Consider the following 41330-nt stretch of genomic DNA (forward strand, 5'->3'; position numbering starts at 1 on the left):
TCCTATAAATTGCCTATAAAAATTGTCTTATTTACATGCGAATGCAATGTTTTTCTTATTTAGATTAGTTGATTTTAGAACTACCAAATTTTGTTGCTTTAAAATCTGCATTATTCTTAATTTTTTGACCATTTTCATCTAATCAAATTTCTTTACCATTATGGTTATCTCAGGTTATAACATTAGCTGTCGCACTTAAACTTGTAACTTTTCCACCTGTTCTCGGGGTTACTGAATAGTCCTCAATAAAAATATATCCTTCATCAGTCTCTTGCAGAACATTTTGAGCTAATAAAATATCCAAAGTTCCCTTAATTGATTTCTCGTAATATTTTTCTTTTTTAGGATTTTTAATAATTCTTGAACCTGCAAAGATTTTTACAGAACCATCTTTTTCATAAAGTTCTGCTTGAGCAATTTTCTCACCTTTAGAGTTTGCAATATGAATTTTGAAAACTTTATATTTTGTGTCATCAGCTTCGAAATATTTAAAAGTTTTCTTAAGTATTTCATTAGTTATCTTTTTAGAACGTTCTTCAATAGTCTCTGTATTTCAATATTCATATTTTAGAATATCAGCATTCATAGCCCAATGGATGAATTTATTAATTTTAGCTTTCTTCTCTTCGAAAGGTAAATTACTTAGATACGAGTTTTCTTCTTTCTTGAATAAAGCTAAATTACCTATTCTATGCTTATGTGTTTGGTGATTATCTTTTGTAATGCCGTTTTCACCAATTCATTTTGCACCATCTTGAGGCATTAAATGTTCTATGCTTCACTCTTTTGGTTCAACGTCTTTATATGTGAATGTGTCATTGAATTGGATATGTATGTATATATTTTTTAGTAAACGTGCGCGTTGATACATATTTGCTTCTAACATATAATCTTCAAGTTCCTTGTCAGTAGGCATACGTGTAGTTTTCCCGTTATTATCATTATCAAGTGAACTTCTGAAGGTATTTATAACGCTACTTTCATCCTTTCAATTCTTAGATTCTAATAGTACTAGTAGATTAATAAATACTTTATTAATACTCTGAATACCAAGATTTAATATAGCACGACGTACAAAATAAATATTTATACCTTTCAGTATTTCAATGAATAAATCTTCTTTAATAATTTTCTCGTGAAGAAGTTTACTCATTTTGACAATTAAAGGTAATGCAGCGTCTGTATTTAAGTTTTTACTTAAAACCATTTCTCTTATTAGTTTTTTATTCTTAAATATTGTTTTAGACGATATTTCTTTATTATCAATTAACTTTATGTATTTATATTGTTCTGAGTATTCAAGAACATCATTAAGAATTTCACTTAGTTTTAGCGTACCATATTCATTTTGATAATTCTTCTCGCAGTAATGTTTGAAATTATCATAAATCCTTGTGAAGTTAACAATTTCCAATGTTTTGATTTGTAAATAAATGAAAAAGAAATGTTCCATTATTTTAGAATCATTATTTAAGTTTTTCTCAATTTTTACTCAATACTTATCGTATAAATCTTTTTGCTCTCTATCAGTTTTCGCAGACATTAATATGTAATTTCTAATAAGATCAGCTTGAGTTAATTTAACTCCGGTTGAGTTGATGCTTTGGAATATTTTTTGTGGGTTGTCATTATCTTCGATTTTGACTGAGATAATAATTAATTTGCTTAGTGAGTTTAAAAATTTATCAACTGTTTCAAGTTGAATTTTTCCTTCATTTTTTAATAGATGTTCCAATTCTTCTTTAATGTATTTATATGAAGAATAGACATTTGATGTATTCAATAAATTGATATCTTCTTTTGAATTAATTTCACCTTCAAGAATTTTCTTAAATGCGTCATTATCATCAACTAATGGATATAATCTGCATTGCTTCTCTTTTTTGTTATCTTCAAAGTATAGAAAATTATTATTAAGTGTATCAATAACTTCGGTAAATTTTTCAGAATAGGAAACACTACTTAAAATATCTCTTAAAGCGAGAATTATTAGAAATGTTGTAACTAATCTCTGTTGTCCATCGACAACGTACATTTTAAATGCTACGTTGTTATCACTAAGAGGATTAAAATCAGTATTCTTGTCTAAATAATAGAAAAAGAAACCGATGAAATGTTGATAATCAGGATCGTTACTATTAAAGATGTCGATAATATCCTTAATATATGCTTCTACTGCTGGTTTCTTAGTTCAGGTATATTTTCTTTGAAAAATTGGAATTACATATTGAGTGTGAGGAGTGGAAGATTTTTGCTTAATTATTTCCATCATATTAACAACTGACACTGAATTATTTGTCATATTTTCTCCTAAAATATAAGCATAAAAGTGATTCAAGATAATTAAAATACTGCTTACAAATAATATTTTAATAAATTATTCGAAAGCGTAATGAACTTAAATAGAAAAAAAGATGAGTCGAGAAACTCATCTAGTTTTAACATCCATGCGGTAGCTGTAGTTGCATTTGTTATATTATCGCAAACATTGATAGTGTGATAAACAAAATAAATACAAAAGAAATTGAATCCAATCTATCTAAAATACCACCATGTTCCCTTAATATGTTTGAGAAATCTTTAATTTCATTTCTTCTTTTTATGAGTGAAAATGCTAAGTCACCACAGATTGCAAACATAGGTGCAAGGAAGATAAATAACATTAAATACACAAACATCATATTTAAGCTATTAGCATCATTATTTCATGGGGTCATCATTATGTACATTAATGTTTGCTTTTTATCTGATGCTATTCCATAAGCTATTCCCATATATGCTAATGTAACTGCGATTCCAACAATAATTCCGACAATAGCACCTTCAATTGTCTTTTTAGGACTAATAGCTGGAGCGAGTTTTTGTTTGAAAAACTTGTGTCCTAAAAGTCTTCCACCGAAGTATCCTCCGATATCGCAGGACATTGCGATGAATACAATTAATAAAACAACTTCAATAGCGTAAGTTTGTGCAAGCAATACCATAAATGATTTTAAGAAATATGTTAAGAATGAAAAGATGAAAAAGAATGATAAAGCTTTAATTGCTAAATATTTGAGATTAACGTTTTTAACAGTTAAAAATCTAATTAATACAAAAATTAATGTAATTGTTAAAGGTCATATTGCATCAAAGAAACTAAATGCACCATAAGTAGCATCTGTAAAGACTAAGCCAATTTGTAATATATTTTTATTAACTAAATTACTTTCTGAGTTTGTTATCCGAGTTGTTAAGAACTTAAGAAAGTTTGGGTAAGCAAAGAGCAACCCAACTGCTAAAGCAGGTAAAACTCATTTAAATATTTTATGGTTTTGTAGATACGCTTTTGATAGTTCATAATAAATTCAAAAAGCAATTCCTACAAAAACCAAAATAGACAATGTTCTTAAAAACCAAAATACTCCATCATTAAAGTTTTTATATAAATTAAAATCAAAAGAGAATTTTGATACTGTTAAAAATATAACTAGAACAATTCCAATAATTAGAGCAGGAATAACTCTATTTATTCAGAAAGATTTTTGTTCTTCTTTTTTCATTATTTCCTTTCTTAATCCTCAAGTTCTTGAAGAAATTGAAGATACATATGCAAGTACCCTTCAGCTACAATGAATTTTTCAATATTAAATAAACTTTTATCAAAATATCTAGATCACCCACCAGAAATTATTGAGTTTTCTGGTTTATCAAATGAAGATACATAACCTGATAATAAAGAGCTTAAACCATTTAAGAAAGCTGTTTTTGTAGTTGTTCCTTCTTTAGTTTCAGGTACTTTTAATTCACTTTCAATTATTGAAGGAGCTACAAATGGGATATCAAAAAAGTCGACTGTTCTAACTATTGAAACACTTTTAAGAATTAAGTTTTCCATTTTTAAATTAACTCAATATGTTCCTAATAAGTTAATTGAATCTTTTTTATATTTAATTGAGTTTATAAGCAATGCTGATAAGATATCAAAACCAATAGAAACTTTGTGTTTTATATTTTTATCAATTAAGTGAGACATCCCTTTAATAATTATTTTTTTCTCATCGTTTAAGTAAACTAAATCATTAGACATAAAATTCAACTTACTTGCAATGGCGAAGATAATCGTTTTACATAAATCCTCATCTGTATTAGTTGCAGCTACAAGGATTCTCGTGTATTCAAGATCTTTAAGTATCTTAGCAAGCTCTTCGGTAAAAGCTAAGTAGTCAATAATTTTTGCCTTACCTTGTTTAATTTCATTTGTTCTTAAGTTGACTTTGAAATTAACTATTTTGATGAATGTATTACCCAAATCCATAACAATATATTTTGATAATTTTTTCATAGTTATTAATTTCCTTTTATAATTCTTAATTATATACTTTTAAAAAATAAAATGTGGAGGTACATATGAAAAAACCGATAAATATTGGACACACAAATAAGACATATATGACTGAAAATTCAATCTATCAAGAAAAGGTTTTAAATAAATTCAATCATAAGTTAGATTACGCATTACTTGAGAAATTTGATTTTGTACCTCGTTTAATTAATGAAACAGAAAATTCTGTTGAATGAGAGTATCTTCAGACAAAACCGTTGGTGTTTACAGAAGATGTTTTGACTCAAATTGCGAATAATTTTAAGACATTACACGATTCAAAGTTGCAGTTCCCTAAAACAAATGTGGCTTCAAGAGTAAAAGAGTATAGAAGAATTCTGAATGAAAGAGGAATAAAAATTGATGTTCTTAATGATTACTATAAGAGAATTAATTTAATATTAAAAAACTCTGAATCAAACAGACCGTTGCACAATGATTTATACTTAAACAATATTCTCCTAGACTTAAACGACAAAGTATACTTTATCGATTGAGAGTATGCTTCAATGGGTGACAAGCATTTTGATTTAGCTTACTTTATTTGTGGTTCATACTTAAATAAAGAGCAAGAAGAGTTTTTCTTAAATGTTTATGATACATATTGAGAAGAATATTTAATTCAACAAAAAATATTAGTTTATTACTTAACAATTCTTTGAGTGAATGCTCAAGAAACAAAACCATTTGATGACGCAGGTTTAATTGTGAAATTAAAAGAGACTGTTAAAGAATATGAATATAAGAAATCAACCAATACCTTTAGGAGATAGGACTATAAGTTTCAGTGAACAGAATATATTTCTATAACACGAATTGCAAGTGCTCATTAAATTACTAATTTTTTAAACTAAGATAAGAAAAGTGGACAGAGGTCAAAACTGTCTACTTTTCTTATCTTATTTTGTAATTCGATTCTTTATTTTGTGACAATTCAACTCAGCAATTGTATTAAAGCTATAATTTGAAATATAAATGACTATTATGCAATTGAAATACCATTCTTATGTGGCGTTTCATTGGTTTTATAGGTCACTATTTTTTCTTTCAATATTTAAATTTTTAAAAGATAGTTAACAAAAAATACTATATATTAATTATAATAATATTTTATAACTTATACAAGGTGGTGAAGTAATGGAAGGATACAAAAATCAAAAATTTAATTTGCTAGCTAACAAATTAAATTTACCTTTTATCGCATCATTTTTGGATGCGAAAATAGATAGCAATAGTATTAAGGTTGTTAAAAATTCAAATACAAATGAAGAAAGATTAGAGGTTACTTTAACTCTTTTAACAATTCCATCGCTTGAAGATTTAAGAACTTTAACAATTGCAGCTATAAAAGAAAGAGTTAATTTCAAATTTAAATACGATAATAATGAATATTTATCAAGTCCATTAGTTCTTAATTATTTGGAATATGTAGTTAAGAAAACTCTTCCAGATAATAGTGGAATTGCAAGAGTATTAAGATTTAAAAATCTTAATTATGATGAACAAACAGGAAAATATTTAGCACATATCTTTGATTATCAAAATACCCCTGAATTTCAAGAAGAACTTAAGGCAGTTAATAAGTATATGAAAGAACTTTTTGGTTTTGATGCATTTGAATTAAATGTTAAGGTCAATACATTTGATTTAAAAGAACAAATCAACAATAACATCCTTCAAAATTATGACAAAATCAAAAATCAATTTAGTGATCATGAGACAACTTCAACTTCATCTAAAAAAGGTTCAATTAGCTATGATAAAGGAAGTTGAGGAAGAAGACGTTCACCATCTAGTTATACAAAATACACAATTCAGGAAGTTCACGAACTTCCTTATGAAGATGAAACTACTAATGTTTCTGTGACTGGTTATGTTTATAAAACTGACGTTAGAGACACTAACAAAGGGTTGAAAATTCATAACATTTCAATTACTGATTATAATGATGCTATTAGTACAGTTTTCTTCGAGAGAGAAAATAATAAAGATGTTTATGTTCCGAAAATTGGAGATACAGTTGAAGCTATGGGTAGAGTTTCTAATCCATATGGTTCAACTTACAATGGTGTAGACAAGTACAATAAACAAATCACAGTTAACTCTTTTAGCAAAGTTGATCCACTTACAGAAGAGCAAGAAGATTTAGCTTATGAAAAAAGAGTTGAGCTTAGCACAAGAACGAAAATGTCAACTATGGATGGACTTTTAAATGCTGAAGATATTGTTTCCATAGTTAAACAATATGGACATTCAGCAGTTGCTATAGTTGACTCAAATGGTGTGCAAAGTTATCCAACTTTCGAAAAAGCTGCTAAAAAAGCTGGTATTAAACCAATTTATGGAGTTAGTTTTGATGTTATTTCAAAAAATCATAATTTCTTATTAAATTATTCGCCTGATAAAAATGCAGTTTTAGAGCAAACTGAATTTGTTGTCCTAGATATTGAAACAACACACTTATCAGCTCAAACAGGAGAATTAATTGAATTTGGTGCTCAAATTGTTAAAGAGCATAATGCTTTTAATCATAAAGACTTACAGTTCTTTATTAAGGCACAAAAACCTCTTAGCGCTAAAACAATGAGCTTAACTAACATTACACAAAAAATGTTAGATGAGGAGGGTATCGAGTTAAATGAAGCTCTTGACAAAATTTATGATTTATTAAATAATAAAGTTTGTGTAGCTCATAATGCTAACTTCGACTTTAACTTTATTATCCAAAAATTCATTCAGCAAGGAAAAAAAGTTCCAAACACATTCTTTGTCGATACACTTAACATTTCAAGATTGCTATTCCCTGATAAACGTTCACATACATTAGGGAACTACTGTTCATATTTACAAGTTAGTTATGATTCGGCAGTAGCTCACCGTGCTGACTACGATGCTGGTGTTCTTGCTAGTGCTTGAATTAAGTCAATTCAAATGTTAAAAGAGAAAGGCATTTTAACATTTGATGATTTAAACAATACTTATGAACCAAATGTTTACTCACATGTTAGATCAAATCAAATTTCTGTTCTTGCTAAAAACCAACAAGGAATTAAAGAAATTTCTAAATTAATCACACTTTCATTAACCGAAAGATTCTTTAAGTCTCCTAAATTATTTATGGAGGACATTAAGAAGACTGAAAACATTTTAATAGGGTCAGGTGGACTTAAAAGTAGATTTATAGACAATATTTTTTATTCATCAGATATTGAAATTCAAAAGTCAGCAGAATTTGCTGATTACATTGAAATACCACATCCTAATGCACTAAAACATTACTTAGAGCCACAGGAAAAATTTACTCAAGAAGAAATTTATGATGGTATTAAAAGAATGATTAATTGAGCGAATAAGCTTAACAAAATTCCTGTTGCAATTGGGGATGTAAGATATAAAAATAAATTAGATAAGGAAGTTTTCAGATGCCTTGTTTATTCAAAAGGTATTGGTAACTCTTCACACTTTTTATTTGATCATAGAAAAGTTGAATTTGAAGGAAGAAACTTCTTATTACCTGATTTAGAGTTTTATACAACTGATCAAATGCTTGAGTCATTTAAATTCCTGAATGATGAGCAATTAATTAATGATTTAGTTATAGTGAATACAAACAAGATTGCTAATTTAATTGATCCAGAAATTAAAATTGTTCACGACAAACTTTACACACCTAAATTTGATGATTCAGCAGTTAAATTAAAAGAATTAGTTTATAAAACAGCGCATGAAAGGTATGGAGAAGTACTTCCTCAAATGATTGAAGAAAGACTTCAAAAGGAAATCACACCTATTCTTAAATATGGATTTGATGTTATTTACTGAATTTCGCATATCTTGGTTAAAAAATCATTGGAAAGTGGATATCTTGTAGGTAGTCGTGGAAGTGTTGGTTCATCTTTAGTTGCTACATTTGCAGGTATAACAGAAGTTAATCCATTACCAGCTCACTACATTTGTTCAAATTGTAAAAACTTTGTTTTAAATGAAGATTCTAATATAACTTCAGGATTTGACTTAGATGATAAAAATTGTGATAAATGTGGAACACTTATGAATAAAGATGGACACACTATTCCATTCGAAACATTCTTAGGATTTGATGCTGATAAGGTTCCAGACATAGACTTAAACTTTGCCGGTGACTTCCAACCAATTATTCATAATGAAGTTAAGAAACTTTTTGGTGACAGTCATACTCTAAGAGCCGGGACTATTTCTACAATTCAAAGCAAAACTGCCTTTGGTTATGTTAAAAAAGCTAATGAAGAATATAACTTGGGTTATTCAAATGCTTTTGTTGATTATTTATCTTCAAAACTTGAAGACATTAAGCGTACAACAGGACAACACCCTGGAGGTATCTTAATTATTCCTAAAGAATTCGATGTTGAAGATTTTACACCTGTTAACTATCCAGCTGATGATACTTCAATCGATTGAAAAACAACTCACTTCGATTATAGAGCTATCCACGACAATGTCCTTAAGTTAGACTTGCTTGGACACATTGACCCAATGGCAATTAGAATGCTTGAAAAATTAACTGGTTTAGATGTTAAAAAAGACATACCTAAAAAAGATAAAAGAGTTATGTCACTTTTCTCAACTACTAAAGAATTAAATATCGCACCTGAACAAATTGGTGGCGAACCAACAGGTGCTTTAGGTATCCCTGAGTTTGGTACATCATTTGTTAGAAAGATGTTGATTGAAGCACAACCTGAATCATTTGCTGACTTAATTTCAATTTCAGGTCTTTCTCATGGGACTGATGTTTGAACAGGAAATGCTCAATCACTTATTAAAGATATGGGATTATCATTAAAAGATGTTATTTCCTGTCGTGATGATATGATGGAATACTTAATGAAGAAAAATATTGAGTCTAAATTAGCTTTCAAGGTTATGGAACAAGTACGTAAAGGTAAAGGTGTAACAGAAGAACAAGTTGCAATATTAAAGAAAAACAATGTACCATCTTGATACATTGATTCAATGCAAAAAATTAAATATATGTTCCCTAAAGCTCACGCTACTGCATATGTGCTTATGGCTTGAAGAATTGCTTGATTTAAACTTTATAAACCTTTAGAATACTATGCAACATTTTTTACAACTAGAGCAACTGAATTTGATTTACATGTAATGATGAACGACTTTAAGATTGAAAAAATTAATAAAAAAATTAAGGAAATAACCTTAATGAATGATAGAAAAGTTAAAGACGATCAGTTATTACAAACCTTAGAACTCGCAAGAGAAATGTATGCACGTGGATTAAGCATTTCAAACATCAGCTTAACTAAATCATTAGCAACTGAATGAGTAATAGATTATGAACATAATGCTCTTATACCTCCATTTACAGTTGTAGGTGGACTTGGAGAAGCTGTAGCAAATGAAATTGTTAATGCTAGAAATGAAAGTGAATTTGTTTCAAAAGAGGACTTTAGAAAACGTGGAAGAGTAAATCAAACTCTTTACAAGATATTGAATGAAGAATTTAAGGTTCTTGATGAGTTAAACGAAACAAATCAGTTGACACTATTTTAAAAATTAAAAAATAACTTTGATAAATAAAAGTTTTATAATATTAATGAGGATATTTTTATAGTATCCTCATTTTCTTTAAATAATTATTTAAACAAAAGGACAAAAATGAAAAAAATTAAATCATTATTATTAGCTGTTGCAGGGATCACAACAGCTATAGCACCAGTTGCTGCAATCTCTTGTGGAAGAACAGACAGAACAACTTCAGGAGTAAGAGCTAATATCACTCCAATTGCAGATATTACGAGAAATACAGCTTTAACAGCTGAAACTATTCAAGGCAAAACTCCACTTTCTGTTGTTGTTGTAACAGACTCTGGTCACGTAACTGACTTATCATTTAACCAATCATCATATGAAGGAATGATGAGATATGTTGATGACATTAAAGAGCTTACAGGTTCAGAACCTAAATTTGCTTACTCAGAACCAGAAAGTAATAGTTATGAAAATACTTACAATAGTTTATTAGGGAAATATAACATTTGAATTCTTTCAGGGTTCACACATGGAGATGCAATTAAAGCATACATCCAACAAAATAAGGATAGATTAATTAAGAACAATGTAAAAATCATAGGTACAGACTTCACAATAGATCCAAATGAACTTCAAGGTTATGGAGACTTTTATGGTTTAGATTTTAAAGTTGCTGAATCAGCATATATCGTTGGACAAGCAGTTGCTGAATTAATGGCAACAGAAGAGTCATATGCAAACAAAAGAAAAGTAACAGCATTTGGAGGTATGCCTTTCCATGGAGTTGTTGATTTTATTAAAGGTTACTACAGAGGTATTCTTGATATAAATAAAACTCAATCAGATGCTAATAAAAAAGTTAGACCAACACAAGGTAAAGGTCTTGCAAATGACTTTTCAAGTGTAGCACTTAATACTGCTTTTGAATCAGGTAAACCAATGGATAGTGCAATCGCAAATGCAATTGCTTCAAATCCAACAGTTATTTTACCAGTTGCTGGACCAGCGACAGGGTTCACATTAGATGAACTTGAGAAAAAAGCAAATACAGATCACATTGGTGTAATCGGAGTGGATACTGATCAAGCAAAATCAAGATCAAAAGACTCAGGAAAATTCTATACATCAATTACAAAAAATATTGCACAAGCTGTTTACGATACAATCCTATACATCACATATGGTATTGATAGCAAAAATATTTATAGTACAAAAACAGCAGAGAGATCATTCTCAATTAGAGGAAGTTTCAAACAAGGGTGAGTTGGTTATGCACAAAGTACACTCAAAGATGAAGCAATGAAAACAAAAATGAATCAATTATTAGCAAAATATGATGCTAAATTTAAAGAATTATCTGAAGAGGACATAGATTTTATTTCATCAGATAAATTAAATAAAACAGATTCTGCAACTTTATCACTTCCTGACTTAATTCAAGAATTAACTGGCGAAATGTTAAAATAATTTTTCAACAAACTTAATTTTTTAAAGGGTACCTAATTTTGGTATCCTTTTTATTTTTATACCTACCTCCTTGTAATAAAAGAGAAAACACTAAATCATAAAATTAAGAATAAAAAATATATAATTAAAATGTAAATAATAGACATTAAATTCTATTATTTATTTTTTTAATATATTAAAAACACAAGGAAAGATATGAAACAAAACTTTTATGCAATAGAGTTTGATAATATTTCTAAATCTTTCGGTTCTATTAAGGCTAACCAGAATATTAGCTTTAAAGTAGAAAAAGGTACAGTTCACGCTTTAATTGGTGAAAATGGTGCCGGAAAAAGTACTTTAATGTCTATATTATTCGGGTTGTATGAACCTGATGAAGGAATTATCAAAGTAAATGAAAAAGAAGTTTTAATCAAAGGTCCTAATGATGCTAATAGATTAGGTATTGGTATGGTGCACCAACACTTTAAACTTGTTGATGTATATACAAACCTTGAAAACATTGTTTTAGGAGCTGAGGATAGAAATAAATTTACTAGAGTTATTGATTTCAAACCTGCTATTGAAAAAATCAAAACAATTCAAGAAATGTTTGATTTGCATTTTGATTTAAACAGGTTAACTGGTAAAGAAACAGTTGCAACTCAACAAAAAGTTGAAATTATGAAAATGTTATATCGTGATTCAGATATTTTAATTTTTGATGAACCAACTGCTGTTTTAACAGACCAAGAAATTCAAGGTCTATTGAATACATTCAAATTATTCAGGGAACAAGGTAAAACAATTTTATTTATTTCTCACAAACTTGCCGAAATTAAGGAAGTTGCTGATAATGCGACAGTTTTAAGACACGGTAAGGTTGTAGGAAACTTCAAAGTAGCAGATGTTTCTATTGAGGAAATGGCTAACCGTATGGTTGGTGGTGATGTCGAAATTGTTAGAAATGAACATTCAGATACATCACAAAATGAAGTTGTTTTCAAATTAGATAACGTTTCTACAGATGGTGAAAAACCATTGAAAAATGTTAATTTAGAAATTAGAAGTGGTGAAATTGTTGCTATTGCCGGAGTTGAAGGTAATGGACAAACTGACTTAGAAAAAGTTGTTAGTGGAATGATAAAACCGACAACAGGTCAAGTTCTTTATAAAAAGACACCACTTGTTAAAGAAAGAATGCAATTAATACAAAAATCAAAAACAAGAAAAAATATAATTATGTTATTGATTTCATTATTTGTATTCTTATACTCAGGTTTAGGTTTATTAGCTGCAGCTAATTACCAATCTGATTCAACAAAAGCTATTATGAATATCGGTGGAGGATTAGCGATTTCTTTCAGCATAATCCTTCTTATGTTGATTTTATTTTCAATATATGGACCAAAATTTAAAGAAAAAACTATTTTTGCAAAAACTAGTTTTCAAAAGCAAATGAGCAAAAGACAGCTGTTAGTTTTTAAAATACTATTCCTAGTATTAGGTTTAGTTTCTGGCTTCGCTGTGCTATTTGCTGCATTAGTGTTTACATCAACAAATACATCAATAGTAGTGGCATTAGCTTCTTCAATTATTGTGTTGTGTTTAAGTATTATCACTACTGTTTTATTGAAAGTGAATAAATTATTAAAGTTTGAAAATGAGCATGCTAAATTAATCAAACGTAATAAATTATTTGTTATTTTAATATCATTTGGTATTGCTTCTGCTTCAGCATTAGCAATCACATCATTAATTTCATTGTTAGCTACTGTTCCACTTGTAGCACTAGGACTAATGATTATGTTTAGTGTATTGATGTTTGCATTTATAGTGAGTGGATTACTTACATATTTCTACTTATCAGATACAAATGAGAAAAAAGTTATTAATGATGATTACTTTGTCATAAATGAATTATCAGTTTATGATATTTCAAAATTAGGTCTTTCATTCATACCAAGTGATAGACATAAACACGGTTTAGTTCTTGACTATAACATTAAAAATAATTCAATTTTACGTAGACTTTGAGATAAAAAATACAGCAAAGCTGGACTTTTAAACAATAGAGCTATGCAAAGAGAAACTGAAGACATTATTGAAAAATTTGATGTTCGTGGTGCAAGAAATGGATACTCAATGTCAAGATCTCTTTCAGGAGGGAATCAACAAAAATTCATTGTTGGTCGTGAAATGAACTCACCACATGATTTCATTTTAATATTACAACCAACACGTGGATTAGACGTTGGAGCTATCAAAAATATTCATGAAAGAATATTAAAAGAAAAAGCTGAAGGTAAAGCTATCTTATTAATCTCATATGAATTAGATGAAGTTTTATCATTGGCAGATAAAATTGCAGTTATTAACACTGGTGAAATTTTAGCTGTGAAACCTGCGAAAGAACTTACAAGAACAGAAATTGGAGTTTATATGGCTCACAAGAAAGGAGGTGAATAATGTTCACATTAACAGCAAATAAAATTAAAGAAAATTTAATGCTTGAAGATAAAAAATCATCTAGAAGAAAACTTTATTCATCTCTTTGAGCAGTTTTAATTGGTTTATTATTTGCTTCAGTAATTTACTGATTAAAAGGTATTGCTGATGGAACAGAAACAACAATTTTCACTTTTGTGCAAAATATTTTCGAGTTTGCTTTTAGTGAATATATTCTTAACGATACATTATTATTATTCATCTTCTTTGCACTAGCGAGTTTTTCTGTAGCAATTGGATTTAAATCTGGATTATTCAACATTGGTGTTTCAGGGCAGATGTTGCTACCTGGTGTATTATTCTTTGCTATTTTAGCTGGTACAAGAGTTGATTTAAAGAATTTATCATTAAGCTTTTTATTAGGAATGATGTTCATTAGTGTCATTATCGGTGCTATGGTTGGTGCGATTCCGGGTATTTTAAAAGCATACTTTAATGTTCATGAAGTTATTTCAACAATTTTTCTTAACTGAATTGTTACATTTTTAGGTATTTGACTTTTCACATTCTCAAACGATGTATTTATACCTCAATCAGATCCTAATTATATAAATTGAATCGGTCTGGAACCAGGTACTACTGCTAAGTTAGTTTTCACTAACTTAAGTAGAGACTTAGGGATTGATGTTCAAAGATTATTTATTTACATTGGTATTACACTTGTTTGTGTAATTGCAGTAGCGATTTGATTTGTTTATTCAAAAACAACACTTGGGTACAAAATTAAAATGGTTGGGTTAAATAAAACAAACTCAAAATATGTTGGAATAAATGAAAAGGCAGTAACTGTTTGTGTAATGGCAATAGCAGGAGCTCTTGCTGGTTTAGGTGGGTTCTTCTACATTGTTGTATACACAAGACAAGTGGCTATTAAACCACAAGCTCCTTTAGCTATTGGTTTTGAATCCATAGCAATTGCTCTTGTTGCTCTTAATAATCCATTTGGTGTTCTTGCTACTGGTTTCCTATGTGGAATGATACGAAGTGGACAAGCTTCATTCTCAGTTACAGAGATAGGACCAAAAGTATCAAAAGATTTCTTCCCAATTATCACAGGGATAATTATATTTATGTCAGCATTATCTATTATGTTCTATAAATTTAGACCAATGCGTTATGTATGAAAACAAATTATTCTAATGTGTCATAGAGAATACTGAGAAAACTTTTCTATTTATCATAATTTAAGATCAAGATCTCATATTAAAAAATCTTGAAATAAAGCAAGAGCTTTATATGCAGAAAATTTAATTTCTTCGGATCCTGATATGACAAAAGAAGAAATTGATGAAAAATGCAAATCATATTATTCAGAATGACTATTACAATATCAACAAATGGTTAAAGAAACAAAAGCTCAAATTGCAGAATTATCTGTTAAATTAAAAGAATACAAAAAAACACAAAAACAAAAATTACAAGACACACTTTCAAGCTTTACATTTGCTAAATTCTATGAAAAACAAATAGATAAATTCTATGAATACTGATCAATAAATGAACATGTAAAAGAATTAGATGAAACTTCAAAAGCGTATTTATGAGCTTTATACTTAGCTAAAGAAAAAGCAAATGCTGATTGAAGATTATATGCTAAAAATGAGTATGATGGTCAGCTAAGAGTTAATAAATTAAAAATATCTGAAGAAACTGCGAATGAAGTTAAGAAGTTAGAATTTGAAATTCTAGAATTAAAATCAAAAATTTACAACACATCAATTAAGGATGAAATCAAGATTTTACGTAGATATTCAAAAGAAAAACTTCAAGTATTTGCAAGATATGAAAAGGCTTATGAAGCGAGAGTTGCGAATTTAATTCTTACTTTAAAAGGTCAATCAGTCGAGTCAAAAATGACTATTTATGATGAAATTTCAAAAGAGAAATTTGCATTACAAAAAGCTAGAACTGATTTAGGTGTTGATGAGTATCAATCTTATGTTCAAAAATCAAAAGCTCTTAAACGTTCAAGAAAATTAGTTTATAGAGAAATTAGAGAGAAAATTTATAATGATTTTGTAAATAAATACATTATAAAACCATGAGACAATAGAGTTTTAAGAATTCAAGAATCAAAATCAATGGAAGGAGCTAAATAATTATGGAATTAATTGTTTCATATGCAGTATTCTTCTTTTGCATTCTTTTATTAGGTTCTATTTCAGGAATTTTCTCAGAAAGAGCAGGGATCGTCAACATTGCAATTAATGGTTTCATGATATTTGGGGCCATAATGTATGTTATGTTTAGTGTTATATTAACAGATTTTATTTTCCACAAAGAGCAAACATCAATGCTTTGACAAATTCCTTTAACATTATTATCTGTAGGTGCATCAGCATTATTTGCATTATTATTTGGTTTAGCTACAATTAAATTAAAATCAGACCAAACAATTTCAGGGTTTGCTATGGGATTATTAGCAACAGGTATTGCATGTATTTTAATGTTATTTATTCTTGATATACAAAAAGAAGGACAAACTGCAACTTATTATGGTAGATCTGAGTTAGCTTTAAGTTCATCTTTAGGTGAGTATCAAAATATAGTATCATTCAAAACATTTGCAACTCTAATCATCGCATTTGCTTCTTGATTTGCCTTAAGAAAAACTAAATGAGGTTTAAGATTTAGAGCAATTGGTGAAAACCCACAAGCAGCTGATGTTGCTGGTATCAATGTTAATAAAATTAAATGACAAGCAGTTATTTTAGCTGGAATGGTTGCAGGTTTAGCCGGAACATTTTATGCTCAAAGTTTCCAAGGACCTTTCTCAATTACAAAAGATGTTGAAGGTTTAGGATTCTTAGCATTGGCTATTATGATTGTGTCAAGATGAAGAATATCAATCGCTGTAGTTATATCACTTCTATTTTCAATTATGATTTCAGTATCATCATTTGGTGTAAGTTATATTAAAGCAGAGAAATATTCAGAATTAGTTAAAGCAGTACCATATGTGATTACTCTATTTGTTATGATATTTATATCAAAATCATCATCAGGTCCAGCCGCTGCTGGTATCCCATATGATAAATCAAAAAGATAGATCAATATCAAAAAATAAAATTATAAAAATAGTGAACAGTTTAATTTGCTTGTTCACTATTTTTTTATTTCATATTTAGCTAATTAATATTATCTATCCTCCTCCTCTTCTTCATCATATTCATATTCATATTCATCATCTAAATACTCTGTGTTTGCCTTGTCATTCTCTCCTGCTATAACTACCCTTATTTTCATTAAGTATAATGCTATTCATAAACCTTTTTCATATTTATATTTTTCTAACGCTTTATGAGGTGTTTTAAGTTTTCCAATTAGTTGTACATAAAACTTTTTATTATTAGCAACTATATGATCAGGTATTTTGACTGTTTCGATATTCGTGTCAATTCCTTTACTTGTATTTCACTCGTGATTTGAGACTCACTCATTATTATATTGTTCATTTTCACTTAATAGAACTTTCATATCAAAGAAATCAGTTAAGAACAATCTAATATCCTCAATATCCATTCCAGTTTCTTTAAGAAATTGATTTAATTCATCTCTATTTAATCCACAACCATAGTCCACGGCTGGTCATTCAAGAGATACTTTAAGATTATGAGTAATTTTTGTTTTTGAAATGTTAAATGCAAGAAGGATTCCTGATTGATTATCATTTCTTTTTAAAAACTGTGGAAATCTATTGTGCTTACTATAATCATAATTTTGTGCAGGATTTACTAAATTAATAGTAACTGATTTAGAATCGCTTGGAAAAACATAAGTTTTATATTTATCATCACGTATTGGTATAGTTAGGTTTTGTATATTTTTCGTAGTCTCAACAAGAGCGGTGTAATTTATTTTTCCAAATCCAGTAATTGTTCCAGAGTTATTTGCATGTAAATATTCTTCGCCTGTGTCATTGGTTGATAGTCAAGTATCTTCGCTACTTAAAAATGCATTATAATCAATTTTTTTAACTTTTGTTTTTAACGGTATTGCAGTTGCTGCGATTGCTGATACACCACCAACAGATGCTGTTGCTATTGTGGAAACCATAATATAGGAAAAAATATTTTTTTTAATTCATTTTTTAAACATAAGATAACCTTTCTAAAAAATATTATTTTCGATTTATTTAATATACCCTGCTTATATACCTTATCAAGATTATGTATCACTTTTTAATAAGAAAATATTTTATTTTTTTCACATTCGTGAAAACTTTAAAAAAGTTAATTGTATGTTTAAATATCCGGCTAACTAATATGTTTAAATTTGTAAAAAACTATATAAAATATTAAATTATGTTTAAGATAAGAAATTTAAGTAAAAATACGTGAAAAGGACTGGCTGATATTATTTGATCTAACTCAAATTATGATGATAATTTATCTCCATATTCTAAGAGAATTAAACTTTTTTCATACATTTATGCAGCTATAATAACATTTGCTTGTTTAGTTTCTTTCTTTTCACTGATTACAGTGAAAGAAGGACCTAATAAAGCTCATTTTGATCGTTTTTTAGTTGTTGTCCAAGTCGTCACATTCTTTATATTTATAGTAGATTACTTTCTACATTTTATTACTTACAAGTATTTATATACAGATGGAAAGACTAAAGTCTGAAAAATCGTACTTAAGTATATTTTTTCATTCAATGGAATTTGTATTTTATTCTGTATTTTAGCTTCACTCTATGCAATCAGTTTTCTTATGCCTACATCAGAGGAAATTGCATATAACAAAAATGAAACAGCAAAAGTTTTCCATTTATTTAAATCATTTAACGTATTTAAAATTATCCGTTTCTTCTTTGTTTTAACATTATTTGCACCATTCCAAATTATTATTAATGTGTTTAAAAAACAAAGACAGATATTAACTTACATTTTTATATTAATCCTTATTTTAATTTTCTTATTCGCTTTATTAATTTGAAACAATGAAAAAAACCACTTAAAACAATCTCAAATTCAATACATCATTGATCACAAATGAGATCAAACATTTAATTTAGAGTATTTCAAAGAAATTAATAATCAAGAATACATTCAAAGAATACAAGGCGCAACAACATCTCATGATAAAGCTGTGGTTATCTTTGATTATTTATCATCAGTAAGTTATGCAGATTTACCAAATGACAATATTATTGGTTATATGGATGGATTTTTAGGTCTAGAATCAGGTTACGTAACTACATTTGGTTCATCTTTATACTATGTAACAATTACACTAACAACAATTGGTTATGGTGATTTTACACCTCATGCATCTATAACAAGAGGAATTATTTCATTCTTATCATTAATGTCTGTTGCAATTATTGCTATTCCATCAGGTCTTATTGCCGGGGCATTTTTAGTAGAAATGCAAAAACATATTTCAACTACAGGTAACAAAAAATCAAGATTTGGATTTAGAAAAAAATCAGATGATGCTGATAATCAAACAAATCAATCAGAATCTGATGAACCTGCAACAACTTCAGTAGAAAACTCACAAAATACACAAGAAACTCGGAAGGAACAAAATGATTAAATTAGGATCACACATTGGATTTAAAGCCCCAAATTATTTATATGCATCAGGTCAGGAAGCTATCAGTTATGGCGCTAATACTTTTATGATTTATTTAGGAGCACCCCAAAACACAAACAGGGTTGATGTATCTAAATACAATTTAGAAAAATATGAAGAAGAGTTTTCTTCAATTATCCCTAAAGAAGGTATTATTGTTCATGCACCATATATTGTTAATCCTGCCAATCCAGAAAAATCAACTTTTGCTAAAGATTTCTTAATTCAAGAAGTTCAAAGAATGGAAAAAGCAGGATTCAAATATTTAGTTCTACACCCTGGTGCAGCAGTTGGACACCCAACTGAGGAAGCATTAGATACATTAATTGACACTTTAAATGAAATAATTAAAAATACAAATAATGTTGTTATTTGTATTGAAACAATGTCTGGAAAAGGTACTGAAATTGGTGTTGATTTTGAACAAATTGCTTATATTCTTAAATGAGTTAACTCAGATAGAGTTCAAGTTTGTTTAGATACTTGTCATATGTGAGATGCAGGTTATAATCTTCAAGAATATGAAGAATTTAAAAAAGAATTGGTCAAATGAGATTTACTTAAGAGAGTTAAGGTTATCCATTTAAATGATTCGAAACACGAAATTGCTTCGCATAAAGATAGGCACGCAAATATTGGTAAGGGAGCAATTGGATATGAAACATTAAAACAATTTGTTCATGATCCCGATTTTGATAATATCCCAATTATCCTTGAAACACCAGTTCCAGAAACTGGACCAATTTATAAAGAAGAAATTGCTTGATTATTAGAAAAGTAATAATTTAAAGTTAATAAATAACACTTAATTATTGGACTTAAATACTTTTTGTATTTTTCAGTTATAGTTTATAATATATAAAAATATTTATAAATATTAATTTTCATTCAATGTAAAGGAGAAAAAATGGCTAGAGAAGGTTTCACATTAGTGTGTGTTGAATGTAAAATGGAAAACTACATTTCAAAGAAAAACAAAAAAACACACCCTGAAAAAATTGAGTTACTTAAATTTTGCGCAAAATGTAACGCTCACAAAACACACAGAGAAAAGAAATAGTCACATTTTTCTCTATAATAATTTCCAATCTAGCATCTGCTAGATTTTTATTTAAAATACATAAAAGTTTTATAATTATTAAATCATTAACAATCAATAGGAGGAAACTATGGACAGAAGAAGACTAGATCAAATGTTTGAAGAAACAGGAGCTGAAGTTTTAATTTCAGAAGCACCTCAAACAAGATTATGATATGCACACGTTCAAACATCAGATGGATATATTGCAATTGAAAAAGATAAAGCAACATTATTCGTTGATGGAAGATACATTGAATACGCAACAAAGCACGCTAAAAATGTTGATATTGTTTTAATCAAAGGAAACTCAATGAAAGAGTGATTTGATAAAAGAAACTTCAAGAAAATTATTTTGGAAAAAAACTACTTAACAAAAGAAGTTCAAGACAGAATTGTATCAATGGTGCAACCTGAAGAAATTTCATGAGTTGATGCTCAAGATTTAAGAATTGTTAAATCAGCTGAAGAACTTAAATTAATGCAAAAAGTAATTGATATTTCTCTATCAGCTCTTGAAGAATTTAAACAATGAGTTAAACCAGGTATTTCAGAAAAAGAAGCTGGAGCTTATTTAAATTATTTACTTAAGAAACACGGTGGAGATAAAGAAGGATTTGATGAAATAGTTGCAACAGCTTCATCGTCAGCCGAACCACACCACCATACAACTGATAAACTTCTAGAGGAAGGTGAATTACTTAAAGTTGACTTCGGTGCTAAATATAAAGGATATACAGCAGACATTACAAGAACATGAGTTTTAGGTGGAGAAGATAAAGTTAAAAATCCAAAAGCACTTGAAATCTTAAACATTGTTAAAGAAGCTGCTGCAGCAGGTAGAAAAGCTGTAAGACCTGGTATTAAAGCTTGTGAAGTTGATAAAGTATGTAGAGATTACATTGCTTCAAAAGGATATGCAGATTACTTCTTACATTCAACAGGACACGGATTAGGAATTGATGTTCACGAATGACCATCAGTTTCACCTCATTCACAAACTGTTTTGGAACCTGGAATGATTATTACAGTTGAACCCGGAATTTACATTGAAGGTTTAGGTGGCGCTAGAATCGAAGATGATGTTCTAGTTACTGAAAATGGTCACTATGTATTTTCAAGACCAAATGAACAATAATAACAATAATTCACAAATAAATCATGATGGATATTTACAAGTAGATTCTATCCATCAAATTTATTTCAGTGTTAGCGGTAATCCAGATGGATTACCTGTTTTTATAATACATGGTGGACCAGGTGGTCAAAGTTCACTTAAATCACTTGAATTCTTTGATCTAAATTTCTATAAAGTTATTATGTTCGATCAAAGAGGTTGTGGTAAATCTAAACCTAGATTTGAACTTCAAAAAAACAATACTAACGAATTAATTGAAGATATAAGAAAACTCAAAGAGCACTTAAACATAAATAAAATGATGCTATTTGGCGGTAGTTGAGGAACGACTTTATCTTTAGCTTATGCAATTAAATATCCAGAACATATATTACATTTAGTTTTACGTGGAATTTTCTTAGCAAGGCAAGAAGATGTGGATTTTCTTTATGAAAAAGGTGCTTCATTTTTCTATCCAGAGAAGCATAATGAATTTGCTTCCTATGTACAAGATGTAAATGGAAATAGCATTTTAGAAAAATACTATTCATTATTAACTAGTGATGATTTAGAAAAAAAATATAAAGCAGGTAGAGCTTTTGCAAAATGAGAAGAATCAATTGTTTCTATAAATCCTAAATTATTTGAATCAACTGATGAAGATGATTATCAAATTTCATTAATGGAATCACATTATTTTATCAATAAATCGTTTTTACCATCAGATAACTATATATTAGAGAAAGCACACAAAATAAAAAACATTCCAACAGATATAGTTCACGGAAGAAATGATATTGACACAAGACCTATTGGTGCCTATTTACTATCTAAAGAATTAGATAATTGTAACTTATATTTCATAGAACAAGCCGGGCACACACAATGGGATATAAACAATAAAAATAAATTAATTCAAATCTTTAATGAACTTAAAGAGACATATAAATAATTCAATTTCCAAGATGCTTATCTTGGATTTTTAATAATTTTTATTCGCTTTATTAAAATGTGCTATAATAGTCTCGAACCAAATAAATACCGAAATAAAAAATATAAAAATAATTTTGAAAAAATAATTTTTATGTATAATATATTAGCAAATCAAAAATGCCGATTTAGCTCAGCGGTAGAGCAGCTGGCTGTTAACCAGTTGGTCGTTGGTTCAATCCCAATAATCGGCGCCATTTATGGTCTGTTGGTGAAGCGGTTAACACACATGGTTTTCATCCATGCATACACGGGTTCGATCCCCGTACAGACTGCCATTTTTGGAAGATTAGCTCAGCTGGGAGAGCGTCGCCCTTACAAGGCGAATGTCATGGGTTCGAGTCCCTTATCTTCCACCATTGCCGTCTTAGCTCAGTTGGTAGAGCAACTGACTTGTAATCAGTAGGTCGTAGGTTCGAGTCCTATAGACGGCACCAAGCATGGTGCTTTTTTTATGCCTTTCAGCACTAAAAATATGCGCGAATGGTGAAATTGGCAGACACGCTAGATTTAGGCTCTAGTGCCTTACGGTATGAGGGTTCGAGTCCCTCTTCGCGCACCATTAAAATATTGTTTTAATAAAAAATAGTCGAATAAGTCATCACGCAACAAAATGTGTGATTTTTTTATTTCATGTAAATATGTGAATTAAAACATACAATTTATTACAATATGGTCACTATGATGATTTTTAATATTCATGTGATTGATGCGAAAAGAGGTATCAACTCAAAATCACATCGTAGAGGTACAGTTCAGGAAGTAATTATGACAAATTATGATATTTAATTAGTAAGATTATTTTCTAAATAAACAAAATGAAAAAATATTTGCTTTTCTAATTTAATTCAACCACTTTACTGAAGTGGCTTTTTATTTTTTTACATCTTGTACACTATGTAAAAGCTATTTATTATGATCATAAAATAAAGTAAAATAATAGTTATGTATAAACACGAAATTAAGGAAATAAAATCAAATTTAAAAAAGCTTAAAGAAGAAATATTAAACAACAGAGAACTAATTTATGAGGCTCTCAAAAAAGATTTAAATAAAAATCCCTTAGAAGCTGAAGCTACTGAAGTAGGTCAAGTTTTAAATGAACTTAATTTATATATTAGAAAGCTAAAAAGATGATGAAAAAATAAAAGAGTAACAAACTCAATTCAGACTTTTTACAGCAAGACATACATAAAAAGTGAACCATACGGGAATGTTCTAATTGTATGTCCTTGAAATTATCCATTCAATTTATCTCTTGTTCCTGTTATTAATGCAATAGGAGCAGGTAATAATGTAATATTGAAATTATCTGAATTATGTCCTAACACGAATCAAGTTGTCAAAAAGATTTTAACAAGTGTTTTCAATAGTGCACAAGTTAAAATCTATGAAGGAGACAAGGAAATAGTTGAGCAAATTTACTCTGAAAATAAGATTGATTTTATTTTCTTTACAGGTTCAGAAAAAGTTGGACAAATTTATTACAAAAAAGCTGCTGAATTATTAATTCCATGTGTATTGGAATTGGGTGGAAAATCACCTCTTATTGTTGGATACACAGCAGATATGGAAGAAGCGGCTAACAAATTGGTTTTAGGAAAATTGCTTAATGCAGGTCAAACATGCATTGCACCCGATTATGTATTAGTGCATAAAGAGAAAAAAGAAGAGTTAATTCGGGAAATTAACAATTCATACCATTCCATTTTTAAAGAAAAAAATGCGATGAATGAGAATATTGCAAGAATTGTAAATAAGGAACATTATGATAGATTAGTTAAATTAGCACCACAAGCTAAAAGGAATGAAGAAACATTACAATTTGATTTAAATATCTTAGAATTATCAGATAACACAACTCAGAAAGTTATGTCTGAAGAAATTTTTGGACCATTGTTGCCTATTATTACTTTTAATGAGTTAGATGATGCAGTTAAATTTGTAAATTCAAAATCTGAACCATTAACAGCTTACTTGTTCACGAGAAATAGTTATGAAATTAATAAAGTAACTAATGAAATTAAAGCTGGATCAATAGTAATAAACGACATACTTTTACAACTACAAAATAGACGTTTAGCATTTGGAGGTAGAGGTAAAAGTGGAATTGGTAAGTATAGAGGTAAAGCTGGTTTTAATACATTCACACACAAAAAAGCTATAATTTGTAAAACACAAGTCTATAAAGAAAAGAGAACTTTAAAGATATTGCAAAATAAACCAAAAATACTCAAGCTACTTCAATTTTTCAATAAATGATATTAGACATTTAGACCTACTAGATAGGTCTTTTTTATTTATTAAATTAATAATTTAATAAATAGGAATTATTATAAAATTAATAATATGAAAACAAAGGTAACAGCTAAGCTTATGTCGTCATTATCGGAGTGAGGACTATTACGTAAATGAACTATTAAGAATATGGTTTTTATAGCCATCTTGATTGCTATATCAGTTAGCTTTACCGTTGTTGCAGCTCAGTTAATGCCTATTGTTAATATTCCATCATTCAAATTTTCATTTATAGGATTACCTGTAAAAATCACAGGTTTTGTTTTTGGACCTGTCATTGGAGTTTTTGTTGGTGTTGTGTCAGATTTATTATCGTTACTTTTTGTTCCACCTGTTGGTTATAACCCAATGTACACTCTAGCAACAGCTATTAATGGTCTTATTTCAGGTATTTTTGGACTTTACTTTGTGTCGTTTTTACAATATGCTTTCAGTAAGGAATATAGACTTGAAAGAATTTCAATTAAAATTACTTTATTAGCTCAAAAATATAGAAAGCTTTCTAAAAATGAAGCTACTATGGAAAAAGCTATTAAAGTTGGAGATAAGTTAATTAAACTTAATTCAAAAAGAGCATTCATTAGAGATGATAATTCAAAAGACATCTTAAAGAATGTTTATACCACTGCAGCAGTCTTTTTAATATCATTGGTAATTATTATAATAACTTACTATGTAGGTTTTTGAGTTCCAGATAAATATATTGAAAAAGGTTTAATTCCAAATCGTTGAGCATTACTTGCTTTAATGATCACAGGGATGTCGTTATTACTTATTTTCATAATTGTCGCAAGATTCAAAATGAGGGTTGAGCGTTTCTTAATATTTGTCCCGATCATAGTGTTCTCTGCCTTCTTGGAACTTATTAATATACCAATTTTATCTCTTGGGGATAATATGAGTTTAGGAAATGGAGAAACAAAAGATATTTTCTTATGAATAACCCAACATATTATTTCCAGTCCTGTTAAGATTTGATTTAACGTTTTTGTTATTTACTATTCATATTCAATCATTATTAAGTTGATTAAGAAAAATTCAAAATTAGGATACTAATGAAAAATAAAGATCTTCAATTAACAATTTCAAATATCTTTATAAAAAAGAGTGAGGAGCAAGATAAATGGCCTTACTCTTCTATTTCTATTCCTGAAATTAAAATCTATTCTAATTCAAAAACAGCCTTCTATATTTCTAAAGATAACAAAAATTTAACTTATAAAAAAGTTAGAAACTTTGAACTTAAGGACAAGAATTCATTTTTAACCCTATATAACTACAATAAATTAATTGATGAAGCAGATAGATACGATAATACTAATGATTTCACAAATAGAATGAAAGATTTAGATTATATTAGTGACTATTTTGACCTTCTTGATATTAGTGATGACGATGATAACAACATTCCTTTAGTAGATATTTGACTTAGTTGTTTATCAGTTGTTAAGAATAAAGATAAGCTTTTAAAAGAACAAAAAGTTTATGAGCAATTTGCTCACCCACTAAAAAACCTAACATATGGACACATAAGTGATTTCATTAGTCACTTTAGCGAACTTTCAGATAACTTCAACGGTGACTTATCACACTTTTTCGATGCTGCTAAAGAGGCGTTTCTAAAAAATGATAAACAAAACAAAGAAGTTCAATTAGGAAACATATTTTTCATTGCAAATGAGTTTAATAAAAACTTATTTAAAATCTTTATTGATTTATTTAAATTAGTTTCAAAAGAATTTATAGATGTCTTAAACAACGTCGAAAATAATGCATTAAGTGATAAAAAAACTAAAATTCAAGAAAGTGAATACAAACTTGAATTTATTGAAAAGATTAACAGCACAAGTATTGCAAAAGTAGAAAACGATCTCAAAATTAGAGACTTAAAGTTTGAGATTGCATTTTACAAAGAATATAAAGAACAACTCAAAGCTTATTCTCGGAAATACATTTTTTCAACTATTAAACAAATTAAAAAACAAATTAATGTTTTTGAAATTCAATCAAGAATTGCAGTCTTTAAAAGTCCTGAATATTTTGATTGTATAAAAGATATTTTAATTAAAAAACAAGAGCTAAAACTTTGAGAACAGAATTATTGAAATCTTAGATTCTTGAAGAAAGAAGATTTAGAACACCTTAAATCACAAATTGAGTCTGAAGTCAATATTTTCATCAATAAAAACTTTGGTGATATCAGAAATAAATATAAAAATACAACCGTAAGTAGGATTAAGAGTTTTATTTCTAGGGAATTTGATATCAATATCAATAGATTTATTAGTAAATCAAAAAGTAATTTTGAGTTTATTAAAAATCAAATTAGTAGCAATAAAGCAATAATTAAAACTATTCAATCTAAACGTTTTAACTATATATCAAGTTATAAAAATGAAGTTATAGTTCATGATTTTAGTCAAACGATTCAACTTGCAAATGCTGAATTAGAGTGAGAAACAAATACTCAAGAAAGATTGTTTAAGAATCTTATTAAAAATAAAGACAGGAAGCTCCAAGAATTTAATGCAAGTTATAAAAAGATTGAAAAAATGTTAGACAAAACAGTATCTGAACTTTCTGTTGTATTTAAAAATGATAATTCGGAAAACTTAACAAAAGCATTAAATAGTTTTGCTAATATTAAATTTTTAATGAAAAGCACTTGAGTTTCTAAGATGTTATCAGATTTAATTGATTTTTCTAAAACGACTACAGCACCTAAGTTTGAGTTTGTTAAAGATTTAAGTGCAATGTTTAAATTTGTCGAAACATTTGAAAACTCAGCAATCACACACCACAAGTATTTAGATAAATACAAAACTCTAGATACATTGGATAAAATCAAACTTAAAATTACAAAATTTGCATTGGATGAAATTAAGTTTTTATTCATCTCTGATGACATAAAAACAATTGCTCCTGAAGCTAGAAATGAATTCTATAGAGTTCTTTTCAAATTTGCTAATGCAAATAATATGAATATTATTATCATCACAGATGATCTTCAATTTATCAAAAATAGCTGTGATTATGTTTACTTCTTTGATGATACTCAAGTTCTTGAGTGAGGAAGAGTTTCTAAAGTATTTGACAAAACCGTTTCGCCACTTGTTAAAATGCTTATTGAAGGTAAAATTCAATCACTTAATTCTCAAACAAACTCAAGTTATGTTGAGTCATTTGTTAAAAGAAACTCATTCTCTATTGATGATAATTTAGATCATTATGTTTACTGTACTCTTAAAGAATTTCAAACCTGAACTCATGTTATTCAAACAGTTAATGTAGAAAGTTCAATTGATTTAGGAGAAGCTCAGACTCATACTTCATTAGTTAATCCAGATTTAGTAAGTGTATTTAATGAATCGCAAGCTTTACTTACATCGCATGGAGTAAGTGTTAGAGAGAAAAAAGACAATCCAGTTTTGGAAGACTTAACTCTCTATAATGAACTTATTAATAATAAAAATTTAGCTTCAATTTCTACAACTGAAGATGATGAAAATAATGAAGAATTAGCCTTTAGTTATGATGAAGAAACAAAATTGTAAAAACAACTTTGTATTTTGATTTTTAAAGTAAAATATTAAGCAAGGACAGAGGTACTTGCTTTTATTTTTTATTTGCAGGTTGAGAAATACTCTTATTAGCTGAACTGGGTAATGCCAGCGTAGCGAGTCTTTCTTTTTCGATGTCCTTTCATTCAAAAGAAAGGATTTTTTATTTCTATGAAAATAAAATCAAAAAGCTTACTATTTGGTGCAAGTTTACTTGCGCTAACAACATTACCAGCTGTTGCTGGTCAATGTTCTTCTGCAAGAGAAGAAGAAAAAGTGACTACTTATACACTTTCTTTAATCAAACCTTATGGTATTGAAAATGCAGACACTTACAAAACTGAGTTAAATAATTTATTTAATTCAGAAATTCAAAAGATTGATAAATCAATCAAGCTTAACATCAAGTTAGTAGAAGATGATTCATATAATGTTGCAAAAGATGAATTATTAAAAGGTGAAACTGATTTAGCTTTCATCAATTCAGGAACATTATTAAGCAAAAAAGATGAATTTATTTCAGAAAACTTATCAGTTGCACTTCAAACATTAACAAAACAATTTAAAGGTGACATTAAAGATGCAACTTATTCAAAAGATTCAGGCGCATCTTTAATGAAGATTGCAGATGCTGAAAGCATATACTTCAAACAAAAAGACTGAGGGAATGGTTGAAATCAACCTGAAGGAGAATGAGCTGAAAGCTACTACCCTAGATTTTATTCAAATGAATTAGTGCCATACCAAAGAGGATTAATTGCAATCGTTGCAACTCGTACTATGGCTGACGAAATTATTAAAGCTTGAAAAACTAAAGATTTAGAAAAATTTGTTTCATATGGAATAGGTATTGGAAAAAGCTCATCAGGAAGCAAATACCTATTACCAGAAGCATTATTTGCTAAAAACTTTAATACAGAAACAAACAAACCATTTGTTTCACTTGATCAATTAAGAGTTACATACTCAGATAAAATAAAGCGAGCTAAATTAACTGAAGCTTCAACACAAGCTAATGCTAATATTCACATTTTCTTTGATAATGAAGGTTCTTATTCATATACAAAATATAAAGATAGTAAAGAGTTTTCATACAAAGTTAATCCAGAAGTTAGACAGGGTGAAGGGGGTCAACAACAAGATATTTACTTCTTGACTGTGACAGACCCATTGCCATACAATGTAGGAGTTTACAGTTCAAGAGTTACTGACAAAGCTAAAAAAGCTATTAACTCAGTGTTTAAATCATTATCAGAACAAAATAAAGATATCTGAGGACCTAAAAATGGTTTCTATGGATACAAGTCAATTGATAATGAACAAACAGAATATTGAAATAAATTAAGTGAGATTTAAGAATGATAAAGTTTAAAGATGTAGTAATTAAATATAAAGATAATGGAAATTTTGATCTAAAAGATCTTAATTTTACTATTCTAAAAGGTCAATTAGTTGGTCTAATTGGAAAATCAGGAGCAGGAAAATCAACAATACTTAAATCGTTTTATGACCTTGAAACTATAGCAAACGGTTCAGTCGTTGTAGATGATTTAGATATTAAAAATTTAACGAAAAACCAAAAAAGAAAATATAAAAAACAAATCGAATATGTTGATCCTGATGGTTTAAATTTAGTTAATTACTCAACTTTTGATAATCTGAAATTTAATTACAAGCACTACAAAAACTTTATTTATAAGTTCTTTAAATTTATTGATAAGGAAACAAGAGATAAAATTTGAAATCTTGCTGAAAGATTACAAATTTCCAACTTGCTCCTTGCACCAATAAATAAGTTATCTAGTGGTCAAAAACAAAGAGCTCAATTATTAATCAGTTTAATTAATGAACCACAAATTTTACTTGGAGACGAGCTCACAAGTAATTTAGATAACCAAAATTCACATAATGTTATGAAACTTTTAAAAGAGTTTTCTAAAGATAGATATACGATTATCGCAATTCATGATTTGAATTTAGCAGTACAATACTGTGATAAGTTAATATCGCTTAAAAGTGGAAAAGTGGATAAAGTATTTATTAAAGATGAATTTGATAAAAAACAAATAGAAAGTTATTTTGATGAACCAAACCAAGTTAACAAAATATCAAAATAAGTCCCTTTTCAAAAAGTGAATATTAATATTAGCTGCACTTATTTTATTAATAGTCTCAATGTATTATTTAGGTTTCTTTTCTCCGGTTTCGAATCCAGGTTGAAAAAGAGCTGCTAAAAATTTTACAAATATGTTTTCATTTGAGTCATATAACAAAAACTTAACTGAAAACTTATGAGAATTAAACTTTAAATACTTTATCCAGACAGTCAAAACAATAACTTGTGGTAGCATTTTAGGTTTTCTAGCAGCTTTATTTACAGGTTTTTTTGCTTCAACGAATATTCATAAACACAAATCAATACCTTTAATTATTAAAATAATTCTCTTGTTGCTAAGAGCTTTTCCTGTAATTGTGTTTTTATTGTTATTTAGAATTTCCTTTGACCCTTATTTAGCTGCATTTACTATTTATTTCTGATTTACTTGATTATGATTGCACAAGTACATTAATGATTTAATAGAAGCAGCTGATACTAAAAAATATTGAAATGATATTGCAAAAGGATCTTCAAAATTAAAGTCATTCTATACAAATATTGTATTAGTACTCAAAAATAAATTTTGAGTCAACTTCTTCTTATCTTATGAATCAAACATAAGATGAGTTTCAGTTTTAGGTATTGTTGGAATAAATGGATTAGGGTTCTTTTTTGGTGATTTAAGTAAATACCAAAAAAATATAGGGATAACCTTATTCTTTATATTCTTGTTTATATTAATCAACGAAGGATTATTATTCTTCTTTAATAAAGTTTTATTTGTTAAGCCTAACATTACAATTAATTCAAAAGCAGACTTAAATAAATTCAAATATAACTGAAGAAAGTATGCTTTCTGATTTATTTTGGCTATTTACTTTGGGATATTTATTTGAAGTTTAACAGGCTTATTCCATAGTAAGGTAGACGTAAAAACATTCTCACTATTCTTTAAATCGCTATTTATTTGAGACTTCAGCGATGTTGTGAAAACTGACATTTATAAAGATTATTTATACATTTTTATGTGTGCTTATGTGGCTGTTGCTCTTGCATTTATTTTCGCAATAGCTTACTCATTTATATTGTCAGAAAACTTATTTAATTCATATCTTGTGTGATCTAACAAAACGATTTTGATAATTATCAAAATCATACCTGCAGTAATTTGATTTTATATGTTTAATCCACTGATGAAAAGTCAAGTTGCGATAACTTCAGCAATCTTAATTTCGTCATTTAGACATATGTGCAAGCAGTTTGCTGAATCAATTAACTCAATTGATAGAAGAAAAATTTCAAATATGCAAGCTCAGGGTAATTCGAAATGATTTATTTATAGAAACTTTATAATTCCACAAATTAAAAATCAAATAATTTCAACTAACTTATTTGAATATGAAAAATCATTTAGAAATGCAATTATTTATGGAGCATTTGCGAATATCAGTATTTATAAAACTATTAATAAATATCAAGAGACTCAAGAGTATTCAAAAATTGTTCCATTAATATTGCCTGCTTATGTGTTTTTAATTATGTTGGAACTTGCGTATTTAATCTTAAAAAACAAAGATAAACTCAAGTTTTATATCAATAATTCAAAGTTATGAAATTCATTCAAAAAGCAGCAAAATTTTATTCCAAAATCGCAAGATTTACTATTCTTTAAAAAAGATTTTTAACAAAATTTTTTGAGGAAATTTTACAAAATAAATTTTTAAGCCTAGCACATAGGTTTAAAAATACTAAAAAATATCTTATGATTTCACTTAAAATGCTTTAAAATACACCTTTAAAAATTACATTTTTAATGTAAAATTTATATACCTTTTATATAAATTGTACATAGAGGTGTATTTTTTTATTCTTATTGAAGGTTTATCTGCAAGAAAGGAATGACAAATATGGAACAACACAATTACAAATTACGTAAATTTGGTCCAAAAACTTGAAGAAGAGATTACTCAGTTACAAAGACTACTCTTCCACTTTTTGATATTCTTGAAACAAGTAAAGAAAGTTTCGAACTTTTTATGAGCAAAAAGATCCAAGAATGTCTTTTAGAAATTTACCCTATTGAAGCTGCTAACAGAGAAGTTAAGCTTGAATACAAAAAGGGTTCTGTTAGATTAGAATTACCTTTCAAAAAAATCACTAGTGAAAGTGAAGAAATCAAAAAAGCTAAAGCGAAGGGAATGAACTTTAGTGCAAAAGTTTTCGTTACTTTAAAGAGTGAAGTTAAAAACTCAGGTGAAATTAAAGAAGATGAAGTTTTACTTGGGGAAATTCCATACATGACAAGTGGTGGAAGTTTTATTATCAACGGTTCTGAAAAAGTTATCGTTAGTCAGTTAATTCGTTCACCAGGAGCATACTTCGGATTAGGTGTGCGTAACAAACAATCTGATGACCTTTTCAACAAATTAGAAATCTTACCTAGAATTGGTTCTTGACTTGAAGTTTCTCACAAAGTTACATCATCAACATTAGATGCAGTTAAGATTAAAATTGACAAAAACAAAAATGTTAACTTAGCTACATTCTTAGGAGCATTTGGTTTTTCACAAAAAACAATTAGAGAGTTATTTGGTGAAAACAATGAATTACTTGATGAAACACTTAAGAAAGACAAACTTATCTTAAACTCAGAATTCACATCTGAAGAATTACTTGACGCGTGTCAAGAAGAACTTTTCAGAGGTTTAAGAAAAGGTGACCGTATTTCTGAAGAAGCTAAACGTTCATTATTACCAGGAATGCTTTTTGATAAGAAACGTTACAACTTATCTGTAACAGGTCGTCATATGTTAAATGAAAAACTTTCTTTAGTTGACAGAATTACAAACACATACTTAGCTAAAGATATTTACCTTAAAGGTGCAGATGAACCTGCATTTACAAAAGGAACATTTATCGACATTAGAAAAGCTAAAGAAATTCAAAACTTATTTAACGAAGGAAAAATTTCATACGAAAGAATTCCTGGAATTGATCCAGAAATTGTTTACCACCACGTTATTAAGAACAGCAAGGTGTTAGCAAAGAGAACACACATTGTTAAAGTTTGAGTTTACCCAACTAGAAAATGAATGGAAGAAAAACCAGAACAACCTGTTTTAGTAATCGGTAACGATCCAAAATCAGTTGAGCCACACTTATTAATTTCAGATATAGTTGCTGCAATTAACTACTACTTCAACTTAACAGATGGAATTGGTAAAGACGATGATCCAGATTCATTAACAAACAAACGTATCGTTTCAGTTGGTGAATTATTAGAAGGTCAATTATCAGTTGCTTTAACAAAACTTGAAAAAGCAACTCGTGAGCGTATGGGGGCTAAAGAAGCTGACAAGGTTACACCTAAAAACGTTACAAACAACAAACTTGTAACAAACCAAATGAAACAATTCTTTAACTCATCAAAACTTTCACAATTTATGGATCAAATTAACCCATTATCAGAAGTTTCAAACAAACGTCGTGTTACATCACTTGGACCTGGAGGTCTTAACCGTGATACAGCTCAATTCGAAGTTCGTGACGTTCATGCAACTCACTACGGAAGAATTTGTGCTATTGAAACACCTGAAGGACCAAACATCGGTCTTATCTTAAACTATGCAACATATGCAAAAGTTAATGATTTAGGGTTCTTAAAAACTCCATACTACAAAGTTAACAATGGGGTTGTAGATTACAACGACATTAGATACTTAACAGCTGCTGAAGAAATTGGATACTCATTTGCTCAATCATCAGTTCACATTGATGAAGACAACAACATTACAGATGACTTATTAACAATTAGACGTGATTACAGCTATATCATTGGTAAACCACATGAAATTGATTTCATTGAGGTTTCATCAAAACAAATTGTTTCTATAGCTGCTGCTGCTATCCCGTTCTTAGAAAACGATGATGCCAACCGTGCACTTATGGGATCAAACATGCAACGTCAAGCAGTTCCATTAATCCAAGCAGAAGCTCCATATGTTGGAACAGGTATTGAGGCAGATATTGCTAAATACTCATCATACAACTTAAGAGCTAAAGGTGATGGGGTTGTTGATTTTGTTGATGGATCAAAAATCCACGTAAAACACTTTAAAGAAGTAAAAGATCCTAAAACAGGAGAAATTACAACAAAAGAAAGCTTTGATAAATATACACTTAGAAACTTCGAAAGAAGTAACCAAGGTACATTAATTCAACAAAAACCAATTGTTGAAGTTCGACAAGAAATTAAAGCTGGTGACTTATTAGTTGATGGTTCTTCATTCAAGGATGGAGAAATGGCTCTTGGTAAAAACGTTCTTGTTGGATTTACAACTTGAAACGGATACAACTTCGAGGATGCTGTTATCATCAACGAAAGATTAGTTAAAGATGATGTTTATACATCAATTCACATTGAAGAACAAACAATTCAATTCAGATCATCACGTGCTGGTGACGATATCTTAACAAACGACATTCCAAACGTTTCTAAATACTCATTAAGAAACTTAGATGAAAACGGTATTGTTAAAGTTGGATCAGAAGTTTTAGCTGGTGACGTTTTAGTTGGTAGATTATCACCTAAGGGAGAAGAAAACCCATCTCAAGAAGAAAAACTTTTAATGGCTATTCTTCAACAACGTCCACAAACATCAAAAGATACATCTCTTAAAGTTAAAAATGGTCACAATGGTACTGTAATTCACGTTGAAGTTCTTTCTAGAGAAAAAGGTGATGTCTTAGAAGAAGGAATTGACAAGATTGTTAAGGTTTCTATTGCTCAAAAACGTAAAATCAAAGTTGGGGATAAGATGGCTGGTCGTCACGGAAACAAAGGGGTTATCTCAATCGTGCTTCCTGAAGAAGATATGCCATACTTAGAAGATGGAACACCACTTGATATTATGCTTAACCCTCAAGGGGTTCCTTCACGTATGAACATTGGTCAAGTTCTTGAGCTTCACTTAGGAATGGCTGCTAGAAAATTAAATGTTAAATTCGTTACTCCATCATTCGATGGTATTAAGAAGTCAGACATTGAAGCTTGTTTAGAAGAAGCTGGATTAAACAAGAGTGGAAAACAAATTTTAATCGACCCTATTACAGGTAGAAAATTTGATAAACCTATTTCTGTTGGTGTTATGTATATGCTTAAACTTAACCATATGGTTGATGACAAGATGCACGCTCGTTCAGTTGGTCCATACTCACTTATTACACAACAACCTCTTGGAGGTAAATCTCAAAACGGGGGACAAAGATTCGGGGAAATGGAAACATGAGCTATCGAATCTTATGGAGCAACAAACGTTCTTCAAGAAATCCTTACATATAAATCAGATGACATCGCTGGACGTAATGCGTTATATAGTGCATTAGTATCAGGGAAACAATTACCTACACCAGGTATTCCAGAATCATTTAACGTTCTTTCATATGAACTTAAAGGTCTTGGAATGAAACTTGAAACAACTGAAGTAGAAAACTACGACAATGATTACGATGATAGTGAACAATATCACTATGTAGATTCACATGAAACAGGGGGAGATTGATATGAATAATTCAAATTTCGATGCTAAATCAGTAGAAGATAAAATCAATAAAATTACTCTCTCACTTGCAACAGATGAAGACATTTTAAAATGATCTCACGGTGAAGTTACAAAACCTGAAACAATTAACTATAAATCATATAAACCAGAAAAAGACGGTTTATTTGATGAACTTATTTTTGGACCTACAACAGACTACAAATGTCCTGTTTGTGGTACAAAATACAAAAAAAGTGATGAAAACTCAGTATGTACTAGAACACCTGCTTGTGAAAAATACAAACCAGTTATTTTACCTAAAATAACACGTAGAAGCAGAATGGGACACATCAAATTACACAACCCTGTTGTCCACTTCTGATTCTTCAAAATCGATCACTCAATTATTGCTAAATTACTTGGACTTAGAGTTGCTGACTCTTCAAAACAAGTAACAAAAGCAGACTTAGAAAAATTAATTTACTACAAATCACACATCGTTTTAGAAGATGGTGGATTAGAGTCATTAAAGAAAAACACAATCATTGACATTAACGAAGCTGCAAACATTTATGAAGCTGCATTAATGGAAATGTTAAAAATGTATGATAAAGATACAGATGAATACGAAGACATCGCTACAGCTTTAGATGAACTAAGAACATATGCTGAATCTAAAATTGGTAAAGACTTCGGTATTGACTTCTATCAATACAATGAAATCATTCACGAATATTCAGATGCTAAAATTGACACAGGTTCAAAAGCAATTGAATATTTATTAACTCACATTAATTTAGAAGAAGAAGCTAAAAAAGTTCAAGCTGAAATTGATTTAATTAACCAAGAAGCTGATGAGAATGGAAATCTTTCTTCAACAAAAGAACAAGAAAGAGGAAAACTTTACAAACGTTTAACAATCATCAACTCATTTATTAAATCAGGTCAACACCCTAAAAATATGTTGATTTACAACTTACCAGTTATTCCGGCTGACTTGCGTCCATTAGTTCAACTTGATGGTGGAAGACACTCAACAAGTGATGTTAACGAACTTTACCGTCGTATCATTATCAGAAACAACCGTTTAGCTAAATGAAATGAAGCTGATGCTCCTATGTTAATTAAACAAAACGAGTATCGTATGATTCAAGAAGCTGTTGATGCTTTAATTGACAACAACAGAAAGAAACCTACACCAGTTACATCAAAAGATGGACACCCTCTTAAATCTATCTCTGATGCACTTGTTGGTAAAAAAGGTCGTTTCAGACAAAACCTTTTAGGAAAGCGTGTTGACTATTCAGGTCGTTCAGTTATCGTTGTAGGACCAACTCTTAAAATGCACGAAGTTGGTATCCCAAGAGATATGGCTGCTAAATTATTCGAACCTTGAATTATCAAAGAATTATTAGAGAATGAAACTTCAATCACATCTGTTAAATCAGCTAAGAAAATGATTGACTCATTAAACCCAATCATTTGACCATATGTTGAAAAAGCTATTGATGGAAGACCAGTTCTTTTAAACCGTGCTCCTACATTGCACCGTTTATCAATTCAAGCATTCCAACCTGTTTTAATTAGAGGGAAAGCTATTAAATTACACCCATTAGTAACTACAGCGTTCAATGCCGACTTCGATGGGGACCAAATGGCTGTTCACGTTCCTATTTCAGATCAAGCTGTTAGAGAAGCTCGTGAATTAATGTTAGCTTCTAAAAACATCCTTGGACCAAAAGATGGAGAACCTATCATTAACCCTTCACAGGATATGATTTTAGGTCTTTACTACTTAACTATTGAAAAAGCAGGACAACCTAATGAAGGTAAAATCTTTGCTAACTATGAAGAAATGATGTTAGCTTATGAAAATGGTATTGTTAACTTACATACAAGAGTTGTGTTACCAGTTTCTGAATTAGATAAAAATTCAGTTAAATTACATACATCAAATCCTTACATTTTCTCAACAGTAGGTAAATTCATCTTAAACAAAGTATTCCCATCAGACTTTGAATTTATATTTGGTAAATCAATAGTAAGAAAAGAAACAGTTAATGCAGATGGTTCAATTTCAGTTTCTGAAAAAGAAAGATTAGATACATCAGAAAATGCATTAGACAAATACACAATGCCTTATGGAACAAACTTTGCTGAATATCTTAAAGACATCCCTGTTAACTTGGGATTAAACAAAAAAGACATTGCAAAAATTGTTCTTAATGTGTACAAAAAATATGTTGCTGTTGTAACAATGGAAGACATCGCAGGTGTTATTGATTCTACAGATGTAAACAACTTTGAAAGTCGTTTCAATGACTGTGCTGCATTAATTGACTATGCAGGTGAACGTATTCCTACAATACATGCAACAAACATTTCAAACTTCATTAAAGAAGAATTCGAAAGAATCAACTTCATCATTGGTACAGATGAAGAAACACACAAACTTAAGAGACAATGAAACATTAATGACTACACATTAGTGTTAGAAAGAGTTTGATTCAGATATACAAACTATGTTGCTTCTATTCTTGACAATATCAAAGAATTAGGGTTCAAATATTCAACAATATCAGGAACAACTATTTCAATGAATGATATTACAACATTAGATACAACAGCTCAAAAGATCAAAGAAGGGGAAGAATACACAGACCAATTAAAACAATTCTTCCTTGAAGGTTACTTAACAGATGATGAGCGTTACAGCTTAACAATTCAAAAATGATCACAAGTTAAAGAATCTATTGAAAAAGATCTTAAAGAAGTTACAAAATCAGATATTGATAACCCATTATTTATGATGTTCACTTCAGGAGCTCGTGGAAACTCATCTAACTTTACACAGTTAGCTGGTATGCGTGGACTTATGAGTAACAACACTAAAGTTCTTAAAGCCGATGCTGAAAACGACCGTGTTGTTCGTTCAACAATTGAAGTTCCTGTTAAATCATCATTCCTTAGTGGACTTAGTGCTTACGAATTCTATTCATCAACTCACGGGGCTCGTAAGGGACTTACAGATACAGCTCTTAACACAGCCAAATCAGGGTACTTAACACGTAGACTTGTTGATGTTGCTCAAAGTATTGTTGTTAAAGAAGTTGATTGTGGTTCAGACTTTGGATTTGTTGTAAAAGACATTAGAGATACAAAAACAAACACAGTTATTGAGTCATTACAAGAAAGAATCGAAGGAAGATTCACAAACAAACCGATTATTGACGCTAATGGTCACATTGTTGTTGATGCAAACACATTAATTTCAGCAGAAATGGCTGACAAAATTGTTAACTTATACAACATTGACCAAGTCGAAATTCGTTCAGTATTATCTTGTCATACAAGAAATGGAGTTTGTGTTCACTGTTATGGAAAAGACCTTGCAACAAACCGTTTAGTTAACATCGGTGAAGCTGTTGGGGTTGTTGCTGCACAAAGTATCGGGGAACCTGGTACACAGCTTACAATGCGTACATTCCACACCGGAGGGGTTGCTGGGGTTGAAGATATTACAGGAGGATTTGGACGTCTTCTTGAACTTATCGATGCCTATGAAAAACCTTGAGGAAAACCTGCTGTTATCTCACCTGTAACTGGAACAGTTGTTTCAATTGCACCAGCTAGAGACAAAAACGGAAAAGAAAATGACATTATGCTTGTTGAAATTGAAACAACAAGACCAAATGGACAAAAAGAAATCGTTACAACATCAGGTAGAGTTTCTCAAAAATTACGTGTTAAAGTTGGACAAACACTTAGACCAGGACAAAAAATCTTTGAAGGACCAATTATTATTAATGAACTTCTTGAAGTTGCTGACACACGTGCAGTTCAAAACTACTTATTAAAAGAAATTCAAAGACTTTACCGTTTACAAGGTATTACAATTTCAGATAAGTACATTGAAATCATTATTAGACAAATGCTTTCAAAAATTATGATTACAGACCCAGGAGATTCAAAATTCTTCACAGGAAGCTTAGTGGATACATTCATCTACCAAAAAGAAAACGGAAGATTAATTGCTCAAGGACTTAAACCAGCTTATGGTCAAGTTAAAATCCGTGGAGCAAAACAAACTCCTTTATTAAGTGACTCATTCTTATCAGCTGCATCATACCAAGAAACAGCTAAGATTCTTGTTAACTCATCAATTGCAGAAAGAGTTGATAACTTAGATGGTCTTAAAGAAAACATTATTTTAGGTCACAAAATTCCTGCTGGAACAAACTCAAATTATCAACTTAAAGGTAAATATGACATTCGTGACCCACGTTCATACTTCACAAACAAAGTTATCTTAGATGATACACTTGAAGATGAAAATGGTAATGTATACATTTCAGAAGACTTTAACAAGTACACAACAGACTTATTAAAAGAATCTGAAAAAATGGGTGACTTAGATGAAGTTTTAAGTGACTTAGCACAAGAAAACGAAGAATTACAAAACTCATTTGAAGATTCATATGCATCTGATGATGATTATGAAGAAGACTTCGTAAACGAATAATTTGAAAATCAGAGATTCAGTTCTCTGATTTTTTATTTAACTTCATAAAAACTAAAAGCATTGTCTGCAAGCAGTAAAAGTTTAAATATATAAACATTTATTTGTAATATAATTACAATATGAATTTAATAAAGATATTTGAGATGCAAAAAGAATTGGATAATAAAATCAGAGAAAAAAGTTTAAGTCTTAATCCAACATTTAATAAAGAAGACTTTATAGTTCAAAAAACTCTAGCGCTTTTAATAGAAGCTGCTGAATATGTAAATGAAGTTCAAAGTTTTAAATATTGAAAATCACAAAAGAATGTAAATAAATTAGCTGTAACTGAAGAATTTGCTGATTTAATCCATTTCTTAGTTAATTTTGCTTATAAATTTGATGTTCTACCTGAAATAGAACCAAAAATAATTAACCAGGATATAAACATTCAATTCCAACATTTATTTATTTCATTAGCAAACATAATGAAAAAAGTTAATAAATCAAATATCGAACACGCGTTTCAAGTTGCATTGGGCTCATTTGTAATGTTAGGGTTTACATATGAAGATTTATATGATGCATATGTTCTTAAAAATCAAAAGAACTACGACCGTATTAAAAATAATTATTAAAAAATAACCAGCTACAGAAGTTGGTTATAAACTAGGACAAGAAAAGTAGACAGAAAATAAAAAACTGTCTACTTTTTGT

23 protein-coding genes, 5 tRNA genes, 1 pseudogene and 1 riboswitch are annotated in these 41330 nt (G+C 29.2%); of the genes and pseudogenes, 25 read left to right on the top strand and 4 right to left on the bottom strand.

Annotation, left to right across the window (positions count from 1 at the left end; all coding sequences use genetic code 4):
* Nucleotides 1-64 precede the first annotated feature (64 nt).
* From VBM86_RS01895 to VBM86_RS01905, 3 genes are all read right to left on the bottom strand, one after another.
* Entirely contained in the window at nucleotides 65-2302 is a 2238-nt protein-coding gene (locus VBM86_RS01895; RefSeq protein WP_323189686.1) for a GmrSD restriction endonuclease domain-containing protein, read from the bottom strand.
* Nucleotides 2303-2471: 169 nt separating this feature from the next.
* Nucleotides 2472-3542 (bottom strand): phosphatidate cytidylyltransferase, encoded by a 1071-nt coding sequence (locus VBM86_RS01900; protein ID WP_323189687.1) that lies wholly within the window; start codon nucleotides 3540-3542, stop codon nucleotides 2472-2474.
* Between the two features lie 11 nt (nucleotides 3543-3553).
* On the bottom strand, nucleotides 3554-4324 hold the full coding sequence (locus tag VBM86_RS01905; RefSeq protein WP_323189688.1) for a hypothetical protein: 771 nt from the start codon (nucleotides 4322-4324) through the stop codon (nucleotides 3554-3556).
* Nucleotides 4325-4389: 65 nt separating this feature from the next.
* Between VBM86_RS01905 and VBM86_RS01910 the strand changes: the two genes are divergently transcribed.
* From VBM86_RS01910 to VBM86_RS01935, 6 genes are all read left to right on the top strand, one after another.
* Nucleotides 4390-5136 (top strand): phosphotransferase, encoded by a 747-nt coding sequence (locus VBM86_RS01910; protein ID WP_323189689.1) that lies wholly within the window; start codon nucleotides 4390-4392, stop codon nucleotides 5134-5136.
* A gap of 364 nt (nucleotides 5137-5500) precedes the next feature.
* Nucleotides 5501-9916 carry a PolC-type DNA polymerase III gene (locus VBM86_RS01915; protein ID WP_323189690.1) on the top strand — a complete coding sequence of 1472 codons (4416 nt, stop codon included), beginning with the start codon at nucleotides 5501-5503 and terminating at the stop codon, nucleotides 9914-9916.
* 105 nt (nucleotides 9917-10021) lie between these two features.
* Nucleotides 10022-11362 (top strand): BMP family ABC transporter substrate-binding protein, encoded by a 1341-nt coding sequence (locus VBM86_RS01920; protein WP_323177313.1) that lies wholly within the window; start codon nucleotides 10022-10024, stop codon nucleotides 11360-11362.
* A gap of 195 nt (nucleotides 11363-11557) precedes the next feature.
* A complete protein-coding gene (locus VBM86_RS01925; RefSeq protein WP_323189691.1) occupies nucleotides 11558-13810 on the top strand; it encodes an ATP-binding cassette domain-containing protein in 2253 nt (750 codons plus the stop codon).
* Nucleotides 13810-15948: an ABC transporter permease gene (locus VBM86_RS01930; RefSeq protein WP_323189692.1), complete on the top strand. Its 2139-nt coding sequence runs from the start codon at nucleotides 13810-13812 to the stop codon at nucleotides 15946-15948. Before VBM86_RS01925 ends, VBM86_RS01930 begins: the two co-directional genes overlap by 1 nt.
* 2 nt (nucleotides 15949-15950) lie before the next feature.
* Nucleotides 15951-16898 (top strand): ABC transporter permease, encoded by a 948-nt coding sequence (locus tag VBM86_RS01935; RefSeq protein ID WP_323177316.1) that lies wholly within the window; start codon nucleotides 15951-15953, stop codon nucleotides 16896-16898.
* Between the two features lie 89 nt (nucleotides 16899-16987).
* Here VBM86_RS01935 and VBM86_RS01940 read toward each other — a convergent pair whose 3' ends face one another.
* Complete coding sequence (locus tag VBM86_RS01940) at nucleotides 16988-17905, bottom strand: hypothetical protein (RefSeq protein WP_323189693.1); 918 nt, start codon at nucleotides 17903-17905, stop codon at nucleotides 16988-16990.
* A 248-nt stretch (nucleotides 17906-18153) separates the two neighbouring features.
* On the opposite strand from VBM86_RS01940, the gene VBM86_RS01945 reads away from it, so the two are divergent.
* The 19 genes and pseudogenes from VBM86_RS01945 (at nucleotide 18154) to VBM86_RS02035 (ending at nucleotide 41251) form a co-directional block, all read left to right on the top strand.
* Nucleotides 18154-19392: a potassium channel family protein gene (locus VBM86_RS01945; protein WP_323189694.1), complete on the top strand. Its 1239-nt coding sequence runs from the start codon at nucleotides 18154-18156 to the stop codon at nucleotides 19390-19392.
* On the top strand, nucleotides 19385-20212 hold the full coding sequence (locus tag VBM86_RS01950; protein ID WP_323189695.1) for a deoxyribonuclease IV: 828 nt from the start codon (nucleotides 19385-19387) through the stop codon (nucleotides 20210-20212). Before VBM86_RS01945 ends, VBM86_RS01950 begins: the two co-directional genes overlap by 8 nt.
* 126 nt (nucleotides 20213-20338) lie before the next feature.
* Nucleotides 20339-20491 (top strand): 50S ribosomal protein L33, encoded by a 153-nt coding sequence (gene rpmG, locus VBM86_RS01955; protein WP_257088959.1) that lies wholly within the window; start codon nucleotides 20339-20341, stop codon nucleotides 20489-20491.
* Nucleotides 20492-20600: 109 nt separating this feature from the next.
* Nucleotides 20601-21647 (top strand): M24 family metallopeptidase, encoded by a 1047-nt coding sequence (locus tag VBM86_RS01960; RefSeq protein WP_323189696.1) that lies wholly within the window; start codon nucleotides 20601-20603, stop codon nucleotides 21645-21647.
* Nucleotides 21637-22578, top strand: a complete 942-nt coding sequence (gene pip / locus VBM86_RS01965; protein ID WP_323189697.1) for a prolyl aminopeptidase — start codon at nucleotides 21637-21639, stop codon at nucleotides 22576-22578. Before VBM86_RS01960 ends, pip begins: the two co-directional genes overlap by 11 nt.
* A 160-nt stretch (nucleotides 22579-22738) precedes the next feature.
* Nucleotides 22739-22813 (top strand) — tRNA-Asn (locus VBM86_RS01970).
* A 5-nt stretch (nucleotides 22814-22818) separates the two neighbouring features.
* Nucleotides 22819-22894, top strand: a tRNA-Glu gene (locus tag VBM86_RS01975).
* Between the two features lie 5 nt (nucleotides 22895-22899).
* Nucleotides 22900-22975 (top strand) — tRNA-Val (locus VBM86_RS01980).
* Between the two features lie 2 nt (nucleotides 22976-22977).
* A tRNA-Thr gene (locus VBM86_RS01985) sits at nucleotides 22978-23053 on the top strand.
* Nucleotides 23054-23093: 40 nt separating this feature from the next.
* Nucleotides 23094-23178 (top strand) — tRNA-Leu (locus VBM86_RS01990).
* 383 nt (nucleotides 23179-23561) lie between these two features.
* Complete coding sequence (locus tag VBM86_RS01995; RefSeq protein WP_323189698.1) at nucleotides 23562-24884, top strand: aldehyde dehydrogenase family protein; 1323 nt, start codon at nucleotides 23562-23564, stop codon at nucleotides 24882-24884.
* Nucleotides 24885-24992: 108 nt separating this feature from the next.
* Entirely contained in the window at nucleotides 24993-25970 is a 978-nt protein-coding gene (locus tag VBM86_RS02000) for an ECF transporter S component (RefSeq protein WP_323189699.1), read from the top strand.
* The gene (locus VBM86_RS02005) at nucleotides 25970-28468 is read left to right on the top strand and encodes an MAG1360 family OppF-related protein (RefSeq protein ID WP_323189700.1); all 2499 of its coding nucleotides are present in this window, start codon (nucleotides 25970-25972) and stop codon (nucleotides 28466-28468) included. Before VBM86_RS02000 ends, VBM86_RS02005 begins: the two co-directional genes overlap by 1 nt.
* Before the next feature lie 37 nt (nucleotides 28469-28505).
* Nucleotides 28506-28611, top strand: a riboswitch (TPP riboswitch).
* 34 nt (nucleotides 28612-28645) lie between these two features.
* Nucleotides 28646-29830 carry an ABC transporter thiamine pyrophosphate-binding lipoprotein p37/Cypl gene (gene cypl, locus VBM86_RS02010; RefSeq protein ID WP_323189701.1) on the top strand — a complete coding sequence of 395 codons (1185 nt, stop codon included), beginning with the start codon at nucleotides 28646-28648 and terminating at the stop codon, nucleotides 29828-29830.
* A 2-nt stretch (nucleotides 29831-29832) separates the two neighbouring features.
* Nucleotides 29833-30591 carry an ATP-binding cassette domain-containing protein gene (locus VBM86_RS02015; RefSeq protein ID WP_323189702.1) on the top strand — a complete coding sequence of 253 codons (759 nt, stop codon included), beginning with the start codon at nucleotides 29833-29835 and terminating at the stop codon, nucleotides 30589-30591.
* A 58-nt stretch (nucleotides 30592-30649) separates the two neighbouring features.
* Nucleotides 30650-32257: a hypothetical protein gene (locus tag VBM86_RS02020; protein WP_323189703.1), complete on the top strand. Its 1608-nt coding sequence runs from the start codon at nucleotides 30650-30652 to the stop codon at nucleotides 32255-32257.
* 222 nt (nucleotides 32258-32479) lie between these two features.
* Nucleotides 32480-36142 carry a DNA-directed RNA polymerase subunit beta gene (locus tag VBM86_RS02025; protein ID WP_323189704.1) on the top strand — a complete coding sequence of 1221 codons (3663 nt, stop codon included), beginning with the start codon at nucleotides 32480-32482 and terminating at the stop codon, nucleotides 36140-36142.
* Nucleotides 36135-40089, top strand: a pseudogene (locus tag VBM86_RS02030) (DNA-directed RNA polymerase subunit beta'); the annotation flags it as partial. The gene VBM86_RS02025 and the pseudogene VBM86_RS02030, both read left to right, overlap by 8 nt.
* 664 nt (nucleotides 40090-40753) lie before the next feature.
* Nucleotides 40754-41251 carry a dUTP diphosphatase gene (locus VBM86_RS02035; protein ID WP_257088930.1) on the top strand — a complete coding sequence of 166 codons (498 nt, stop codon included), beginning with the start codon at nucleotides 40754-40756 and terminating at the stop codon, nucleotides 41249-41251.
* The last annotated feature ends 79 nt before the right edge of the window (nucleotides 41252-41330 follow it).

Origin of the sequence: Mycoplasma sp. 21DD0573 (genome assembly GCF_034863425.1) — a bacterium.
In the GTDB taxonomy this organism is placed as follows: domain Bacteria; phylum Bacillota_I; class Bacilli_A; order Mycoplasmatales; family Metamycoplasmataceae; genus Mycoplasmopsis.